The sequence below is a fragment of the Streptomyces sp. NPDC096132 genome (genome assembly GCF_044763345.1).
Lineage (GTDB): Bacteria > Actinomycetota > Actinomycetes > Streptomycetales > Streptomycetaceae > Streptomyces.
In genome coordinates, this window is sequence record NZ_JBIWGA010000014.1 from 135,802 (window position 1) to 189,787 (window position 53,986).

Annotated in this window: 60 protein-coding genes, 3 tRNA genes and 1 pseudogene (1 of these 64 cut by a window edge); 32 read left to right on the top strand and 32 right to left on the bottom strand. The window is 70.0% G+C overall.

Translation table 11 applies throughout. The annotated features are described in order from the left end of the window. From ACIRF9_RS30470 to ACIRF9_RS30495, 6 genes are all read right to left on the bottom strand, one after another. Positions 1-2,713 (bottom strand): hypothetical protein (locus ACIRF9_RS30470; protein WP_403828514.1); only part of this gene is annotated, 2,713 nt, incomplete at its 3' end. 240 nt (positions 2,714-2,953) lie between these two features. Further along, complete coding sequence (locus ACIRF9_RS30475; RefSeq protein ID WP_403828780.1) at positions 2,954-4,879, bottom strand: copper resistance CopC/CopD family protein; 1,926 nt, start codon at positions 4,877-4,879, stop codon at positions 2,954-2,956. A 181-nt stretch (positions 4,880-5,060) separates the two neighbouring features. Further along, positions 5,061-5,816, bottom strand: a complete 756-nt coding sequence (locus tag ACIRF9_RS30480; RefSeq protein WP_403828515.1) for an SDR family NAD(P)-dependent oxidoreductase — start codon at positions 5,814-5,816, stop codon at positions 5,061-5,063. Continuing rightward, positions 5,813-6,280, bottom strand: a complete 468-nt coding sequence (locus tag ACIRF9_RS30485) for a cupin domain-containing protein (RefSeq protein WP_403828782.1) — start codon at positions 6,278-6,280, stop codon at positions 5,813-5,815. Before ACIRF9_RS30485 ends, ACIRF9_RS30480 begins: the two co-directional genes overlap by 4 nt. A 30-nt stretch (positions 6,281-6,310) precedes the next feature. After that, entirely contained in the window at positions 6,311-6,913 is a 603-nt protein-coding gene (locus ACIRF9_RS30490; protein WP_403828517.1) for a GNAT family N-acetyltransferase, read from the bottom strand. Then, positions 6,906-9,578 carry a penicillin acylase family protein gene (locus ACIRF9_RS30495; protein ID WP_403828519.1) on the bottom strand — a complete coding sequence of 891 codons (2,673 nt, stop codon included), beginning with the start codon at positions 9,576-9,578 and terminating at the stop codon, positions 6,906-6,908. The genes ACIRF9_RS30490 and ACIRF9_RS30495 overlap by 8 nt, the downstream gene beginning before the upstream one ends. 78 nt (positions 9,579-9,656) lie before the next feature. On the opposite strand from ACIRF9_RS30495, the gene ACIRF9_RS30500 reads away from it, so the two are divergent. The 7 genes from ACIRF9_RS30500 (at position 9,657) to ACIRF9_RS30530 (ending at position 13,751) form a co-directional block, all read left to right on the top strand. Continuing rightward, entirely contained in the window at positions 9,657-10,376 is a 720-nt protein-coding gene (locus ACIRF9_RS30500) for a siderophore-interacting protein (RefSeq protein WP_403828785.1), read from the top strand. Between the two features lie 24 nt (positions 10,377-10,400). Then, entirely contained in the window at positions 10,401-10,994 is a 594-nt protein-coding gene (locus tag ACIRF9_RS30505) for an HhH-GPD-type base excision DNA repair protein (RefSeq protein WP_403828521.1), read from the top strand. 80 nt (positions 10,995-11,074) lie between these two features. After that, positions 11,075-11,740, top strand: a complete 666-nt coding sequence (locus ACIRF9_RS30510; protein WP_403828523.1) for an HdeD family acid-resistance protein — start codon at positions 11,075-11,077, stop codon at positions 11,738-11,740. A gap of 109 nt (positions 11,741-11,849) precedes the next feature. After that, positions 11,850-12,161: a hypothetical protein gene (locus ACIRF9_RS30515; protein WP_403828525.1), complete on the top strand. Its 312-nt coding sequence runs from the start codon at positions 11,850-11,852 to the stop codon at positions 12,159-12,161. A gap of 45 nt (positions 12,162-12,206) precedes the next feature. Then, on the top strand, positions 12,207-12,329 hold the full coding sequence (locus ACIRF9_RS30520) for a hypothetical protein (protein WP_403828527.1): 123 nt from the start codon (positions 12,207-12,209) through the stop codon (positions 12,327-12,329). A gap of 362 nt (positions 12,330-12,691) precedes the next feature. After that, positions 12,692-12,988, top strand: coding sequence for a type II toxin-antitoxin system VapB family antitoxin (locus ACIRF9_RS30525; RefSeq protein WP_004943146.1), 297 nt, complete (start codon positions 12,692-12,694; stop codon positions 12,986-12,988). 136 nt (positions 12,989-13,124) lie between these two features. Further along, the gene (locus ACIRF9_RS30530) at positions 13,125-13,751 is read left to right on the top strand and encodes a LytR C-terminal domain-containing protein (protein WP_403828787.1); all 627 of its coding nucleotides are present in this window, start codon (positions 13,125-13,127) and stop codon (positions 13,749-13,751) included. A gap of 170 nt (positions 13,752-13,921) precedes the next feature. Here ACIRF9_RS30530 and upp read toward each other — a convergent pair whose 3' ends face one another. Next, a complete protein-coding gene (upp, locus tag ACIRF9_RS30535; protein ID WP_403828529.1) occupies positions 13,922-14,557 on the bottom strand; it encodes a uracil phosphoribosyltransferase in 636 nt (211 codons plus the stop codon). A gap of 157 nt (positions 14,558-14,714) precedes the next feature. Between upp and ACIRF9_RS30540 the strand changes: the two genes are divergently transcribed. The 4 genes from ACIRF9_RS30540 to ACIRF9_RS30555 all read left to right on the top strand — a co-directional run bounded on the left by ACIRF9_RS30540 (position 14,715) and on the right by ACIRF9_RS30555 (position 16,417). After that, positions 14,715-14,921 carry a hypothetical protein gene (locus ACIRF9_RS30540; RefSeq protein WP_403828531.1) on the top strand — a complete coding sequence of 69 codons (207 nt, stop codon included), beginning with the start codon at positions 14,715-14,717 and terminating at the stop codon, positions 14,919-14,921. A gap of 332 nt (positions 14,922-15,253) precedes the next feature. After that, the gene (locus tag ACIRF9_RS30545; protein ID WP_403828789.1) at positions 15,254-15,781 is read left to right on the top strand and encodes a hypothetical protein; all 528 of its coding nucleotides are present in this window, start codon (positions 15,254-15,256) and stop codon (positions 15,779-15,781) included. Between the two features lie 50 nt (positions 15,782-15,831). After that, positions 15,832-16,263 carry a tRNA adenosine(34) deaminase TadA gene (gene tadA / locus ACIRF9_RS30550; RefSeq protein WP_403828533.1) on the top strand — a complete coding sequence of 144 codons (432 nt, stop codon included), beginning with the start codon at positions 15,832-15,834 and terminating at the stop codon, positions 16,261-16,263. A 69-nt stretch (positions 16,264-16,332) separates the two neighbouring features. Next, positions 16,333-16,417 (top strand) — tRNA-Ser (locus tag ACIRF9_RS30555). Here ACIRF9_RS30555 and ACIRF9_RS30560 read toward each other — a convergent pair. Further along, positions 16,412-16,666 (bottom strand): hypothetical protein, encoded by a 255-nt coding sequence (locus ACIRF9_RS30560; RefSeq protein ID WP_403828535.1) that lies wholly within the window; start codon positions 16,664-16,666, stop codon positions 16,412-16,414. The genes ACIRF9_RS30555 and ACIRF9_RS30560 overlap by 6 nt on opposite strands. A gap of 260 nt (positions 16,667-16,926) precedes the next feature. Here ACIRF9_RS30560 and ACIRF9_RS30565 point away from each other — a divergent pair, with 260 nt between their 5' ends. The 5 genes from ACIRF9_RS30565 (at position 16,927) to ACIRF9_RS30585 (ending at position 20,555) form a co-directional block, all read left to right on the top strand. Next, positions 16,927-17,103: a hypothetical protein gene (locus tag ACIRF9_RS30565; RefSeq protein WP_403828537.1), complete on the top strand. Its 177-nt coding sequence runs from the start codon at positions 16,927-16,929 to the stop codon at positions 17,101-17,103. A 34-nt stretch (positions 17,104-17,137) separates the two neighbouring features. Beyond that, on the top strand, positions 17,138-17,431 hold the full coding sequence (locus tag ACIRF9_RS30570; RefSeq protein WP_403828539.1) for a Dabb family protein: 294 nt from the start codon (positions 17,138-17,140) through the stop codon (positions 17,429-17,431). 217 nt (positions 17,432-17,648) lie between these two features. Then, complete coding sequence (locus ACIRF9_RS30575; protein ID WP_403828541.1) at positions 17,649-18,524, top strand: RNA polymerase sigma factor SigF; 876 nt, start codon at positions 17,649-17,651, stop codon at positions 18,522-18,524. Between the two features lie 358 nt (positions 18,525-18,882). Further along, complete coding sequence (locus ACIRF9_RS30580; protein WP_403828543.1) at positions 18,883-19,785, top strand: RNA polymerase sigma factor SigF; 903 nt, start codon at positions 18,883-18,885, stop codon at positions 19,783-19,785. Between the two features lie 53 nt (positions 19,786-19,838). Further along, positions 19,839-20,555, top strand: a complete 717-nt coding sequence (locus ACIRF9_RS30585; protein WP_403828544.1) for a hypothetical protein — start codon at positions 19,839-19,841, stop codon at positions 20,553-20,555. Between the two features lie 54 nt (positions 20,556-20,609). On the opposite strand, the gene ACIRF9_RS30590 is transcribed toward ACIRF9_RS30585, so the two are convergent. Next, on the bottom strand, positions 20,610-20,810 hold the full coding sequence (locus ACIRF9_RS30590; RefSeq protein ID WP_403828546.1) for a hypothetical protein: 201 nt from the start codon (positions 20,808-20,810) through the stop codon (positions 20,610-20,612). 47 nt (positions 20,811-20,857) lie between these two features. Next, a complete protein-coding gene (locus tag ACIRF9_RS30595) occupies positions 20,858-21,496 on the bottom strand; it encodes a DUF7003 family protein (RefSeq protein ID WP_403828548.1) in 639 nt (212 codons plus the stop codon). Between the two features lie 192 nt (positions 21,497-21,688). On the opposite strand from ACIRF9_RS30595, the gene ACIRF9_RS30600 reads away from it, so the two are divergent. From ACIRF9_RS30600 to ACIRF9_RS30615, 4 genes are all read left to right on the top strand, one after another. After that, entirely contained in the window at positions 21,689-22,180 is a 492-nt protein-coding gene (locus tag ACIRF9_RS30600) for a MarR family winged helix-turn-helix transcriptional regulator (protein ID WP_403828550.1), read from the top strand. 13 nt (positions 22,181-22,193) lie between these two features. Then, the gene (locus ACIRF9_RS30605) at positions 22,194-24,743 is read left to right on the top strand and encodes an MFS transporter (protein ID WP_403828552.1); all 2,550 of its coding nucleotides are present in this window, start codon (positions 22,194-22,196) and stop codon (positions 24,741-24,743) included. An 88-nt stretch (positions 24,744-24,831) separates the two neighbouring features. Next, positions 24,832-25,656: a YceI family protein gene (locus ACIRF9_RS30610; RefSeq protein WP_403828554.1), complete on the top strand. Its 825-nt coding sequence runs from the start codon at positions 24,832-24,834 to the stop codon at positions 25,654-25,656. A gap of 48 nt (positions 25,657-25,704) precedes the next feature. Next, entirely contained in the window at positions 25,705-26,175 is a 471-nt protein-coding gene (locus ACIRF9_RS30615) for a PPOX class F420-dependent oxidoreductase (protein WP_403828556.1), read from the top strand. A 41-nt stretch (positions 26,176-26,216) separates the two neighbouring features. Here the strand turns inward: ACIRF9_RS30615 and ACIRF9_RS30620 are convergent, their stop codons facing one another. From ACIRF9_RS30620 to ACIRF9_RS30645, 6 genes are all read right to left on the bottom strand, one after another. Beyond that, entirely contained in the window at positions 26,217-27,020 is an 804-nt protein-coding gene (locus ACIRF9_RS30620; RefSeq protein WP_403828558.1) for a TetR/AcrR family transcriptional regulator, read from the bottom strand. 161 nt (positions 27,021-27,181) lie between these two features. Further along, positions 27,182-28,591 carry an MFS transporter gene (locus ACIRF9_RS30625; RefSeq protein ID WP_403828560.1) on the bottom strand — a complete coding sequence of 470 codons (1,410 nt, stop codon included), beginning with the start codon at positions 28,589-28,591 and terminating at the stop codon, positions 27,182-27,184. 145 nt (positions 28,592-28,736) lie between these two features. Continuing rightward, positions 28,737-30,962, bottom strand: a complete 2,226-nt coding sequence (locus ACIRF9_RS30630; RefSeq protein WP_403828562.1) for a glycosyltransferase family 39 protein — start codon at positions 30,960-30,962, stop codon at positions 28,737-28,739. Then, positions 30,959-32,545, bottom strand: a complete 1,587-nt coding sequence (locus ACIRF9_RS30635) for a glycosyltransferase (protein WP_403828564.1) — start codon at positions 32,543-32,545, stop codon at positions 30,959-30,961. The genes ACIRF9_RS30630 and ACIRF9_RS30635 overlap by 4 nt, the downstream gene beginning before the upstream one ends. A gap of 14 nt (positions 32,546-32,559) precedes the next feature. Then, a complete protein-coding gene (locus tag ACIRF9_RS30640; RefSeq protein WP_403828566.1) occupies positions 32,560-34,194 on the bottom strand; it encodes an ATP-binding protein in 1,635 nt (544 codons plus the stop codon). Further along, positions 34,191-34,931, bottom strand: a complete 741-nt coding sequence (locus ACIRF9_RS30645) for a response regulator transcription factor (RefSeq protein WP_026179246.1) — start codon at positions 34,929-34,931, stop codon at positions 34,191-34,193. The genes ACIRF9_RS30640 and ACIRF9_RS30645 overlap by 4 nt, the downstream gene beginning before the upstream one ends. Positions 34,932-35,182: 251 nt before the next feature. Here ACIRF9_RS30645 and ACIRF9_RS30650 point away from each other — a divergent pair, with 251 nt between their 5' ends. Continuing rightward, positions 35,183-35,524 (top strand): SCO4225 family membrane protein, encoded by a 342-nt coding sequence (locus ACIRF9_RS30650; protein ID WP_403828569.1) that lies wholly within the window; start codon positions 35,183-35,185, stop codon positions 35,522-35,524. Positions 35,525-35,597: 73 nt separating this feature from the next. On the opposite strand, the gene ACIRF9_RS30655 is transcribed toward ACIRF9_RS30650, so the two are convergent. Beyond that, positions 35,598-36,485, bottom strand: coding sequence for a DUF2797 domain-containing protein (locus ACIRF9_RS30655; protein WP_403828571.1), 888 nt, complete (start codon positions 36,483-36,485; stop codon positions 35,598-35,600). Beyond that, positions 36,406-36,831: an HGxxPAAW family protein gene (locus ACIRF9_RS30660; RefSeq protein WP_403828573.1), complete on the bottom strand. Its 426-nt coding sequence runs from the start codon at positions 36,829-36,831 to the stop codon at positions 36,406-36,408. The genes ACIRF9_RS30655 and ACIRF9_RS30660 overlap by 80 nt, the downstream gene beginning before the upstream one ends. 116 nt (positions 36,832-36,947) lie before the next feature. On the opposite strand from ACIRF9_RS30660, the gene ACIRF9_RS30665 reads away from it, so the two are divergent. Next, entirely contained in the window at positions 36,948-37,445 is a 498-nt protein-coding gene (locus tag ACIRF9_RS30665) for a MarR family winged helix-turn-helix transcriptional regulator (protein WP_403828575.1), read from the top strand. A gap of 28 nt (positions 37,446-37,473) precedes the next feature. Here ACIRF9_RS30665 and ACIRF9_RS30670 read toward each other — a convergent pair whose 3' ends face one another. Together ACIRF9_RS30670 and ACIRF9_RS30675 are read right to left on the bottom strand one after the other, a co-directional pair. Further along, entirely contained in the window at positions 37,474-38,022 is a 549-nt protein-coding gene (locus ACIRF9_RS30670; RefSeq protein WP_403828577.1) for a YciI family protein, read from the bottom strand. A gap of 94 nt (positions 38,023-38,116) precedes the next feature. Further along, complete coding sequence (locus ACIRF9_RS30675; protein ID WP_403828579.1) at positions 38,117-38,461, bottom strand: hypothetical protein; 345 nt, start codon at positions 38,459-38,461, stop codon at positions 38,117-38,119. Positions 38,462-38,480: 19 nt separating this feature from the next. Here ACIRF9_RS30675 and ACIRF9_RS30680 point away from each other — a divergent pair, with 19 nt between their 5' ends. Together ACIRF9_RS30680 and ACIRF9_RS30685 are read left to right on the top strand one after the other, a co-directional pair. Continuing rightward, positions 38,481-38,753 carry a hypothetical protein gene (locus ACIRF9_RS30680; protein ID WP_403828581.1) on the top strand — a complete coding sequence of 91 codons (273 nt, stop codon included), beginning with the start codon at positions 38,481-38,483 and terminating at the stop codon, positions 38,751-38,753. Between the two features lie 207 nt (positions 38,754-38,960). After that, on the top strand, positions 38,961-39,557 hold the full coding sequence (locus ACIRF9_RS30685; protein WP_403828583.1) for a hypothetical protein: 597 nt from the start codon (positions 38,961-38,963) through the stop codon (positions 39,555-39,557). 330 nt (positions 39,558-39,887) lie between these two features. Here ACIRF9_RS30685 and ACIRF9_RS30690 read toward each other — a convergent pair whose 3' ends face one another. After that, on the bottom strand, positions 39,888-40,109 hold the full coding sequence (locus tag ACIRF9_RS30690) for a hypothetical protein (RefSeq protein WP_403828585.1): 222 nt from the start codon (positions 40,107-40,109) through the stop codon (positions 39,888-39,890). A gap of 255 nt (positions 40,110-40,364) precedes the next feature. Continuing rightward, positions 40,365-40,766 (bottom strand): hypothetical protein, encoded by a 402-nt coding sequence (locus ACIRF9_RS30695; RefSeq protein ID WP_403828587.1) that lies wholly within the window; start codon positions 40,764-40,766, stop codon positions 40,365-40,367. Positions 40,767-41,006: 240 nt separating this feature from the next. Between ACIRF9_RS30695 and ACIRF9_RS30700 the strand changes: the two genes are divergently transcribed. Next, positions 41,007-41,336, top strand: a complete 330-nt coding sequence (locus ACIRF9_RS30700) for a hypothetical protein (RefSeq protein ID WP_403828589.1) — start codon at positions 41,007-41,009, stop codon at positions 41,334-41,336. 20 nt (positions 41,337-41,356) lie between these two features. Here ACIRF9_RS30700 and ACIRF9_RS30705 read toward each other — a convergent pair whose 3' ends face one another. Further along, entirely contained in the window at positions 41,357-41,524 is a 168-nt protein-coding gene (locus ACIRF9_RS30705; RefSeq protein WP_403828591.1) for a hypothetical protein, read from the bottom strand. Positions 41,525-41,768: 244 nt separating this feature from the next. Here ACIRF9_RS30705 and ACIRF9_RS30710 point away from each other — a divergent pair, with 244 nt between their 5' ends. Both ACIRF9_RS30710 and ACIRF9_RS30715 read left to right on the top strand, forming a co-directional pair. Next, entirely contained in the window at positions 41,769-42,038 is a 270-nt protein-coding gene (locus ACIRF9_RS30710) for a hypothetical protein (protein ID WP_403828593.1), read from the top strand. Positions 42,039-42,352: 314 nt separating this feature from the next. Next, complete coding sequence (locus ACIRF9_RS30715) at positions 42,353-42,859, top strand: hypothetical protein (protein WP_403828595.1); 507 nt, start codon at positions 42,353-42,355, stop codon at positions 42,857-42,859. A gap of 552 nt (positions 42,860-43,411) precedes the next feature. Here the strand turns inward: ACIRF9_RS30715 and ACIRF9_RS30720 are convergent. The 6 genes from ACIRF9_RS30720 to ACIRF9_RS30745 all read right to left on the bottom strand — a co-directional run bounded on the left by ACIRF9_RS30720 (position 43,412) and on the right by ACIRF9_RS30745 (position 48,798). Next, the gene (locus tag ACIRF9_RS30720) at positions 43,412-43,798 is read right to left on the bottom strand and encodes a hypothetical protein (RefSeq protein WP_403828596.1); all 387 of its coding nucleotides are present in this window, start codon (positions 43,796-43,798) and stop codon (positions 43,412-43,414) included. A 279-nt stretch (positions 43,799-44,077) separates the two neighbouring features. Next, positions 44,078-44,668: a hypothetical protein gene (locus ACIRF9_RS30725; protein WP_403828598.1), complete on the bottom strand. Its 591-nt coding sequence runs from the start codon at positions 44,666-44,668 to the stop codon at positions 44,078-44,080. Between the two features lie 367 nt (positions 44,669-45,035). Continuing rightward, positions 45,036-45,835 (bottom strand): IS5 family transposase gene (locus ACIRF9_RS30730; protein ID WP_403828792.1). Its coding sequence is split into 2 segments (ribosomal slippage): positions 45,036-45,497 and positions 45,500-45,835, totalling 798 coding nucleotides; the frame shifts between segments, so codons are not numbered across the junction. A gap of 257 nt (positions 45,836-46,092) precedes the next feature. Further along, positions 46,093-46,353 (bottom strand): hypothetical protein, encoded by a 261-nt coding sequence (locus ACIRF9_RS30735; RefSeq protein ID WP_403828600.1) that lies wholly within the window; start codon positions 46,351-46,353, stop codon positions 46,093-46,095. Positions 46,354-46,605: 252 nt separating this feature from the next. Next, entirely contained in the window at positions 46,606-47,019 is a 414-nt protein-coding gene (locus tag ACIRF9_RS30740) for an Imm10 family immunity protein (protein ID WP_403828602.1), read from the bottom strand. Between the two features lie 456 nt (positions 47,020-47,475). After that, on the bottom strand, positions 47,476-48,798 hold the full coding sequence (locus ACIRF9_RS30745) for a hypothetical protein (RefSeq protein WP_403828604.1): 1,323 nt from the start codon (positions 48,796-48,798) through the stop codon (positions 47,476-47,478). On the opposite strand from ACIRF9_RS30745, the pseudogene ACIRF9_RS30750 reads away from it, so the two are divergent. The 3 genes and pseudogenes from ACIRF9_RS30750 to ACIRF9_RS30760 form a co-directional block, all read left to right on the top strand. Further along, a pseudogene (locus ACIRF9_RS30750) lies at positions 48,772-49,047 on the top strand (replication initiator); the annotation flags it as partial. The gene ACIRF9_RS30745 and the pseudogene ACIRF9_RS30750 overlap by 27 nt on opposite strands. Further along, positions 49,044-49,250: a helix-turn-helix domain-containing protein gene (locus tag ACIRF9_RS30755; RefSeq protein WP_403828606.1), complete on the top strand. Its 207-nt coding sequence runs from the start codon at positions 49,044-49,046 to the stop codon at positions 49,248-49,250. The pseudogene ACIRF9_RS30750 and the gene ACIRF9_RS30755, both read left to right, overlap by 4 nt. Next, positions 49,238-50,473, top strand: a complete 1,236-nt coding sequence (locus tag ACIRF9_RS30760; protein WP_403828608.1) for a tyrosine-type recombinase/integrase — start codon at positions 49,238-49,240, stop codon at positions 50,471-50,473. The genes ACIRF9_RS30755 and ACIRF9_RS30760 overlap by 13 nt, the downstream gene beginning before the upstream one ends. Positions 50,474-50,569: 96 nt before the next feature. On the opposite strand, the gene ACIRF9_RS30765 is transcribed toward ACIRF9_RS30760, so the two are convergent. The 3 genes from ACIRF9_RS30765 to ACIRF9_RS30775 form a co-directional block, all read right to left on the bottom strand. Beyond that, on the bottom strand, positions 50,570-51,262 hold the full coding sequence (locus ACIRF9_RS30765; protein ID WP_403828610.1) for a hypothetical protein: 693 nt from the start codon (positions 51,260-51,262) through the stop codon (positions 50,570-50,572). A 199-nt stretch (positions 51,263-51,461) separates the two neighbouring features. Further along, positions 51,462-51,534: transfer RNA gene (locus ACIRF9_RS30770), tRNA-Arg, on the bottom strand. Between the two features lie 216 nt (positions 51,535-51,750). Next, positions 51,751-51,844: transfer RNA gene (locus ACIRF9_RS30775), tRNA-Ser, on the bottom strand. A gap of 157 nt (positions 51,845-52,001) precedes the next feature. Here ACIRF9_RS30775 and ACIRF9_RS30780 point away from each other — a divergent pair. Next, complete coding sequence (locus ACIRF9_RS30780; protein WP_403828612.1) at positions 52,002-52,526, top strand: SSI family serine proteinase inhibitor; 525 nt, start codon at positions 52,002-52,004, stop codon at positions 52,524-52,526. A gap of 329 nt (positions 52,527-52,855) precedes the next feature. Then, a protein-coding gene (locus ACIRF9_RS30785) for a PAS domain-containing protein (RefSeq protein ID WP_403828614.1) crosses the window boundary here: on the top strand, positions 52,856-53,986 show its start. The gene runs 3,261 nt beyond the window's last position; the window shows 1,131 of its 4,392 coding nt (coding positions 1-1,131); its start codon is at positions 52,856-52,858; its stop codon lies off the right edge, out of view.

Consider the following 53,986-nt stretch of genomic DNA (forward strand, 5'->3'; position numbering starts at 1 on the left):
CGGCGATGCCCAGCCCGGTCCCCGCATCCCCAGCACCGGCGATGCCCAGCCCGGTCCCCGCATCCCCAGCACCGGCGATGCCCAGCCCGGTCCCCGCATCCCCAGCACCGGCGATGCCCAGCCCGGTCCCCGCGTCCGCGCCCTCGCCCCCGGAGCCGACCCCGCCGCCCGAGGAGTGCGGCGTAGGCAGGCGCCAGACCGTGGCCTGGGTGCGGGTGGCCGTTGCCAGGAAGGTGCCGTCGGCGGTGAAGGCCAGGTGGCGGACATCGTTCGGGCCGGTGAGGTGCGCGAGTTGTCTGCCCGACGCGGTGTCCCAGACACGTGTGCCGGTCGGCAGGACGGCGGCGAGCCGAGCGCCGTCCGGGCTGAAGACCGGGGTCGTGGCGGAGCAGTCCGGGGCCCCGGCCGTCCGCCAGGCTCCCCGCAGCTCGCGGTGCCGGGTGGTGTCCCAGAGAGTGAGCGGGCCGTCGGCCCGGCAGACGGCCACCAGGCGGTCGTCCGCGCCGGGTATCAGGCGGGTGTCACCGGCCGTCCGCCGCTCGAACAGGACGCGGCCGTCCGCGAGGGCACGGAGTTGCGCACCGCCCCCGCCGTTCCGCTCGACCTCGCCACTCCCCCCGTTCCTCCCGCCCACGACATAACTGCGCCCCCCGGAGCCGAAGTCGAGGACCGGTCCGGAAGCGTCCGGGACACGGCCGCCGGACCGGCGCCACAGGCGCTGTTCGGTGGTGTCGGCCAGGGCGAGGGTGCGGCCGTCGGGGGAGACCGCAGTGACCGGGAGGTCCGGCAGCCGGCCGGAGCCGGTGCGGTGGTGGGTGGTCACGTCCCAGGTGGTCCACCGCCCGCCGCCCGCGCTGAGCAGGGTGCGGCCGGAGTCGGTGAGGAAGACCGGTGTGCCGTCGCCCGGCACCGGAGCGGTGAAGGTGTCCCGTTCGGGTGCGGCCAGGGCGTCGAGCAGGGCGGCGCGGCTCTCGGGCAGCGGGGCGAGCCGCCAGGCGGCGATGCTGAGCAGGGCGCTGGCGCGGGGGTCGGTCGGGCCCGCGCGGCCGGCGAGGGCCGCGGCCTGGCGGGCGACGGCCCGGGTGTGTTCCAGGTCGGCCGTGTCGCTCTGCTCCCAGGCGGCCTGACCGGCGGTCAGCGCACCCGCCACGACCACGGAGAGGGCGAGGACCAGACCGCGGGTCAGGCGTCGCATCCGGGCCGCGGTCCAGCGTTCCATGGAGTGGTCGACACGGGAGGCGCTGAGGAAGGCCCGTTCCGTGGCGGTGAGGTCGTCGTCGTGGCGGTCGCGGGTGAACAGCGCGTCGGCCACGGCGAGCCGGAGGCCCCGGTACAGGGTGCCGGAGTCGCGGCCGTGCTCCTGCCAGATGCGGGCGGCCTCGGTGAGATGGCGGTGCTGGCGCAGCCGCTCCCGGTTCTCCTCGATCCATTCCTGCAACCGGGGCCAGCCCGTGATGAGGGCCTCGTGGGCGAGTTCGACGTTCTCCTCGTCCAGGGTGACGAGCCGGGCCCGGGCGAGCCGTTCGAGGACCTCGGGCACCTCCGGGTCCGGCCACTCGCGGAGTTCGGCGCGGCGGACCGGGCGGCGGGTGTCGGGGGTGCCGTCGCCGGGGGTGATCAGGGCCAGGAGCAGCAGCCGGGCGGTGCGGGCCTGGGCCGGGGAGAGGCGTCCGTACACCTCCTCGGCCGCCGCGGCGATGGCCCCGTGGACGCCGCCCGTCGCCTCGTACCCGGCCAGAGTGAGCACGCCGCCGCGCCGGCGCCGCCAGGTCTCCCGCAGTGCGTGGGAGAGCATCGGCAGTGCGCCGGGCCGGTCGGCGACCTCCTCGACGATTCGTGCGGTGAGCTCGCGCTCCACTCTGAGTCCGGCCGCGGAGGCGGGTCTGACCACCGCTTCCCGTAGTTCCGCCCGGCACATCGGCCGGACGATCAGGCTGTGGTGGCGCAGCGCCTCGGCGAGTTCGGGGTGTTCGGTGCAGCGGCCGTAGAAGTTGCCGCCCACCGCGACGACCACCCGCAGTCCGGCGGAGGCCTCCCGGGCGGCCAGGAGCAGGTCGACGAACCGCCAGCGGTCGGCCCGGTTCCGGCAGAGGGTGAAGATCTCCTCGAACTGGTCGACCACGAGCCACCGTTCGGGCCCGTCCCGGCGCGGGGCGAGCAGGGCGCCGTGCGTGGCCGAGGGGCGGGCGCCCGGGGTGATCAGCCGCAGCCGCGCGTCGCAGCCCCGCTCCCGCACGATGCTCTCCAGCCGGGGCATCAGCCCGGCCCGCAGCAGGGAGGACTTGCCGCTGCCGGACGCGCCGAGCACCACCGCGAACCGGTGTTCCTTCACCAGGTCGAGCGTGTCGTCCACGAGCCGTTCACGGCCGAAGAAGAGCTCCCGGTCGCCGGGTTCGAACCGCGCCAGCCCCTGGTACGGCGACTCGCCCTCCTGGCCCTCGCAGGCCACGGACTCGTCGGCCGCGGCCCGCCACCGCCCTTCCCAGGCGTCCGGGTCGGCCCCGCAGGCCTGCGCGTAGGCGCGGACCACGGCCGAGGACGGCAGCCGCTCGCCGGAGGCGGCACGGGAGAGCGCGGTCACCGAGAAGCGGGCCCGCTGGGCCATCACCCGGTACGAGGGGGAGCCTGCCTCCCTGCGCAGCGCCCGCAGCTCGGACGCGAAGCGCTGCACGGGCCCGGCGTCCGGATCCACCGGCCGCTCAGGCCGCCCCATGGGACCACCCCGCCATCACCGGAAGGGGTAAGGATTTTCCGCGGGGCTGGGGCGAGGGCAGGCGCACGGGCGGTCGCTTTCACGGGCAGGCGGCGGACTCCCGGAGACCGGCCCCTCTCACGGATACTTGAGAGTGAAAGTATGGTGGAGGGTCACCGGACAGCAAGCGTTCTCCACGCTTCCTCCACAGGCCTCGGGGCTCTTCCGCCCCAACCTCCGGGCTCGCTTCCGCCACAGGCCTCAGCGCTCGATGCGGACTTCCTTCGTCACGCTCACCTGGTCGATGTCCGTCGCCCGGATCGTCGTCTTCATCTCCCAGGTGCCCTCGATGGGCAGAGAGACCTTGTCGGCGGCCCAGTAGCCGCCCCTGTCGACCAGTTCGGCGTTGAGCGGGCCGATGTCCTGGCTGGGGAGGGTGAAGGAGATCCGCAGTTCGGGGACGGTGACGAAGCCGCCGTCGGGGCCGTAGACCACGGCCTGGAGGGTGTTGTCGCCGACCGTGCCGGGGTCGAGGGTGACCTGCACCTTGCCGCGCAGTCCGGGCTTGCCGAGGTCGAACGGGACGATCGTCACGGAGGCGACCGGCAGCCCGCCGGACTGCTGGGTCGTCGCCGCCTCGGCCGCCGCACGGCCCGGCAGGGTGCCTGTCAGGATCGTCGTCAGGACGAGGACGACGACGGAGACGGCGACCTCCAGCAGGACCGACCGCCGCAGCGCGCGGCTGTGCGCGGACTCCGCCGGAGTGAGGCGCGGCTCGCCGGACGACGGCCGGTTCGACCGCGGTGGGGTGCCCTCGCCGACGGCCGTCGAGGTCTCGTCCCGCGCCGGAGTTCCGCCCACGGCCTCCGAGGCCTCGTCCCGCGCCGGAGTTCCACCCACGGTCGCCTTCTCGAGCACCTTCGTCTCCACCGTCGCCTTCTTCTCCGTCACCGTCTCCTCCGTCTCCGCCTTCTCCGTCTCCTCCGTCTCCGCCTTCTCCGTCTGCTCCGTCTGCTCCTTCTTCCTCTGCCGTGTCACGTTCGTCTGTCTGGTCACCGTGGCCCGCGACCACGCCCCCGCCGCCAGCAGCACCGCCACCGCGGCCAGTTTCGCGAGCAGGACCCGCCCGTACGTCGTCCCGGTCAGCGCGGAGACCGAGCCGAGGCCGCGCCAGGACTGGTAGACGCCCGTCACCACCAGGACGGTCACCGCGATCCCGGCCAGCCGGGAGAAGCGGGTGACCACCCGCGAGGGCACGGACGCGCGGGGCAGCAGGGTGAGCAGGGCCACGAGGCCGCCCAGCCACACCGCCATGGCCAGCAGGTGCAGTACCGAGGAGGTCATCGCCAGCGGGACCTGGATGCCGGCCGACGCGTGCTCGGCGGCCGCCCAGGTCAGCGCGAGGCCCACCGCGAGGACCGCGCCCACCACGAGGGCGGCGCGGGACGGCTCGGGGCGCCTCCGCTGCCGTAGCAGGAGGGCCACCGCCGCCGCGAGCAGCAGCAGGCGCGCCACCAGGGCCAGGCCGGGGCGGCCGTCCAGGGTGCGGGTCAGGCCCGAGGGGTCCAGTGCGTCGGCGGGGCCGGTGCCGGCCTCGTAGGGGGCGCGGAGGAAGAACAGGAACACCGTCGAACCGGCCAGCGTCCAGCCGCCGATCAGCAGCGGCCTGCGCAGCGGGCGGGTGTCCGGCGGACGGCACACGGCGACGAAGGCCGACGTGCCGACCAGCAGGGCCGCCGCGATGTACGCGAGGTAGCGGCCGATCTTGTACAGCCCGTCGGTCGCCGGGTCCTCGGTGGCGGTGGACGGCAGGACGGCCATGGTCGGCGAGGCCTTGCCCACGGAGAAGGTGAAGGCGCCCGACACCGGGTGGCTGTCGGCCGACACCACCCGCCAGGCCACCGTGAAGGTGCCCTGGCCGAGCTTCTTCGGCAGCGTGACCCGCACGGTGTCGGAGCGGCCCGCCGCGTGCCCCGACTTGCCCAGCTTCACCCGCTGGTTCTCGGGGTCGAGGAGACGGAAGGAGTCGTCGAGGAGGCCTACGGACTCGGTGAAGGTGAGGGTGATGCTGCGGGGGGACGTTCTGACGACGCTTCCGTCGGTGGGATCGGTGGAGCGGAGGGCCGCGTGCGCCGAGGCCGGCCCGCCGCCGAGGAGGAGCAGGACCAGCACGGTGCCCAGCAGCACCAGCCCTTGAAGTCGCCGTCGTTCACTGCCGTGTCGTCCGCCATCGCGCCCTTCGCTCACGTCACCCGCTCCGCCTTGCTCGAGACTCGCGTGCTCGGCGATACGTACGGATGCACACGCCATCCGGTTCACCGGTTCGGCCGCGCCGGCGCACAGGTTTCACCACGTCGGCCCACAGGTTTCACCACGTCGACCGTGCCGACGCCCCGCCGTCCACCACCAGGTCGTGGCCGGTCACCCAGGACGCCATCCGTGAGGCCAGGAACACGCACGCGTCGCCGACGTCCTCGGGGTGGCCCAGCCGGCCGACGGCGGTCGCCTCCCGCCACCGGCGCATCCCGTCGGGCCAGGCCTCGGCGAGCCTCTCACGGTCGATCAGGCCGGGCGAGACCGTGTTGACGCGGATGCCGTACGGGCCGTACTCCCGCGCGGCCGCACGCGCGTGCATCACGACCGCCGCCTTCGAGGCGCAGTAGTGGGCGTGCCCCTCGGCGGGCATCCGGGCCTCCACCGACGCGATGTGCGTGACCGTCCCGCCGCCCTGCTCCCGCATCACCTCCGCCGCCGCCTGCGTACACGCGAACACGCTGGTCAGGTTGGTGTCCACGACCGCCCTCCAGTCCGCCGCCGTCATGCCGGGCAGGTCCCGCACCGGCTGTACGCCCGCGTTGTTCACCAGCGCGTCGAGCCGTCCCCCGCCCCACTCGGCGGCCTGGGCCACCACCTTGCGGCACTCGTCCTCGACGGTGAGATCGGCTCCGGGCAGCACGACGGCCCGTTCGCCGATCTCCGCGGCGAGCTCCCGCGCCGCCTCCACCGCCGTACGGCAGTGCAGCGCCACCGCCGCGCCCTCCTGCGCGAACCGCAGCGCGATGCCCCGGCCGATCCCGCCGCCCGCGCCCGTGATCAGGGCCACCCGGCCCGCCAGCAACGTCATGGACGGCACAGTCCCGCGATCAGCGCGGCCCGGTCGGGATAACGCGCCGTCAGGGCGGCCGCCTCCCCGTGTTCGTAGTCCCCGTAGGTGAAGCCGGGGGCCATCGTGCAGCCGAAGAAGGTCCACTCGCCCCTGGTCCGCGCGCCCATCCAGGTGTGCGCGGGGACCGTGAGCTGGACCTGCTGCCCGCCGAGGACGTCCGGGCCGAGCACGGCCGTACGGGAGGTGCCGTCGGGGGCGAGGAGCAGCAGTTCCAGCGGGTCGCCGAGATAGAAGTGCCAGACCTCGTCGGTGGGCAGGCGGTGCATGGCCGAGTGGTCGCCGGGGGTGAGCAGCGCGACGATCGCGGAACCGGTGGGGCGGCCGTCGGGCTGTTCGGGTCCCGCCCAGGTACGGCGGAACAGTCCGCCCTCGCGGGGGATCGGCTCCAGTCCGTAGTGCGCGACGAGGTCGTCCGGGGTGATCGGGGCGCTCGGGGCTGTCACCCGGGAAGGCTACGGGAAGGCCACCTCCCGCCGCAGGAACGCCAGCCGGGCCCTCTTCTCCGGCAGGTACACGTCCGGCAGGTCGATCTCCGGCAGCGTGACCAGCGGGCCGGCCTCGAAGCCCTGCCGCAGGAAACGGGCGATCGCCTTCTCGTTGCGGACGTCCGGGTCCACCACGACCCGCCGCCGGTCCAGGCCGAGCAGCACGTACGAGGCGAAGGCGCTCATCAGCGCCGCCGACCAGCCCGGCCGCGCGCCCTGTTCACCGGCGGGCGCGAGGAGCACATGCACGCCGATGTCGCCGGGCCGGACCTCGTAGCACTCGCTGACCCGGTCCTCGGTGGGCTCGTACGTCTGCAGCAGGCCGGCCGGGGTGCCGTCGAGCTCGACCAGGTAGGCGTGATGGGTGTCGAGGCCCGCCATGTGGGCGTAGATCTCGGCGACCTGGTCCCGCGTCAGGCCGTTCATGCCCCAGAACGCCGCCCGTTCCTCGCTCACCCAGCCGTGGACGACGCCCGCGTCGCCCTCGGCGTCGAGGGGGCGGATGCCGACGGTGCCGAAGCCGCCGGCGTGCTCGGTGTGGACGTACGGGGGAACAGGGCGGTCAGACATCGCTCTCCTTCGTCAGCAGGGCCCAGTCGGTGACGACCGGGGCCAGCTCGCCCTTGAGCCACAGGGGCAGCTGGTCGTGGTGGTGGGGGCTGTCGGGGCGGCCGGAGGCGCCGTGCGGGACCACCCACAGGCTGTTCTCGCGGCGGGCCAGGTCCCAGACGTAACGGGCCGCCGGGCCGCGCGCGGCGAGGTCCGTCCAGCCGGGCACGGCCGTGGTGCACAGCACGCAGTCGTGGTCGCCCGAGAGGGCGGGTGCCTCGTACGAGGGGTCGGGCAGGGCCCGCCAGGGGGCCAGGCGGTGGGTGTCGCCCCAGCGGGCGGGCGGCTGTCCGGCGACCTCGTCGACGGCCTCCCGGACGAGCCGCGGCCGGTCGATGCCGTACAGCTCCTCGGCGCGCAGGAGGTGTTCGAGGGCGAAGCCGACCCTCGGGAGGAGGGCCAGCCAGGGGAGGAGGACCTCGGGGTAGGCGGGCGGCGTGGTGAGGGCGGCGAACGCCGGGTGGGCGGCGAGCCGGCGGACGAGGGCGCCGCGCAGCGCCGCGTACTGTGCGGCTTCCTCGCTGTGGGCGTCCATGCGGCGGTCCCAGCTCAGGAGGCGTTCGCGCAGCTCGGCGGCCGGACCGGTGAGGTCGTCGAGGGCGGCCAGGTGGTCGAGGAGGGGCCCGGCGGAGGCGAGGTGGGTGTCCGTGTGGATGGCCGGCATGTCGGACGCGGACCAGGTGTCCTTCTCGCCCAGCAGGGCGCGGATGCGGTCGGCGCGGTGCGGCGGGGCGAACTCGACGCCCAGGGGGGCGGCCGGGCCCCGCTGGTTGGCCATGACCGCGAGGCCGTCCGTGAGGTCGGCGCGCGGCATCTCGTGCCAGCCGGTCCACTCGTGGCCCGGTTCCCAGGCGGGGACCAGCCGGGTGCCGTTGACCTCGGCGCGCACGGGCACCCGGCCCGCGACCCGGTGCAACAGGCCGCCCTCGGTGTCGGCGGCCTGGACGACGTTCACCGGCTCGGCCCAGCCGTCGAAGGCCCGGTCCACATCGGCGACCCGACGGGCCCGCAGCAGCCGCAGGAGCGCACCGAAGCCGAGGTCCTCGGTGACGCGGGGCGGGTAACGGAGGGCGAGGGCCAGGGGGATGGCCGGGGTGCCGGGCTCGTCGGGTCGGCCGGAGCCCGCTGCGCGGGGCGGGGGGCCGAGCGGTGCGTCGGGCTGTACGTCGGCCTGTGCGTCGGTCGGCCCGCCAGGCTGTACGTCGGTCGGCGCGCCAGCCTGCACGCCGGCCCCTGCGTCGGTCGGGCCACCAGCCTGCACGCCGGCCCCTGCGTCGGTCAGCCCACCAGCCTGCACGCCGGTCGGCCCGCCGTGCGGTGCGTCAGGCCGTGCCCTCCCGCGGCCCAGGTCGTCGGTCGGCGCGCCGGTCAGCCCACCAGCCTGTACGCCGGTCGACCCGCCGTGCGGTGCCTCAGGTCGTACCCTCCCGCGGCCCAGGTCATCGGTCGGCGCGCCGGTCAGCCCACCAGCCTGTACGCCGGTCGACCCGCCGTGCGGTGCCTCAGGCCGTGCCCTCCCGCGGCCCAGGTCATCGGAGGGCGAGCCGGGCCGTCTCACCCCACGGTCCAGGTCGTCGGACGCCGCGCCGCCGGCCGGGCCCTCCGCGGCCGCCCCGCTGTCCAGGCCCTCTGCGGCCGCCCCGGTGTCCGGCGCCGCCCCGCTGTCCGGGTGTTCCGGCGCCGCCCCGCTGTCCAGGCCCTCCGGTCCGCCCGCGATCACCGGGCCCCGGTCCGTCTCGATCACCTCGATCTCGACCGGCTCCTCCCCGGCGATCTCGACGGTCTCCGTGTGCCGGGCGGCGCGGCGCCATACGCCGTCCGGGCCGAGGGCCTCGACGCCCGCGCCGGTGCGGCGCAGCCGTTCGCGGTAGAGGTCCTGGTAGTCGGCCATGGCGTTGGTGATGGCCCAGGCGACCGTGCCGGTGTGCCCGAAGTGGGCGATGCCGGGGACGCCGGGCACGGCGAGCCCGACGACGTCGAACTCGTCGCAGGCGAGGCGGATCTGCTGGTAGACGCCGGGATCCTCGATGAAGCGGTGCGGGTCGCCGGCGATGACCGCCTGCCCGGTGACGGTCCGGGAGCCGCTCACCAGCCAGCCGTTGCTGCCGGAGGTGCCGGGGCCGTCGGTGGCGAACAGTCCGACCGCGTCCGCCCCGAGGTGCCGGACGGCCTCCTCGCGCCACAGCTTGGCGGGGAAACCGGCGAACAGGATGTGGACGGACAGCCAGACCGCGAGCGGGGTCCAGGGCTCCCAACGACCGGGCACGATCCCGACCTGCGCGAACTCGGGGGCCGGGTGCGGCGCCCCCGTGGCTCCGAGCCCCTCGTTGACGCCGTCGACGTACGCCCGTACCCATGCGGCCGTCTCCTGGTCCTGCCGCTCCAGCCGGTCGAAGCAGCGGCGGGCCGTGTCGGCGAGGCGGACGCGGCGGGCGAAGACGTCCCAGGCCACGGCCTCCGGGCCGAGGAAGGACGCCGAGGTGCCCTGCGCCCGGTGCCGCTCGACCTCCAGCTGCCAGGCCCGGTCGCGGGCCGTGACCAGGCCCTGGGCGCGGGCGAGTTCTCGTGCGTCGGCCGCGCGCAGATGGGGGACGCCCCACGCGTCTCTGTGGATCTCGGTCGTCACCCTGCGACCTCTCTGTGCTTTAGGTTAGCCTTACCTAATCAATCGGTGCAGGAATCGTACGTGAGGGGTGAAGAGGTCATGGCGCAGGGGCGGGGCTGGGAGGGCGCGGTCCTCAGACTGATGCGGGCGAAGGACTTCACGCTGACCGTCACGGACGCCGAGGACGTCACCCCGCGCTTCCGTCGGCTGCGCCTCACCGACGGCGGGCTGCTCGCCGCGACCGGCGTCCACCCGACCATGTGGGTGCGGCTGTGGTTCGACAACGCGGGCAAGCCGCACCAGCGGGCGTACACCCTGGTCGACCCGGACCCGGCGGCCGGCACCTTCTCGCTGGAGTTCGCCCTGCACGAGGGCGCGGCCAGCGACTGGGCACGGGCGGCACGGCCCGGCGACACCATCGAGGCGACCGTCCAGGGCACCGGCTTCGTGGAGCCCTCCCCCACCCCCTCCCATGTCCTCGCGATCGGCGACCCGGCCTCGCTGCCCGCGATCAACTCCCTGCTGGACGCGCTGGGCACGGCCCCGGCGACCGTCTGGTTCGAGACCTCCGAGGGCGCGGCGGACGGCCTGCCGTTCCGCACGGATCCGGCCCGGCACGAGATACGGCACGTCCCGCGCGCGGAGCTGGTCGAGCGGGTGAAGGCCGAGCTGCCCGCTCTCCTGACGGCCACCGGGCACCCGTACGTCTGGATCGCCTGCGACACCCGGACCACGCGCACGCTCTCCGCCTACGTCCGCAAGGAGCTGGCCGTCCCCAGGGAGCGCACGCACGCGCTGGGGTACTGGCGCGCGAGCTGAGAGCCCACGCGGGATCATCGACCCATGGACGTCACCCTTCACCTCGCCCAGGACCCCGAGGCCGACGAGCTGCTCGGCCGCTCCCCGCTGGCCGCGCTGACCGGAATGCTGCTGGACCAGCAGGTCCCGATGGAGTGGGCGTTCAAGGGCCCCCGCACGATCGCCGACCGCCTCGGCGCCGACGACCTGGACGCGCACGAGATCGCCGTACAGGACCCGGACATCTTCGCCGCGCTGCTCTCCGAGAAGCCGGCCGTGCACCGCTACCCGGGGTCCATGGCCAAGCGCATCCAGCAGCTGTGCCAGTACCTCGTCGAGCACTACGACGGTGATCCCGAGGCCCTCTGGAAGGACGCCGGCACCGGCAAGGAGCTGCTGAAGCGGCTGGAGGAGCTGCCCGGTTTCGGCAAGCAGAAGGCGCAGATCTTCCTGGCCCTGCTCGGCAAGCAGCTCGGTGTCCAGCCGGAGGGCTGGCGGGAGGCGGCCGGAGCCTACGGCGAGCCGAAGTCCTTCCGGTCCGTCGCGGACATCACCGGCCCGGAGTCCCTGTCGAAGGTGCGGGCCCACAAGCAGGAGATGAAGGCGGCGGCGAAGGCGGCGAAGGCCGCCGACAAGTAGTCCGGCGGTCGGGCAGGTCAACTGGCTCGAGTGGCCCGTCCCGGGTGGCGGGCCACCGCGGGCCGGTCTGAGCTGGGACCATGACCGAGCCACCGAGCGGCTCCCCCCGGGGCCCGGAGTACGACGACCGCAAGGTCCACGCCACCCCGCACCCCGCGCGCGCCCACGAGCCCGAGCCGCCCTTCGAGGGCCCCCTGCACGCCCTGTCCCGCGCCGCCTGGCAGGTCGTCCTGGTCACCGGTATCGCCTCCCTGGTCCTGGGCGTCCTGGTCCTGGTCTGGCCGGGCGCCTCGCTCCTCGCCGCCGGTGTGCTGTTCGGTCTCTACCTGGTGATCAGCGGCGTCTTCCAGCTGGCGTCCGCGTTCGGCACGCACCGGACGACCTCGCTGCGCGTCCTCGGCTTCATCAGCGGCGCGCTGTCGCTGGTGCTGGGCCTGTTCTGCTTCCGCGGCCCGATGCAGTCGGTCCTGCTGCTCGCCCTGTGGATCGGCATCGGCTGGCTGATCAGGGGCGTCACCCAGATCCTGGCCGCCGTCCACGACGGCACCGTGCCCGCGCGGGGCTGGCAGATCCTCCTCGGGATCGTCACCTTCGTCGCCGGGATCGTCCTGATCGACTCCCCCTTCGAGTCCGTCGCCGTGCTCACCCTCGTCGGCGGGATCTGGCTGGTGGCGGTCGGTGTGGTCGAGATCGTCACCGCGCTGCGCATCCGTGGCCGAGCCCGGCAGGTCCCGCGCACTCTGTGATCCCTTTCGACCGGGTCCTCGATCCCTTTCGACCGGGTCCTCGGCCGAACGGGCGCATCCGACGCCCGCCGTGCTGAACCCCTGGCGTGTCGCGGGGAGATGACCCTCCATGAGCACCGCAGCACGCCTCCCCCGCAGCCACACCTGGCTGCGGGTCCTCGTGCTGCTCCTCGCCGTGCTCGTGCCGGCCGCGTCCCCCGAGGCGTCCGCGGCGCCCGTCGCCGCCGCCGAGATCACCGAGTACGACATCGTCGACACGGCGCTGCGGCCCGCCCCCTGCGCCCACCGTCCCGCCGCACTCCCGCGCCCCGCGCCCCCGGCGCCCGGCCCACCGGCACAACGGCCGCGCCCCGCGCCGCCCCTGCCGCCGTACGCCCCGCACACCCTGCGCGCCCTGCGCTCCGTGGTCCTGCGCTGCTGAGCGAACCCGCACCGGTTCAGTCAGCACGACGCAAGGAGCACAGCCATGCCCACCGACCCGTACGCGGTCCTGCGCGCCCTGCTGCGCGCGGAGGCCGCCCGCAGCGCACCGAAGCCGCAGGTGAACCAGCCGAAGCCGCAGCCGGCCCCGGAGAAACGGGACCGCTGACCGGCGGACGGAGGCGGGGCCCGGCGGGTGAGGTCCGGTGGGCCACCGTCGGGCTCCGCCTCCGCATAGCTCGTAAGCGGGCTCGTAAGCGGGCCGATCCTCTGTCCACAGCCTGTGCATATCGTTCGCCCGGCGGCGTGACGTCCCTCGTGACGAAGAACACGCCGCCTCCTTTCGAGCGAATCAGGCGGGTGAGCGGGTGACCGGGTCGTGGACGGCGGGGAGTTCCACGGTGAACTCACCGGCACCCCGCGCCGAACGCTCCCTCACTCCCGTTTTGACCATGTTCATCACAGCTTTTCCGGCGCCGCACTCCGCCGCCATGGCTGCGCCCAGAAGGTCTGGGCCGGTAGGCTTTCCGTGTGATCTTCAAGCGCATCGGAAACGGCCGGCCGTACCCCGACCACGGCCGGGAAAGCACCCGGCAGTGGGCGGACGTCGCGCCGCGCCCGGTCCGCCTCGATCAGCTGGTGACCACCAAGCAGCAGCTCGACCTGGAAACCCTGCTCGCCGAGGACTCGACGTTCTACGGCGACCTCTTCGCGCACGTCGTGAAGTGGCAGGGCGACCTCTACCTGGAGGACGGGCTGCACCGCGCGGTGCGAGCGGCACTCCAGCAGCGCCAGGTGCTGCACGCGCGCGTGCTCGAGCTGGACTGAGACGCCCCCGCCGACGGCGGGGTTGGCCCTTTCGGGTTCTTTCCCACGACCCCGGACGATGTCGGATGATCGTTTATTAGTCACGGCCGCCCGGGCGCACTACGCTGCGCCCATGAGCATGCTGACTCCCCCCGGCATGGGCGGCAAGTACCGGATCACGGGGGACAAGTACCCCCGTATGCGCCGACGCCGACGGCGCGGCCGCCTGGTCGTCGTGGTCGTCGCCTGTGGTGCCGTGCTCGGCGTGGCCGGCTGGGGCACCCTGCAGCTCATCGACGTCTTCACCGGCGGCGGAGGGACGGCCTCCGCGGCCGGCTCCAGGGCCTCCTGCGGGGTGAAGTCGGCCAAGGCGAGCCCCTCGGCCTCCGCCTCCCCGGCCGTGCTCCCCAAGCCCGCGCAGATCACGGTGAACGTCCTCAACGCCACCACTCGCAGCGGGCTGGCCAAGACCACCGCCGACGAGCTGGAGAAGCGCGGCTTCAAGATCGGCGAGGTGGGCAACGCGTCGAAGGAGTTCGACAAGAAGGTCACCGGCGCCGGGATACTGGTCGGCCCCGCCGCCTCGCTGAACACCTCGCTGCCGGTACTGTCCACCCAGCTCGCCGGGGCCGAGCGGCGCACCGACGCGGCCCGCAAGGGCGCCGAGGTCGACCTGATCATCGGCAACGGCTTCAAGGCGCTGAGCAGTGAGGCGGACGCGGCGAAGGCGCTGGCCGCGCTTGCCGAGCCGAAGCCGACGGCTACTACCAAGAACGCCTGCTGAACGCTTCGCCGGGAGCCGCCCGTTCGGCGGGGGTCGTACGCGGGCTGCGGGCCGGTGGGGGCTTGTCGCGCCCACGCGGCGGAGCCGCATATCGACACAGTCCCGCGCCCCTGTGGAGCCGGGCCTGCGGCCCGGGCTCCAAGGCGACCCCGCTAGTCCCCCGCCACCCTTTACTCCGCCGCGCCGTACAGGCGGTCGCCCGCGTCGCCCAGGCCCGGGACGATGTAGCCCTGCTCGTTGAGGTGGTCGTCGACGGCTGCCGTCACGACCGTCACCGGGGTGCCCGCGAGCTCGCGCTCCATGAGCTCCACGCCCTCGGGAGCGGCGAGCAGCACCACCGCGGTCACGTCGTCGGCGCCACGCTTGATCAGCTCGCGGATCGCCGCGACCAGCGTGCCGCCCGTGGCCAGCATCGGGTCGAGGACGTACACCTGGCGGCCGGAGAGGTCCTCCGGCATGCGCGTGGCGTACGTGGACGCCTCCAGCGTCTCCTCGTTGCGGATCATGCCCAGGAAGCCCACCTCGGCGGTCGGCAGCAGCCGGACCATGCCGTCCAGCATGCCGAGGCCCGCGCGCAGGATCGGCACGACCAGCGGACGCGGGTGGGAGAGCTTGACGCCCGTGGTCCCGGCGACCGGCGTGACGATGTCGACCTGCTCGGTGCGCACGTCACGCGTGGCCTCGTAGGCGAGAAGGGTGACCAGTTCGTCGGCCAGGCGGCGGAAGGTCGCGGAGTCCGTGCGCTGGTCGCGCAGCGTGGTGAGCTTGTGGGCGACCAGGGGGTGGTCGACGACGTGGAGACGCATGTCCACAACAGTAACCGGGCGCAACCCGCCCGGCGTCCCCGCACTCGGTGAGCCTCTGCCCCCGGGTCGGACCGCTCGCCGAACCGGGTTGGGCCGATCGCTGGCATCAAACCCCCCGACCGGGGGAAAGTGGTGGGGACGGACCCGGGAGGTGAGCATGCCTGACCTGCCAGAGCGCGACGCGCCGGAGCCCACCGAGCCTTCTGGCGCGCCGCGGGAGACCGACACCGAGCGCCGCCGGCGTCGCGACCGCTTCCTGCGCGAGCTGGCCGAAGCCCGTGAACTGCGTGACCGGGTCCAGCCCCGCCGCGCCAAGAGCGCCCGTCTGCGTCATGCGATGCGCATGCGCACGTTCCGCTGGTAGCCGAACGATCCGCTCGTGGACGTACGGCACTTGGGACGTTCGGGGAAGATCGCCACCGTCACGGGTGGTGCCGGGGGTGGGCGTGCGTGGACGCACGGGAAAGCCGCGTACGATCCGCAGTGGCCGCAACGAGTGTGCTGGTGAGTTGCCACGGACGTAGTCACGGACGTGCGATCAAAACCACCGGACACAGGGAGCCGAAGACGTCCCCTGAACGCCTTGTTTCTGCCACGATTCCGAGTGGGTGGGGCTCGGAGCACAGCTCTCTCCGCCCGTAACCTCCGCCGGGGGGACCCCCAACCGGCACGCCTATGACCAGTGGGAGAGTCACGGTGTACTTCGCCGCACTGCTCGCGCGCACCGAAGACGGGTGGGAAGCGAGCGACACAGAGCTCGACGATGTGGAAACCCTGTCGGATCTGGCCGACCTGGCCCGGGAAGCCTCTCCCGACGAGGACACGGTGCTCGTGCTCATCGAGCAGGAGGACTCGTGGTTCGGGGTCGTCCGCATCGATGGCGAGGAAGACCCTCGCATCTACGTCTCCGACGCCGCTGCCGCCGCCCGCAGTTCCTACGGGGAGCTCCTGCTCACCGACGAACTGCTCGGAAGGGATCCGGGTGACGACGACGACCTGGACTCCCTCGACCTCGACGGCACCGAGGACGGTGAGGACGAGGACGACGACGAGGGCAGCGCCTCCGGCTCCGCCGAGGCGGTGCCGCACGGCCCGGTCGGCGACCCCGGCATCCTCGACGACCTCGGCGTCAGCGAGAAGGAGCTGAAGGCGCTGTCCGAGGACGCGCTCAGCGAGATCGCCGACGCCCTGGGCGCCTCGGAGGTCCTGGAGACCGTCCGCTGACCGCACCGCAGGCGCCGCCGGACCCCGTACGCGACCCGTGGCGGGCCGCGATGCGGCTCGCCCTGGACGAGGCCCGGCTGGCCGTCCGGGGCGGGGACGTCCCGGTCGGCGCCGTCGTGCTGGCCGCGGACGGGACGACGGTCCTCGCGGCCGGCCACAACGAACGCGAGGCCGGCGGTGATCCGACGGCCCACGCGGAGGTGCTCGCCATCCGGCGGGCGGCCGCCGAGCTCGGCGAGTGGCGGCTGACCGGCTGCACGCTCGTCGTCACCCTGGAGCCCTGCACGATGTGCGCGGGCGCGATCGTGCAGTCCCGGCTGGACCGGGTCGTCTACGGCGCCCGCGACGACAAGGCGGGCGCGGCCGGCTCCCTCTGGGACGTCGTCCGCGACCGGCGGCTCAACCACCGGCCCGAGGTCGTCGAGGGCGTCCTCGCGGACGAGTGCGCCGGGCTCCTCACCGAGTTCTTCCGCGCGCGGTGACAACCTGCCCGTCGACCTCCTCGAATACCGATTTCAAACCACGCCCCCGCGTGCTGTAAGGTCTCCCTCGGTAGCGTGTCCGAGCGGCCGAAGGAGCTCGCCTCGAAAGCGAGTGTGGCGCAAGTCACCGAGGGTTCAAATCCCTCCGCTACCGCGCTTGAGCGAGGGGCTCGGTCCGCTGGACCGGGCCCTTTGCCGTGTCGCGTATCGACTTCTTGCCGAAGTAGGTCCAGAGCAGAGCGGCGCAGACCGAGCCGTGGAGCAGGAAGAGCAGCCACAGGATCTTCGGTACGAACCGGATGTGGTCCGAGGGGGTGCGGGCGCAGTCGATCAGCGCCCACAGCCAGATGGCGGCCACCAGGGCGATCAGCACGAGGGTCGACAGGTTCGTCAGGTTCTGCATTCGTCTTCTCCCTTGTCCCTTGCTCGGGCCCGCCGACTCGGGCCCTGGCTCTGGCTCGCTCTACGTCTCGGTGCCGGTCCCGGACCGGCCTTCACCCCCTCATCGGACGAGCCCCCTCGATCGGTTCACGGATCGGCTCACGAGTTTCGAGATTCGTTCACGGGCGCGCCGCAGACGCACAAAAGCGGTGTGTAAATCGCACTTACGGTTACACTCGCCGCCGTCAACAGAGGCCTCAGGGCCACGACAGGGGAGGCCAGGTGGCGGTGAACGCCAAGAAGATCGCCGTCTACGTACTCGTGGTCTTCGCGCTCTACGTGATCATCACGGACCCGTCCAGAGCGGCGGACTACGTCCAGATAGGCTTCGAGGGCATATCGGACGCCGCCAAGGCCATCGGCGACTTCTTCACCTGGCTCGCCAACGGGGCCCAGTAGCCACCGGGCCCAGTAGTACGCATCGGGAGTGCCCATGATCCGCCACCTGGTCCTCTTCAAGCTCAACGAGGGCGTCGAGCGCGACGACCCCCGGGTCGTGAAGGGTGAGGCGGCCTTCCGGGCGCTCGGCGGCCAGATCGAGGAGCTGGCCTTCTGGGAGCTGGGCTGGAACATCAGCGAGCGGCCCATCGCCTACGACTTCGCGATCAACTCGGCGGTCGAGGACGCGGACGCCCTGAAGCGGTACATCGAGCACCCCGCGCACCAGGCGGGCGTCGCGCTGTGGCGGGAGTTCGCCACCTGGGTGGTCGCGGACTACGAGTTCTGAGCCGCCGCGGCACCACCCGTACGAACAGGTTCACCGGGAGCCCTCCGCCGGACGGCGGGGGGCTCCCGCGCGTCTACTGCACCAACTTCCCCTTATGCCCCAACTTATCGCTCAACACGTCGTTATGGGGTGCTTGCACACAGTGCACATGTCTTGTGATGCTATGACCGCTTTTGATGGATGAGTTGACCGATGTTGACCTGACGAAGAGGTGGCGTTGACCGTGTCGGCCAGTACTGCGCCGCCTCAGGAAGAGGCCCGGGAAGACGCCCGGGAAGAGGCCCAGGAAGAGGCTCGGGAAGAGAGTCCCGCCCCGGGCCCCGAGCGGCGCCGGGGTGCCGACACCCGGGCGCTCACCCAGGTGCTCTTCGCCGAGCTCAAGGAGCTCCAGCCGGGCTCCCCGGAGCACAACCGGGTCCGCGGGGCGCTGATCGAGGCCAACCTCCCTCTGGTGCGCTACGCGGCCGCCCGTTTCCGCTCCCGCAACGAGCCGATGGAGGACGTCGTCCAGGTCGGCACCATCGGACTGATCAACGCCATCGACCGCTTCGACCCGGACCGGGGCGTGCAGTTCCCCACCTTCGCGATGCCGACGGTCGTCGGCGAGATCAAGCGCTACTTCCGGGACAACGTCCGCACCGTCCACGTGCCGCGCCGGCTGCACGAGCTGTGGGTACAGGTCAACAGCGCGACCGAGGACCTGACGACCTCGTTCGGCCGCACCCCGACCACCGCGGAGATCGCCGAGCGGCTGCGCATCAGCGAGGACGAGGTCCTCTCCTGCATCGAGGCGGGACGGTCGTACCACGCGACCTCCCTGGAGGCCGCCCAGGAGGGCGACGGCCTGCCGGGCCTGCTGGACCGCCTGGGCTACGAGGACCCGGCCCTGGACGGCGTCGAGCACCGCGACCTGGTCCGCCATCTCCTGGTCCAACTCCCGGAGCGCGAACAGAGAATCCTTCTCCTGCGCTATTACAGCAATCTCACGCAGTCTCAGATCAGCGCGGAACTCGGCGTCTCCCAGATGCATGTCTCCCGGCTACTCGCGCGTAGCTTCCAGCGGCTCCGTTCCGCGAACCGAATCGAGGCATAGGACGCGGGAGCACGGCCGCATGCACAGGCGCACAGGTGGGGCGCACGCATAGGGCGCACGGCTCTGGTTACGTAATCCGATAGGGGATCGCAAGCAGGTGCGAGAAGTCACCGGTGAGAGCGAATCACTCACCAGGGTGCTTCCCGGCATAACTGCGCTGAAAAACCGTCACACCCCCTCTTTCCAGGGCCGATTCGTTACTGTCGTGTCGACATGTCTCTACAGCGTGTTGCCGACATGTGACATTCTTCGGGAAGCGCGTTTGCCGGGGCCACGGCGCCGGTATTCAGGTGAAGGCTGACGTTCTCCACGACGGCGAGCGTCCGCCGCGACCGTCCCGCGACCCAAAGGGGGTGGCATGTCCGCAGACCAGGGCAGCTCGAAGGTGCTCACGCTCACGAAGAGCGCGACCGAGCCCGTCGCGCCTGTCGAGCCCGACGTGCTCGACGACGTCACGGCCCTCGAGGCCGCGCCGGCTCCGGCCCTCCCGTCCTCCGGTGCCATCGACACCCGCACCCTGTCCCGCTCCCTGTTCCTGCGACTGGCCGCACTCGACGAGAACAGCCCCGAACGGGTCTACGTCCGGGACACGCTCATCGAGCTCAACCTCCCGCTCGTCCGCTACGCCGCCGCCCGCTTCCGCTCGCGCAACGAGCCGATGGAGGACATCGTCCAGGTCGGCACGATCGGCCTCATCAAGGCCATCGACCGCTTCGACTGCGAGCGGGGCGTGGAGTTCCCGACCTTCGCGATGCCGACGGTCGTGGGCGAGATCAAGCGATTCTTCCGCGACACCTCGTGGTCGGTGCGCGTCCCGCGCCGTCTGCAGGAGCTGCGCCTGGCCCTCACCAAGGCCAGCGACGAGCTCTCCCAGAAGCTGGACCGCTCGCCGACGGTCGCCGAACTGGCCGCGGTCCTGGGCGTCTCGGAAGAGGACGTGGTCGACGGCCTCGCGGTCGGCAACGCTTACACGGCCTCCTCGCTGGACTCCCCGGCCCCGGAGGACGACGGCGGCGAGGGTTCCCTGGCCGACCGCCTCGGCTACGAGGACACGGCCCTGGAGGGCGTGGAGTACCGGGAGTCGCTCAAGCCCCTGCTCGCGAAGCTCCCGCCGCGTGAGCGCCGCATCATCATGCTGCGCTTCTTCGCCAACATGACCCAGTCCCAGATCGGCGAGGAGGTCGGCATCTCCCAGATGCACGTCTCCCGCCTGCTGACCCGCACCCTGGCCCAGCTACGGGAGGGTCTGATCTCGGACTGATCCCCGACAACACGAGGGTTTCTTCCTGACGCACCGTCAGCCAAACTGGCGCGATGCGCGCGACACGGGAAGGAACGCAACGGTCACGCGGCCGTCGGCGCGCCCTGTGGGGCATGTCGGCGGCCGCCGCCGTGGTGGCGGGGGCGGCGGGGATGCTCGGGGCGTACGGGGGCGGCGGGCACGGGCGTGACTACGTCGCGGTCGGCGCCGCGGGGGAGGGGGCGCCGGGGGCGGGACCCACAGGAGGGGTACGGCTGGTGCCGCTGGACGATCCGGCCGGCGTGAACTCTCCCGCGACCGGGGGCACTCCGGGCAGCTCCGGGGAATCGACGGCAGAGCCGCCGTCGGGCCGGTCGCCTACGCGGGCCGCTCCCACGCCGTCACGGGCGCCCGGTTCCCCTCCCGCGCCGGAGTCCTCTCCCCCGACGTCCGCCTCCGCGCCCGCCTCGACCGCCCCGCCCGGTCCGGCCGCCCTCACGACGAGCGAGCCCGTGCGCACACCCACGGACCGGCGCTGGTGCGAGGACGTGACGCTCACCTTCCGCAACTCCGGCGGAGCACCGGTGCGTTCGGGCACGGTCACCTTCGGGACACACGTCATCGACGCCCTCGGCATCGACTGGTCCACCGTCGAGTCGGCCGAGCGACTTCCCGCACCCCTCGCACCGGGCTCCGAGCAGGAGAAGACCTGGACGGTGTGCGTCGACTCCTGGCGCGTACCGCTGGGGATGCGGGTCGAGACACGCGAGGTGTCCGTGCGGTGGGAGTGAAGGGTTCGTGGGAGTGAGGGATCGGCGGGAGTGAAGGGTTACCCGAGTAAGGGGTTAGCCCAGCGCCAGCCAGGCCACCGCCGCCACGATCGCCACCGCGGCGACGATGCCGACGATCAGGCCGATACGGGGGCCGGACGGCGCGGGCGCCTGACGGGAGGAGGCCTGGGGGCCGCCCTCGTCGACGAACGCGCGGAACATCTGGGTGCTGCCGGCGGGGTCGTAGTTGCCCTGGGGGCCCTGGTTGTTAGCCATGGGCCGAGACACTAGCGAAAACGGGGGCGGCCACCCAAGTGGGGGTACTACAAGGTGCCCGCCTCCGGCCAGTTCGACCAGTGGGTGTTCGGCGGGAGGGTCGGGCGGTAGCGGGAGGGGTCGCCCGAGTCCAGTACCTCGGCGAGCATGCGGAACGTCTCGTGGGCGCCGGGGGTCACCTCATACAGCTCCTCCGGCTGGTTCCACTCCTCCAGCCGCAGCAGTGGCGGCAGGTCGGCGGGCACCTCGGCGCGCAGTTCCGTCTCGTCGGCGAGCAGCAGGTCACGGTGGGCGGGGACCAGTTCCCGGAACACGTCCTCCAAGGGGGTGCCGGCCTCGGCGGTCACGGTCAGCGGCCTGCCCCGCACGACCAGCGGGACCCCGCCGACGTAGTCCTCGCTGCCCTCCGGGTCGATCTCCGCCATGTTCTCCACCCGGTCCAGGAAGGCGCCGTATCCGGGCCGGCCTCCGGTGAGGCAGTTGCCGTAGACGTGGAGGACGTCGGCGAGGTTGCCGTCCCTCGGGTTGTAGCCCGCCAGCTCGACGACCATGGCCCAGCGGGTGGCGTCGCCGAAGAGATGGAGGCGGGCGGCGACCGGGTAGACGTAGCCGTTGGCCAGATCGGGGAACGTGCCCTGGTCCGTCGAGAGGTCGAACTGCCCGAGGATCGACGAGGTCGTCATCATGCGCTCACCCTAGAGCGGCCCACTGACAGCCCCAGGGCGCACCGGCAGGCGTGAGGCCACCATCCCCACCTGCACATTTACCCTCGCAATACTTGCCTTTGCCAACTTTTTGCGGCCTCCATCGGCTGATTTATTTGCCTGCAGCAACCAACCTCTCTTATGGTTGCCCTAAGCAACAAAGTGGGAGGTGTGATGGCCGCGCAGACGCAGTACGAGGAACTGGCGCGTCAGCTCAGTGCCGTCGGGGCCGTGAAGCGGGACCTCGGGCGGATCCTGCCGGCCGACTGCTCCTCCGGTTCGGCCGGTGTCCTCGCGCTGCTCGGCCGCCACGGGGACATGCGCATGAGCAACCTCTCCGAGCTGCTCGCCGTCGACATGTCGGTCACCAGCCGACACGCCGCGCACCTCGCCGAGCGGGGCTGGATCGAACGCTCCCCCGACCCGGCGGACAAGCGCTCCCGCATCCTGCGCCTCACCCCGGAGGGCCACACGGTGCTCGCCGACCTGTCCCGGCGCAGCGCCGACCTGCTGGCGGAGCGCCTGAGTGACTGGTCCGACGACGACGTGGCCCAGCTCATCCGGCTGATGACCCGGCTGCGCGCCAGCTTCGGCGACTGCCGGGCCGCTCCGCACCGGCCACCGCCTCCCCCACCTCACCCACAGACCACCCGTACACCCGCGTAAGAGAAGGAAGTCCATGGCAACGACCACACCAGCCGGTGTGCGGGCCCACGCGAAGCACGGCGGCGGGTCCGCCGACGCCGCTCCCATGACCCACCGGCAGATCATGGAGGCGCTCTCCGGGCTGCTGCTCGGCATGTTCGTGGCGATCCTGTCCTCCACGATCGTCTCGAACGCCCTCCCGGAGATCATCGGTGACCTCGGCGGCGGCCAGTCCGCCTACACCTGGGTCGTGACCGCCACCCTGCTGGCGATGACGGCGACCACGCCCCTGTGGGGCAAGCTCGCCGACCTCTACAACAAGAAGGCGCTCGTCCAGATAGCGCTCGTCATCTATGTGCTCGGGTCGGCGGCCGCCGGACTCTCGCAGAACACCGGCATGCTGATCGCCTGCCGTGTCGTCCAGGGCATCGGCGTGGGCGGTCTCTCCGCACTCGCGCAGATCGTGATGGCCGCGATGATCTCGCCGCGTGAGCGCGGCCGTTACTCCGGCTACCTCGGCGCCACCTTCGCCGTCGCCACCGTCGGCGGCCCGCTGCTCGGCGGTGTCATCACGGACACCTCCTGGCTGGGCTGGCGCTGGTGCTTCTACGTCGGCGTCCCCTTCGCCGTCATCGCGCTGATCGTGCTGCAGAAGACCCTGCACCTGCCGGTCGTGAAGCGGGACGTGAAGGTCGACTGGGCCGGCGCGTTCTTCATCTCGGCGGCGGTCTCGCTGCTGCTGGTCTGGGTCACCTTCGCCGGTGACAAGTACGACTGGCTGTCCTGGCAGACGTACACGATGGTCGCGGGCTCGATCGCGCTCGGGCTGGTCTTCGTGCTCGTCGAGTCGAAGGCGAGCGAGCCGATCATCCCGCTGCGGCTGTTCCGCAACCGCACCATCACCCTCTCCTCCATCGCCTCGATGTTCGTGGGCGTGGCGATGTTCTCCGGCACGGTGTTCTTCGCCCAGTACTTCCAGCTGGCCCGCGACGAGTCGCCGACCATGTCCGGTGTGCTGACCATCCCGATGATCGGCGGCCTGTTCGTCTCCTCCACCGTCTCCGGGCAGTTCATCACCCGCACCGGCAAGTGGAAGGCCTGGCTGGTCAGCGGTGGTGTGCTCATCACGGCGGGCCTCGGTCTGCTGGGCACCATCCGCTACGACACGGACTACTGGAAGACCGCGGTCTTCATGGCGCTGCTGGGTCTCGGTGTCGGCATGATGATGCAGAACCTGGTGCTGTCCACGCAGAACCAGGTCGACCCGAGCGACCTCGGCTCGGCCAGCTCGACCGTCACCTTCTTCCGCTCCCTCGGCGGTGCGATGGGCGTCTCGGCGCTGGGCGCCGTCATGGCCAACCGCATCACCGACTACGCCAAGGACGGCATCGCCGGCCTCGGCCCGAAGTACGCCGCCCTCGCCTCCGGTTCGAGCTCCTCGAGCGAGATCCCGGACATGGACAAGCTGCCCGCGCCGCTGCGCACGGTCATGGAGAGCGCGTACGGCCACGGCATCGCGGACGTCTTCCTGATCGCGTCCGGCATGGCACTGCTCGCCTTCCTGATCACCCTGTTCATCAAGGAGGTCCCGCTGAAGACCAGGGGGGCCATGGCCCAGGCGGCCGAAGGCACCGAGGCGGGGGCACAGAGCCCGGCGGAGGCGAAGAGCCCGGCCGTGGCGGAAGCCGCCGCGTCGACCGAGCAGCGTGTGCCCAGCTGGGCGACCACCGCGGCCGCCTCGGAGCCCGGCTCCGACGGCACGCAGCAGTTCGCCGCCGCCCTCGCGGTGGCCACCGAGCAGCCCGTGGGCTCCGGCGGCTCCGGCGGTGTCCCGGTCCGCGGCTTCGTGCGGGGTGCCGAGAGCGCGCCCGTGCCGCAGGCCGCGGTCACCCTGATCTCCCTCTCCGGACGGCAGCTGGGCCGCTCGGTCGCGCAGGCCGACGGTGCCTACGCGCTGGACGCGCCCGGTACGGGGTCGTACGTCCTGATCGCCTCCGCGGACGGGTTCCAGCCGCAGGCGTCCACGATCGTCGTGGGCGGCGAGCCGCTGGCGTACGACATCCTGCTCAGCGGGACCAGCGGGCTCGGCGGGTTCGTGCGGGCCGCCGAGTCGGGTGAGGGCGTCAAGGACGCGATGGTCGTCGTCACCGATGTGCGCGGCGATCTGCTGGCCACCGCGGCCACCGGGGAGCAGGGCGAGTTCGCCTTCGCCGAGCTGGTGCCGGGTGCCGTGACCGTCGCGGTGAACGCCGCCGGGTTCCGGCCGCGCGCGCTGCCCGTCGAGATCGGCGGGACGGGCGTGACCCGGGTGGAGGTCGTGCTCGACGCGGGCGCGCAGCTGCGGGGTGTCGTACGGGCGCCGCACGGGCCGCTGGCCGACGCGCGGGTGACGCTCGTGGACGCGGCGGGGAACGTCGTCGGCACGGCGACGACCGGTGCGGACGGGGCGTACGCCTTCGCGGACCTCGACGGCGGCGAGTACACGGTCATCGCGACCGGCTACCCGCCGGTGGCCACCGCGCTGACGGTCGCCGGAGCCGGCGTCGACGGCCATGACATCGAGCTCGCCCACCCGGGCGAGTAGACCGGCCAGGACCTGTCCTGGTTCATCGCTCCGGCCCGGTGCGGCGGTTCGTCCGCACCGGGCCGGTGCCAGTCGAGGAGTACGTGCAATGGGACTGACCGCGAGGATCCGTACGCGGGACGGATGGGCCGTGTCGCACGCGGTCGTCACGGTGACCGACATGACGGGCACCCAGGTGCTGCGGGCGGAGGCCGACGAGGAGGGCGTCGTACGCGACACGACCGGGCTCGCGCCCGGGGCGTACACGGTCATCGTCACGGCCGTCGGATACGGGCCCGTCGCGTCCACCGCGATCGTCACGGCGAGCGGGAGGGCGGAGGCGGGCACGATCATCCTGTCCCGCCAGGGCGGCGGGACCGAGCTGCCGCCGCCCGGGCCGTGGACCGTCGACCCGGCGCACTCCACCGTCGGCGCGGTCGCCCGGCACCTGGGCATCTCCAGCGTGCGCGGCCGGTTCACCGACTTCTCGGCGGCGATCGAGGTCGCCCCGGACGACGTCACCAAGTCCCGGGTGGAGGCGGTGATCCGGGCGGCGTCCATCGACACGGGCAACGGCATGCGCGACGACCATCTGCGCTCGGCGGACTTCCTGGACGTGGAGACGCACCCGGAGATCACCTACCGCTCGACCGGCCTGACCGTGTCCGGCCCGGACCGCTGGACCGTCCACGGCGACCTGACGATGCGGGGTGTCGTACGGCCCGTCGACCTGGACCTCGCCTACCTCGGCACCGGTGCCGACCCCTGGGGCGGCACCCGCGCCGCCTTCCGCGCGACCACGGAACTCCACCGCGAGGACTTCGCGATGAACTACAACCAGGTCGTCCAGGCGGGCATCGCCGCGATCGGTACGACCCTGAGGGTGGAGCTGGAGATCCAGGCGGTGCGGGGGGAGTCCCTCCCCCAGGCATAGGCCCAGCGGGGTCAGGCGAGGTGGGCCCGCTGCGCCTAGGCTGACGCCATGGCACCGAACATCGCGACCAACACCACCGTCTCGCTCGACGAGCTGCTGGACTTCGTGCGCCCCCGGCACCGCGCGATCCTGCTGACCCGACGGGCCGACGGCAGCCCCCAGGCATCGCCGCTGACCTGCGGTGTCGACGACTCGGGCCGGATCGTCGTCTCGACGTACCCGGAACGCGCCAAGACCCGCAACGCCAAGCGGGACGAGCGGGTCGGCGTCGTCGTGCTGAGCGACGACTGGAACGGGCCGTGGGTCCAGATCGACGGCACGGCCGAGGTCATCGACGCGCCCGACTCGGTCGAGCCGCTGGTGGAGTACTACCGCAACATCGCGGGCGAGCACCCCGACTGGGACGAGTACAGGGCCGCGATGGTCAAGCAGGGCAAGTCGATCATCCGGGTCACGCCGGAACGGTGGGGTCCCGTGGCCACGGGGGGCTTCCCGGCGCGGCTCGCCCCGCAAGACTGAAACGCCGGCCAACACCTCCACGCCGGACGGAGGGTGCGGGTTCAGTGTGGCTTGTCGCGCAGTTCCCCGCGCCCCTGCTCGGTGTCGGCCTTCGCCGCCATGGCTTCGATTCCTGCGATCAGCAGATCCAAGGCGTAGTCGAAGTCCCGTTCCCACATCTCCTCGACGGTGTCGCCGCCCCGGGCCGCCATGATGTCCTGGGACTCCTTGACGACGTCGGCCGCTCCGGGGGCCTCGGTCACCGTGCTGAGCGCGTGCTTGAAGTACTCGTCCGGGGTCAGCCCGACGGACGTGGAGCGGGCCCGGAAGTGGCCCTCGATCGTGCCGAAGCCGTACACGAACTGGAAGACGGACGAGATGGCGGCGGCCAGGCCGTGCGTGGGCAGCCCGGTGCGGCGGACGACCTGCTGGACGGCGCGGGAGAAGGCCAGGTTGTTCGGACCGATGTTGAGGAACGTGCCGGCCAGCGGCGACAGCCAGGGGTGGCGGACCAGCACGGCGCGGTACGTGCGGGCCAGCGTGCGCAGCTGGTCGCGCCAGTCCTCCCCCTCGTCCCCCGTATCGGGCAGCTCCAGGCCCCCGAAGGCCGCGTCCAGGGCGAGTTCGAGCAGGTCGTCCTTGGTGTCGACGTACCAGTACACGGACATCGCCGTCACGTTCAGCTCGGCGGCCAGCCTCCGCATGGAGAACTTCGCCAGCCCCTCCGCGTCCAGCAGCCGCACGGTGACCTCGGTGATCCGCTCCCGACCGAGCCCGGAGGGTTGACCGCCACCACGGCCGCGCCGATGTGTCCTGGCTTCCAGCCAGACGCTGTGGCGAGCGGTGTCCTTGGCAGTTTTCGCCATGGGCCAGGCACCTTCCTCATCTTCCGGTCACTGAGAAAGATGCTAGGCGTCGGCCGACCTCTTCAGGGGCGCGGGCCTGTGCCGATATGCGGCTCCGCCGCGTGGGCGCGACCAGCCACAACGCGCCCGCAGCCGCCAGACCACAGGCACCCCCCTCATCCTCAGGCGACCAAAACCGGCTGCTCCTCCTTCTCCGCCCTGCGCAGCAGGGCCGCCGCCACAAGACCCCCCAGCAGCACAGCCACCGCCCCCACCAACTGCCCCGCCCCGAGCCCGTCCGACAGCGACTTCCCCGCTGCCAGAGAAGAACCGAGCACAGCCCCCAGCACAGCCACCCCCAACCCGTTCCCGAACTCCGCCAACGTCCCGTTGATCCCCGCGCCCACCCCCGCCTTGGCCGGGGGGATCGAGCTCATGATCGCGTGGGCCATCGCCGGGTTGGCGAACGCGCAGCCGACGCCGATGAGCACAAGACCGGCCGCCGTACCGGCGTACCCCTCGCCGCTCGTCGCGATCGACACCAGTCCGCCCGACATCAGCACCATGCTCGTCAGAACCACCGGCGGCGCCCCGAGCTTCGCCGTCACCCTGGCGGCCACTCCGGTGAAGTTGAGCAGGACGACGGTCAGCGCCAGCGGCGCGGTCCGCAGGCCCGCCTCCAGAGGGCCGTATCCGAGGACGAACTGCAGGTGCTGGGTGAGCAGGAACAGCGCGCCGCCCATCCCGAACGTGATCAGGACGGCCCCGCCGACCGCGCCGGTGAACCGGCGGTTGCGGAAGAAGCCCAGGTCGAGCATGGGATACGGGATCCTGCTCTCCCAGCGGGCGAACAGTGCGAGGACGACGGCCGCGACCGCCCCGCTCACCAGCACCCGCGCCGAGGTCCAGCCGTGTGTGGGGCCGGAGATGATCGCGAAGACCAGCGAGGCCATGCCGATGGTGGAGAGGAACGCGCCGAGCAGGTCGGGGCGGTCGCCCTGGGGGTTCTTGGACTCGGGGACCAGGGCGATCACGGCCACCAGGCCGAGCGCCGCGACCGGCAGGTTGATCAGGAAGACGGCGCCCCACCAGAAGTGGTTGAGCATGACGCCGCCGATGAGCGGCCCGGTGGCGAAGCCGAGCGCGTTCACCGCGGCCCAGATGCCGATCGCCCTGGGCTGCTCCTCGGGCGTGAAGATCTGCATCGCCACGGCGAGGGTGGTGGTGAGCAGCAGCGCGCCGCCGACGCCCATGCCGGCGCGGGCGGCGATCAGCTGGGCGGAGGTGGTGGCGAGGCCGGCCACCACCGAGCCGACGCCGAACAGGGCGAGCCCAGCGGCGAGCAGCTTCTTGCGGCCGTAGCGGTCGGCGGCGCTGCCCGCGGTGAGCAGCAGGCCGGACTGGACGAGCGAGTACGCGTTGATCATCCACTGGATGTCGGAGGTCTCCGCGCCCAGCTCCCGGGTGAGGGAGGGGATCGCGACGTTCAGGATCGTGTTGTCGAGCAGCACGGTGAGCTGCGCGAGGCAGATGACGCCGAGGATCAGCCAGCGCTGGGGGTGACCCTGGGGGGACGGAGGCGTTGTCGTCATGTTGTACACCGTAGAATGATTGCTGTACGGCGTACAACGGAGTTATGTCGTACAGCCGAGTCACCGCGTACAACCGAGTTACGGCGGAGGACGCGAAGAAGGGCGGTGGCATCAGGCCACCGCCCTTCTCTCAGCCGGTCCTACGTCAGCTGCTCGCCTTCTGCGTCAGGTCGTAGAAGGTGGACGAACCGACCGTCACCTTCTTGAAGTTGGCCTCGACCCAGGACGTGATCTGCGAGGACGTACCGCTGCTGCTGCCGCCCATGCCGCCGCCGGTGCCGCTGGAGATGAAGTAGTGGATCTTGCCGTCTTCCACGTACTTCTTGAACTGCGCCAGCGTCGGGGACGGGTCGGTGCCGTTGAAGCCGCCGATCGCCATGACCGCGTCGCCCGTGGAGAGCTGGTAGCTCGCCGCGTTCTGGGCGCCGATCGCCGCCGCGACCCAGGTGTACTTGCCGGAGTCGGTCTCCAGCAGCTTCTTGGCCTCGTCGGAGACGGTCGCGCCGTTCAGCAGGCCGCCGACGCCACCGCCGCCGCCCATGCCGCCGCCGTCGCCGGTCTGGCCGCCGAGACCGCCCTGCTGGCTCTGGCCCTGGCTGTTGCTGTTGCCGTTGCCGTTCTGCTGGTTCTGGCCCGGCATGCCGCCACCCATCTGGCCGCCGCCGGGGAAGCCGTTGCCGTTCTGGGTGGTGCCGTTGCCCTGCTGGTTCTGGCCCTGTGTGTTGCCGTTGCCGTTCTGCTGGTTCTGGCCGCCGGGACCACCGCCGTTGCCGCCGCCGAAGCCGCCCCGGCCGCCACCACCGCCCGGACCGCCGCCCATGGACGCGCCCGACGGGCCCGCCGTGACGATGGAGCCGGTGTGGCCCGTCTGCAGGGTGCTGATGGTGTACGCGGTCGGACCGGCGAGGGAGGCCACCAGGCCGACGGAGGCCGCCGCGAGGGCGAGCTGCCGGTTGATCCGGCCCGCGAAGATCAGGCCGAGCGCGGCGGCCAGACCGCCGATCAGGACCAGCCACTTCAGCCAGGGCAGGTAGTCGGAGGTGCGGTTGAGCAGGACGTACGACCAGGAGGCCGCCGCGACGACCGAGGCCGCGAGGCTGATCGAGGCCCACAGCTCGGACCGCTTCTCCCACAGCAGGCCGGCGCCCATGCCGATCACGGCCGCCATGTAGGGGGCCAGGGCCACCGTGTAGTACTGGTGGAAGATGCCCGCCATGTAGCTGAAGACGACCATGGTGATCAGCAGCGAGCCGCCCCAGACGAGGAACAGACCGCGGGTGGCCGAGGTGCGCTTGTACTTGCGGGTGGCCACCAGACCGGCGACCAGGAGGATCAGCGCGGCCGGCAGCAGCCAGGAGATCTGGCCGCCGACCTCGGAGTTGAACATCCGGTCCCAGCCGGTCTCGCCCCACTGCCCGGTGTTGCCACCGCCGCCGCCGACGCTGCCGGTCTCCTCGCCGTTGAGGCGGCCGAGACCGTTGTAGCCGAAGGTCAGCTCCAGGAAGGAGTTGTTCTGCGAGCCGCCGATGTACGGGCGGGAGGAGGCGGGCCACAGCTCGACGATCGCGACCCACCAGCCGCCGGACGCGATCAGCGCGCCGGTGGCCAGGGCCAGCTGGCCGAACCGCTTCTTCACCGACACCGGCGCGCAGACCGCGTAGACGATCGCGAGCGGCGGGAGGATCAGGAAGGCCTGGAGGGTCTTGGCGAGGAACGCGAAGCCGATCGCGACACCGGCCCACACCAGCCACTTCGTCCGGCCGTCCTCGACGGCGCGAGCCGTGAAGTAGCAGGCCACGGCCATCAGCAGGGCCAGCATCGCGTCCGGGTTGTTGAACCGGAACATCAGCGCGGCGACGGGGGTGAGCGCGAGCACGGCGCCCGCGATCAGGCCGGCCGCGGCGCTGAACCGGCGGCGCACGGCGGCGTAGACGACGGCGACCGTGCCGACGCCCATCAGCACCTCGGGGGCGAGGATCGCCCAGGAGTTCAGGCCGAAGATCCGCACCGACAGCTCCATCGGCCACAGGGAGGCCGGGGGCTTGTCGACGGTGATGGCGTTGCCGGCGTCCAGCGAGCCGAAGAAGAAGGCCTTCCAGGACTGGCTGCCCGCCTGGACGGCCGCCGAGTAGAAGGAGTTGGCGTAGCCGGAGGCGCTCAGGTTGTACAGGTAGAGGAGGAGGGTGGCGAGGAGCAGGCCGAGGAAGGCCGGGCGGGCCCAGCGGGGGTCCTCGGGGCGGCCGCGCCAGAGTCTGCGGAGGAAGGGCTGCTTCGGCTCACCCGACTCGGGGGCCGGGACGACCGGTGCCTGCGGGGGCGCCGTGGGCGCCGGGCCCCAGGTGGCCGTCGGTTGGTCGAGATGGGTGGTCATCGGGGGTCCCCCGGGTCGGTGTCGTGGGGGCGCACCGGCTGCAGTCGCATGGTGGCGTCCCTCCAGGTGCCGTCCGCGGCTTCGCCGGCGCGGAACTGGGTGGTCTCGTGGGTGGCGGTGGTGTTCCGGTACGACGACGCGTACGCCGGCGCGGCCGTGTGGACCGCGTGGGCCGTCTGGGCCGGGTGGGCCGTCTGGGCCGGGTGGCCTGGGTGGGCCGTCTGGGCCGGGTGGCCCGGGTGGCCGACGAGCTGCGACCCGAACGGGCCGTACGACGCTCCGGTCGGCGCCGGCTGGGCCGGCAGATGGGAGGCGACGACGGTCGACTCCGAGTCGCCGGCCTCCCGTCGGTCCGAGAACACCCACGCGCGGAAGAGCAGGAAGCGCAGGATCGTCGCCGCGAGGTTGGCGGCGATCAGCACCGCGAGTTCGGTGGAGTGCGCGGGGTCGGTCGTCGCCGCGTTCAGGGCGACGAGCGAGCCGCTGGTCAGCGCGAGGCCGATACCGAAGACGACGAGGCCCTGCGCCTGGTGCTTGACGGCCCCGCCGCGGCCGCGGACCCCGAAGGTAAGACGCCGGTTGGCGGCGGTGTTGGCCACGGCGGACACCAGCAGGGCGAGCGCGTTGGCGAACTGCGAGCCGCTGAACTGGCGGAAGCCGCTGTAGAGGAGCAGGTAGAACAGGGTGGACAGACCACCCACGACGCAGAAGCCGACGAGCTGGCGGGCCAGGCCCTTGGGCACGTCCTGGATCTCGCGGTCGCGGGGGTCGTCACCGAAGGGGCGGGTGAGCCGGTCGAGGGACAGGGAGCCGGTGCCCAGGGCCTTGCCCACGCGCCACACACCCTTGAGGTCCTCGGTCGCCGTCTTCACGATGTGCACCGTGGAGTTCGGGTCGTCGACCCAGTCGACCGGCACCTCGTGGATCCGCAGGCCGGCCCGCTCGGCGAGCACCAGCATCTCCGTGTCGAAGAACCAGCCGGTGTCCTCCACCAGGGGGAGGAGCACCTGCGCGACATCACGCCGGATGGCCTTGAAGCCGCACTGGGCGTCCGAGAAGCGGGCCTGGAGCGAGCCGCGCAGGATCAGGTTGTAGGCGCGGCTGATGAACTCCCGCTTCGGCCCGCGCACCACGCGGGAGCTGCGGGAGAGCCGGGAGCCGATCGCCAGGTCGGAGTGACCCGAGATCAGCGGGGCCACCAGCGGCAGCAGCGCGTTGAGGTCGGTGGACAGGTCCACGTCCATGTACGCGAGGATCGGGGCGTCCGAGGCCGACCAGACGGTCCGCAGCGCACGGCCGCGGCCCTTCTGCTCGAGCCGGAAGTTCCGCACCTCCGGGATGCGTGCCTCCAGCCGCCGCGCCACCTCGGGGGTGGTGTCCGTCGACGCGTTGTCCGCGATCGTGATGCGGAACGTGTACGGGAACGTACGCGTCAGATGGTCGTGCAGTCTCTGGACGCACGGCTGGAGGTCCTTCTCCTCGTTGTAGACGGGGATCACTACGTCCAGGACAGGCGTACCGGCTGTGGCGGCCGGGAGGTGCTCCCGCGCCGGCAGGGTGCCGGGAGAAGAGTCGGTTCGCATGCCAACGACTCTCGTCAAGCGCCCTGTTGCACCCATGTGGTGGCACTGTGCTGTACCTGTGAGTCCAGTTGCCAGTTCGTTTCGGGGGCCGGCTGGGGAACGGCGGGGGCAAGGGCGGGCAAATGCACCGTAAAGACGGTCTGCCCCGGCACGCTGTCCACCGTCACGGCACCGCCGTGCGCGGTCGCCACGGCCTGCACGATCGCCAGGCCGAGCCCCGTCGAGCCGGAGGCACGGGAGCGCGAGGAGTCACCGCGGGCGAACCGCTCGAAGACGTGCGGGAGCAGGTCCGGCGGGATGCCCTGGCCGTTGTCCTGGACGTCCACGCACAGCCACGGTCCGCGTCGCTGCACGCGTGCGGTGACGGTCGTACCGGGCGGGGTGTGCGTACGGGCGTTGGCCAGCAGATTGACGAGCACCTGCTGCAGACGCGCCGAGTCGGCGGACACCAGCGCGGGCTCGTCGGGGAGTTCGAGACGCCAGACGTGGTCGCGCCCGGCGGCGCGGGCGTCGCTGACGGTGTCGATGACCAGCGGTACGAGGTCGGTCTGGTCGAACTGCAGCGGGCGCCCGGCGTCGAGGCGGGCGAGCAGGAGCAGATCCTCGACGAGGAGGGTCATCCGGCCGGCCTCGGACTCGATACGGCCGAGGGCGTGCTTGGTGTCGGGGCCGACCTCTTCGCGTCCGCGGCGGGTCAGCTCGGCGTAACCCCTGATGGAGGCCAGCGGGGTCCTGAGTTCGTGGCTGGCGTCCGCGACGAACTGGCGCACCCGCATCTCGCTCTCCTGGCGGGCGTGCAGGGCGCCGTGGACGTGGTTCAGCATCCGGTTGAGCGCGGCGCCGACCTGGCCGACCTCGGTGTGCGGATCGGTCTCGGACTCGGGCACACGTTCGCTGAGGTTGACCTCGCCGGTGTGCAGGGGGAGCTCGGAGACGCGGGTCGCGGTGGCGGCGACCTTGCGGAGGGGGCGGGTGGCGACGTTGACCATGACGGTGCCGGCGAGACCTGCGGCGATCAGGCCGGCGACGGTGAGGCTGATCTCCACGATGATCAGGGTGTTGATGGTGTTGTCGACGTCGGAGGTGGGGATGCCGACGTAGAAGCTGCCGTTCTTGCCGTTGATGGACTGGACCAGGTAGGTGCCAAGGCCTGGGATCTCGACGGTGTGGGGCCTCTGGTCCTGTGTGACCGAGCCGAGTGCCTTCATCTGGGCCTCGTTGAGGTCCACCGGGTCCATCTGGGCGACGCCGGCGGCGTCGTTCTTCTTGGTGCCGACCTTGCCACTGGTGATCGAGCCGTTCTCGATCTTGGCCGCAAGGGCCTTCTGCGGTCCCGGGCCATTGACGACCTCGTCGAGCTTGGTCCCCTGTTGAGGCGTGTTGCTGCTGGTGCTGCCGTTTCCTGTCTTGACGCCGTCCTTGCCTCCGGGGCCTCCGATGGGCCCGCCCGAGGCGCGCATGGCGGACTCCTTGAGGGAGCCTTCCAACTGCCCGTAAAGGTGATCCCGCAGGACCAGCGTGGTGACAGTCCCGATCACCGCGCAGACCACGGCGATCAGTGTCACGGACACGACGACGAGCCGGGTCCGCAGGGTGCGCGGCTTTCCCGCTCGTCTCTTCTGCGGACGCGGCCGTCGTCGCCCGCTCATGACGCGGCGGGCTTGATCAGGTAACCGGCCCCACGCCGGGTGTGGATCATCGGCTCACGGCCGGCGTCTATCTTGCGACGCAGGTAGGAGATGTAGAGCTCGACGACGTTGGCCTGACCGCCGAAGTCGTACGACCACACGCGGTCCAGGATCTGCGCCTTGCTGAGCACGCGCCGCGGGTTGCGCATCAGGAAGCGCAGCAGCTCGAACTCGGTGGCGGTGAGGTGGATGCCCTCCCCGGCCCGCGAGACCTCGTGGCTGTCCTCGTCGAGGGTGAGGTCACCGACGACGAGCACGGAGTCGGAGCGCCGGTCGGCGGCACCGGAGCGCCGGATGAGTCCGCGCAGCCGCGCCACGACCTCTTCGAGGCTGAACGGCTTGGTGACGTAGTCGTCGCCACCGGCGGTGAGACCGGCGATACGGTCCTCGACGGCGTCCTTGGCGGTGAGGAAGAGGACGGGAACGTCCGGCAGCTCACGCCGCAGCCGCCCCAGGACGGTCAGGCCGTCCATGTCGGGGAGCATCATGTCGAGGACGACGGCGTCGGGACGGAACTCCCGGGCGGTCTGGATGGCGCCGGTGCCGTCTCCCGCACTCCGGATCTGCCATCCCTCGTAGCGCAGGGCCATGGACAGCAGTTCGGTGATCGACAACTCGTCGTCCACCACAAGCACTCGGACGGGGCTCCCGTCCGGCCTCAGCAGTTCGGTGCGCCCCTGGGGCGAGGTCGTGGTCATGGGGAACACCTTGTCGGTGTCCTCTGAGAGCACTCTTTCCAGAACCTGTGATTTCCCTAAGAAACTCACAGGAGCCTCTCAGGCAATGCCTGGCAACCCTTGACGCCGAGTTGATCTCGGACGGAGGACGGCCTCCCGCCGACTTGTCTGAGTACCGTCACAGCGGTGTAGCTGAGTAGCACAGCGCATCCCCAACCCCCCGTGTTCCCGGCATGGTTGTGCCCGGCTCCCCAACAGATCCGGAGAACACCATGAACGCCACCAACCGCTTCCGCGCCGCACTCGCCCTCGCCGTGAACAACTGGGTGTCCCGCGCCTACCTCGCCGCCGTGGCCCTCACGGCCGGATTCGCGCTCTACGAAGACCTCTTCGTCAGCCAGGCCGACGCCTCCATGTCCTATGTCGCGCCCATGCTGCTGACCGCTCCGCTGAACATGCTGTTCACCATGGCGCTCGCCTGGATCCCCACCGATGCGCCCTTCTACCTGGGCATCGTGATCGGCGGGCTCGTGAACGCCGCCGTCATCGGCGCGGCGGTCCGCGCGATCGGCAGACGCCGGATGTCGTCCGTGCGGCCGGCGCCCGGCGCCTGACCTCCGGCGCCTGACCTCCGGCCCGCGTCCTTCTCAGCCCAGCCCTTCTTCCCCAGCAGCTCTCGGAACGGCCTCAGAACAACCCGTCCTGCCGATGGCGCGCGTCTTCGAACTCCCGTACGGGAAGCCGGAACGCGCGCCGCTGTCGTTCCTCCCCGCCGGCCGGAACCAGCTCCCACCCCCTCATCAACCGCGTGTCCAGTACGACCACCCGCTCCCCGCTGGCCAGATGAAGATCGGGCCCGGCCGCCGCGACCAGCTCTCCACTCACCGCACCCCCGGCGACGAGCTCCCTCACCTCCCCCTGAGCGGCGGGCGCCGCGTCGAGCCCGAACGCCCGCAGATGGTCGACGGCTTGGAAGGACGCGCGAGTCAACGACTCGGGCCAGCCCGCCAGTTCCACGGCTCGCGCGTGCACCTCGCGGATCTCACCGATCCGTTCCTCTTCGTCTCTCGGCAGGGCGGCCCGCACCGCCCGCTTCTCGGTGTACGGAATCCGGTCCGGCACCCGTAGAGCCGCCCGCAGCAATTCCTCGGTCCGCCGGGCGGCCATCAGCGGCCCGCTGCCCAGCCAGCTGAAGCAGACCGCCCCCTGTTCCAGCAGCCGCACCGACCCCCGCTCGACGGCCGTGATGCCGACCTTGACGAGTCCGGGTCCGAACCACGCCAGGTACACCCGATACGGCCGGGGGTCGTCGGCGATCCCGTCCGCGGCGACGGAATGCGCCCGGTCCAGCCGCGCACACTCCTCGCAGCGCGCCCCGGCACTTCTCCCCGGCACCGCCGCCCGCACCGGACACGCATGCCCCCGAGCCCCGACACACTGCCGTACACCCCCTTCCGCGACCTCGAAGGCCACCCGCTTACCCCAGGACAGCGGGCTACGACGCCCCCCGTCCCACATCAGCACGGGACCCTCCGCCGACCACCGCAGCCCCGCGCACTTCCACGCCTGTCCCATCACCCACCACGCTAGCCCCGGCCACTGACAACGCCCCCCGCCCGCCCGGCGCGCGGCCCGCGAGCCGGCATCCGACACACCCCGGATGACCGCCCCGGGCCCCGGTGTCCCGCACCCGCATCCCCCACTCCACCCGCGGCCGCACGCCCGGCGGCTTGCCCCACCCCGCCAGGTGCAGCCCCCACGTGACCAGCACACTCACGGCCACGACGGCGCCCCCGCCGACCAGCAGGGCAGGGGAGACGACACACATTCCGACGCCGATCACGGCGGTCCCCACGGTCGCGATCCCGAAGCCGGTCCAGCCGGCGATCGTGTGCCCTTCGTCGTACAGATGTCCCGCCACGCCGTTCCCTCACAATCTAAGAGGTTGATTTCATGAATCTCTTACAAGGTAAGAGAAACCGAAAGCAGATAACAAGGACCCAGCACGAACCCTGTGGAGAGGAACCAGCCACCGCGATGACAGCCAAGCCCCCCAGTCCTCGCCCCGCGGCAACCCCCGCCGAGGCGATCTCGGCCATGGACGACCTCATCGCGGCGAGCATGATCGGCCAGCAGGAGATGGCCCAGCGCCTCGGCCTGAACGTCACCGACCTGACCTGCTTCGCCTACGTCCTCCAGGCCGGCGAGGACCTCCTCACCGCCGGCGAGCTCGCGACCCGCGTCCACGTCACCACGGGCGCGGTCACCGGCATCCTCAACCGCCTGGAACGCGCGGGATACGTCACCCGCCGCACCGACCCCGAGGACCGCCGCAGGGTCCGCGTGGCCGCCGTACCGTCCGCGGTCGCCAAGGCGTACGCCCTCTACGAGCCGTACTACGTCCGCCTCAACACCCTCTTCGCGGACTACTCCCCGGAGGAGATCGCGGTCCTGACGGACTGGTTCACCCGAGCGACCACCCTGGCGAACAGCTACCGCGAGGAACTCCGCGCCCAGGAGGACGACGCGGGATGACGAGCGCCACGAAGGGCGCGGACCCGCCCTACCGCCGCCCGCCGAACTCCCATTCGTGGACCTCGATGCCGGCATAGCGGTCGGCGGTCAGAACGGCACGAGCCGCATCCGGGCCGTCGGCCCGCACCAGGGCCGCCGTGCCCACCCAGAGAGCACCGTCGTCGGACAGCAAGGGTCCGTACGCGATCAGTCCGTCCCGGTCGTCCGGCACCTCGAGGTCGGCGGCGGGTCCCGAACCGAGGCCGAGCACGAGATACCGACGGCCACCGCTGCGACTCCCGGGAAACTCCCACATGGTCCGCCCGAGCAGGTTGCGCCAGCGACGCAGCAGCACGTCCCGGTACACGCCGGCCTGGTAATTGGGCTCGTCGAAGGCGAACGCACGAGCGGCGGCGGAATCCGGCAGATCGACGATGTGCACACTGCCGGTGGGCGCCTCTCCCCCGTCGGCGAAGGTGGGCCCCCGGGCGATCATCTCCGCCGTATACCGGTCCATGTATCCCCAGTGCGCCTCCAGCAACTCGCCCCGCAGCGCCTCGGAGCCGACCCGGTCCCGGTGGTAACAGAAGAACTCCATACGGGCAGTCTTCAGCACACCGGCGCCCGGCTCGGCCGAATATCTTTCGCAGGGGTCGTCGTGGTGAGGGAGCGCCGGGCGGACCGATCACCTCCTACGGGCTGAAGGTGATCACCGAGGTGTAGTTCGATCCGGCGTTGAACTCCACCTTCTGCGTCCCGCTCGGCGAGCCGATGCCGCTCAGCGACAGCGTCCAGGTCCGGGTGGAGCCGCTGACCTTCAGGGTGGGGCTGGTCCCGAGCTCGGTCCAGCTCCAGTCGGTCGACCGGCTCCGGTAGAGGCCGCCGTTCTCGATCATGTAGTCGGCGCCGAGGGCCGAGGGCGAGGGATAGGGGAGTTGATAACCGGTCGAGGTGTCGCCGTCGGTGTTGATGAAGACGTGGTAGTAGCGCTCCGAGGCCTGGAAGGTCGCCTGGAACGTCACGGTTCCGGAGGCCACGCAGGCGGAGTGGTCACTGATGGTGCCGGAGCCGGCGGTGGAGGTGCACGAGGTGCCGCTGCCGCTGCTGCTCGACCCGGAGTCGGCACGGCGGGTACTGCCACCCGAGGTCGCGGACGGCTTGGCCTCCGCCTTGGTGCGCGCATCACCGGCCTCGGCGCCGGCCGACCCCGTGGCCGAGGCCTTCGGCGACGCGCTCTTGCGGTCGGCCGACGGTGATCCCGACGGCGAGGTCGACGGCGAGCCCGATCCGCCCCCGGTCGGCGTGCTGTCGTACACCCCGCCCTCCTGAGTGGAGTCCGGCACGGCACCCGGCGCCGAGGCCGACGGGCGAGTGCTCCTGGCGCCGCCGAGATAGAAGGCACCACCGACCAGAGCGCCCACCCCCACGACGGCACCGATCACCAGCACTGCCCGAGGTAACCGCCGTCGGCCCGAGGACGAAGAGGTGGCCGCGCCCGAGCCGGCAGCCGCACGCCCTCCATCCGAGGACGACGGGGTGGCCGCGCCCGAGCCGCTCGCCGCCTGCCGCCCGGCCGAGGACGACGGCGCGGCCGCAGCCGAGCCGCTCGCCGTCCGCCGCCCGGCCGAGGACGACGGCGCGGCCGCGCCCGAGCCGCTCGCCGTCCGCCGCCCGGCCGAGGACGGCAGGGCGACCGTGGCCGAAGCCGAGCCGGTGGCCGCCCGGTCGGGCGTCGTGACGGTGAGCTCCGCGACGAACGAGACCGCCGCCTCGGACATCGGCGGCGCCGAAGCCTCCGCCTCCGCCTCCGGCCCGGTCTCGGAATCGTCCTCCGACCCGGCCTTCGACTTGGGGACACCGGCCGCCGCCGCGGCGATCGCCGACGGCCCCTTCGACCGGCGTGGCAGCGGAGCCTGCACGGTGGCGTCCTTCCACGAGAGCTACGCCGAACGCGTCCGGCAGCACTGGGCGGCCGATCGTACCGGAGTTCGATACACCCTCGACCTCCACAGGAACCCCCACCCGACGCCGACCGTTTTCGTGATCGCTGCCGCACACCCCGCGCGTAGGAGACTCCTGCAAGGACGGAAGACCGGGGATGGTTCTTGGAGTTATCGCATTTGGCACCTGTGAACCTGTTGCCGCGTTGTTGCAGCAGCCCGCTCTGAACGACCGTCAGACGTCGAGCTCGCGGCACACAGCCGCCGAACCACCGCTAGGCGGCCTTGGACCGCGCCGCACGCGTGCCCGGGGTGGGCTCCTGTACATGCTCGGACCAGAAGATCTCGTCCTCTCCGAAGTCCGGGGCCTGGAAGGGGTTTGTCGTCGGAGGCGGCGATACAGCGGTGGAACGGCGGGGTTGCCCTTCCAGGGCGGAGAACAGCGACGTCGGGTCGATGGGGGTCTGCCTTTCGTTACAGGTCCCTGCTGGGGCCTGGCGTGCCGTGACCGGGCACAGCGGTCCTACAGCTTGGTCATCTTGGCGTACGGGCTCAAGATCCGCATTTGCGCCGAGCCGAAATCCACGAGGGCCGCGATTCCGTCCTCGATGCCGACCACCCGGCCGAGGCCGTACACGTCGTGTGTGACCTGGTCGCCCATGGCGAAGTGCTTGGGAGCCGGTGCGACCGGGGCCTTGAAGGGGCTGGTGGGCAGATGACGCTTCGGTGCCGGAGGCTTTGTCATGGCTCAGTATGAGCCTATGCGCATCCCGCTCGCTGTGGCCGTCGGCACAGATCCGGAAATACCAGAGGCCCCGGATCTCTCCGGGGCCTCTGACCTGTGTGCACTCGGCAGGATTCGAACCTGCAACCTTCTGATCCGTAGCTCTGGAGAGATCGGTCATTGGAGGTCATACAGGCTACGGGGAGTGCTGTGCGGGCCGATGCTGGGCGCTGACGGTTGCTGGGGTTGCTGTACTCCGTTGCTGTACAGCAACGGCTACCAGGCCCGCCAGTCATCGGTGATCTCGGTGCGGCTGATGCCTCGCCTGGCTGCCAGAGCCGGGACGTCGATGCCGTGCTCCATCAAGGTGTGATCGATGTAGAGGCACAGTTCTTCACGCTCCTGGGTCTCGTAGCCGGCACCGTCGTGCTCCTCGTTGATCTCGTTCAGCACCAGAACGACACACTTGATCGCCTCGAAGACCTGCTCGTCGTCCTGGTCCCGGAGCACCTCCACATTCAACTCGAACGCGCGCAGTGCCTCATCCGTGGCCACAAGCAGCGATTCCGGGAAGAGCTCCGTCAGGAAGGCATCGCTCGGGGAGCGGGTTCCCGCCGCGAGCTCTGTTGCCTCTTCGTCCACGCGCGCACGCCAACGTGCTGACGGTCTGATTGCCATGCCCTGGACGGTAAGCCCAGGCTCTGACAGTGCCGCTGCCGCGCACGCTTTCCAACTGTGGTGGTGCCTCGCGGGGCCGCGTACGAGGTCGTTCACCTGCGTTCATGGCCGGTCGGTTGCGGGAGCGGCTACGGGTTACGGTCCCGTCTGAACGGCCGTGAACGGCGCTGAATGAGACGGAAAATGAGACGGAGGGCGGGGTCGGGCTCGCTAGCATCGTCGCTGTTGAAGGGGGGAGCCATGGCACTGGTCCGCAAGGGATCACGACGGATCGTTGTCGACGGCACGGCCTACCGCTGGCGGCTCCGAGGCCGGCCGACGTACTTTCAGGCGCTGGCCTGGTTGCCGTGCACGTTCGCAGTCGAGCATGCGGATACCCCGGGCATGACGCTCGTGGTCACCACGAACCAGCCGCATCCGAGCAACTGGTTCGGACGCGAGGCCGCGCCTATACTGCCGTCCGGCGTTGCCCAGGCCATTCAGCTTGCTCTCCGCGCGGGTTGGACTCCGACGGCTCCGGGCTCCCCGTTCCGCCTCGACCAATCCGCTGGCCTCACGCCCTCGTCCTGAACGCCGTGGCGCTGGCACGGCTACCTCTTGCAGTGCTGGCAGGCTGTGAGCCCTTGCTCCTTGGCCTGGTCCTCGGACATCGGCTCTTGACCCATGTAGGTGTCCTGCTTCCCGTTCAACGACGGGCAGTCGGCGTCGGTGTGGTACTTGGTCCGGTGATCCCCGATGCGTACGTGAACAGTGCTCATGAGGGCTCCTGAATTGCTTGCCTGACGATGTGTAAGCGGGACACGGTAAGAAACACCCCATCTTGCCGGACGGCTACCCCTGGGGGGAAACCCGTATGGGCTGGGGTCTGTGACCTGGGGTTTCGGGGTTGACGGTTGCGGCTCGACTGTCACTGTCGGTCGCTGTTGGTCGACCTCGGGCGCCCTCGCACGGCCCAGGGACGGCCCCACGATGATCACTTGGCAGGCATGACATCCTGGCGCCATGGCAGCAGTGGACGTACAGGACGACCTGCGGCACCTGCTCACCGAGTGGGACCCGATCGGCGTGGCCGATCTTGTACCAGATGAGTACGACTGCCTCGTCGCTCCGATCCTCAGCCGACTGAAGCGCGGAGCTGACCGAGCAGAGCTGAAGGAGTTCCTATGCCACGAGCTGACAGCTCACTTCGGCTTGAGCCACCCCTACGACGTGGATGGAATGTCGGACCGCCTCACCGCTTGGTGGACATCGATACGCCTCCAGGGATCCTGACAAGGGGATTCCCCGTGGTTCCCCGCAGGATCTGGCATGGGTCTGGCACGATCCCTACGGCTTCAGGTCATCACGGAGTCGGCTCTGCGACATGCCCAGGGCGACAAGGCCGATTCCGAACACGATCAACCATGGATGCTCAAACCTGCCGCATGCCACGAGCAACGGCCCGCTCCACCGGGTTGGCTATTGGGACCCTCCCCAGGGCAACGGGCACCTTGATGCGGACCGCCTGAACCGCGTCCTCGGTCCGGAGACTGACCCGGCTTGCGAAACCGGTCACCCCCGACCGAGCTCACTGTTACGTTCGCAGAATGGCTGATCTTGTCGGACTCCTGCAGATCCTCGGAGCTGGCAGCGTGGGTGGGCTCGTCACGCAGTACGTGAGCGCTGGCCCCGAACGTCGCCAAGCTCGTGCAGCTGCCCGCAGCGCTATGAGCGCCTTGGAGGAAGCGGTGTGGTCTGAAGGTAGACAAGAAGAGTGGGCGAAGCTCCGCTCTGCTCAGCATGCCTTTGAAGCAGCCGCTTTGATCGCCGGCGTTCCTCAGGAAGTATCCGACTGGTACGTGAAAACAAGGGCTGCCATCTACAGGGAGAGCCGCCGCAGCTGGGAGCAGTATCCCGATCCTGAATACGGTGGGGGAGTCAACGTCGAGTACCTCCGTGCGCTCAATGAAGCGACAGCCTTGGTCTACGAGGCTCTGTGGCATCCACACCGGTCAAAGTTGCTATGGCGACGGAGACTCAAAGTGGCGCGAGCCAGGGGCCGAGCGGCTGTCGCAGACTCGTCTGTCGCTCTCCGCGCTCTGGAGGATGAGTAAGGTGACCCAGCTTCGGCCACGCGGGAGTCCCGTGAGCGTGAACCGATCTTGAAAACCGTCGTGGCAGCGATGTCACCGTGGGTTCAAATCCCACCGTCTCCGCAGTAGAACGGCCCCTGACCTGGTGTATCGGTCAGGGGCCGCTCTCATGCGCGCTGTCCGTCAGTCACCGTGGTTCCCCCTCAGTTCCCGTTCGATAGGGCACGGCAGGGGCACGGGGATCTTCGGCTGGCCGCCTGAACCTCAGCCGACGAAAGTCAGCCACGACGGCGGGTGTGCCAGCCGACCACGCACGCGTATGCCTCGCTGCCCCCCCACCGGCCTCAGCCACGCTACTGGCTTGTGTCGTCGACCAGAGCAAGTCACGACGGCGGAACCGTTGTGGCGAGGCATTGGGCAATGACTGCTTCGTCCCGAAGCAACTTGGGTGGGGGTGCTGCCTTGGGGTGTTGTGGCTCTAACCTGCCCTGATGGTCCGTAGGCGTTCGCGGTCGTCCGCCGCTGTTCGTGGGCGTTGTTACGCAGTTAGACACTCGCCCTGCGCAGGATCTTTCATTTCTCCCCGGGCGGGATGAGGCGATCGGCGCTCTCGGCGTCGTCCACGTGTCCGTGCCTGTCGACTGTGATTGGGGTGGCTCGTCCCTTGAAGGTGACGAGCCATGCAAGCACCTGCTCGGTCAAGGGCCCGTTGTCTGGCCCCTCGTCCTTCCAGTACGCGCGCCAGCCTGCTCCGGGAATGGCGGCCACCACTTGGTCGGCTCGCTCCAGATGGGAGAAGTCCGGGTAGTCCGTCACCAGACGACGAGTACCGCGTTTGGGATCGACTACGAGGGCAACGCCTGTCTCTGTGTCCCAGGCGTCCACGTCCACGGTCCGACCGATCATCGTCTCCGTGCCGGTGAAGATCGCGAGCCAACCTGTCCCGTTGAAATAGTGCATACAGTCATCGTCCATGACAGCGGCCGGCCTTGGCGGACCAACTCCGGCGCCCTGGTCCGCCCTCAGTTTTGGAAGCTGCGATCATTCGCAGCTCATCCGTGCGCTGACCTCGGCGAACGCTTGATCTGCGGCGCCGTCGGACACGGCTGTTTTTGCCGTGGCTCCCCGCTGTTCCCTGCTGGATCTGGTGCGGTTGTTGTGCGGCTCGAATGCTGATGGGTCTGGTACTGAGGCCGAAGGAGGGACGCTGGCCGGTGACTCCATTACTGCCGCGCCTGTTCAGACTGCATTGTTACCCAGGGCGGAGCGGGCCGCCTCCATGAATTCAGACCGGCTTCGATGGATCTCTTCCATTGCCGATTGCGCGCTCAGGCGATCGACGTCCATAAGGATAGAATTAGAGTTCAGGTTTTGGCGGCCCTGCGGTTCGGTAAGTTGCATCAACAGCTGAGCCACAGTTGAAGTCGCATTCTCCATGCTCTGCCAATATGCGACAGCCTTATTCATGGCGGTCCGCTCCCCTTCGAGTTCAATCATGGTGATGCACTCGCTCACCTTTTCGAGCATAGAATTGACGGATTCCGCCCTTTCTAGCATTGAGTCCACATTTGCAACCTTGCAATGCATGACCTCAGCAATGGTCTTCTTTGCCTTATTTGCCTCGTTAATGAGGTCTACGTACGTTGTGCGACTTATCTCGCGATGACGCGTACGGTGCTGCTCTTGCAGATCCAGGACTTGGCTCGCTCTCTGCCCTGAGAGCTGGGTTCGGGCAACTTTCACTCCCAACAAGCCCGTAGCCAGTGCACCAGCTACAGCGCCTGCCACTGCGCCGCCAGCACCGACGAGCGCGATATACGTCTGCGACATAGGCTAATCATCTCGAACACTCGTACCTCGGTCATGGAATCGGAAGCGGTCGGGAGAGCCGCGATGATGAGCCAAGACCTGTCTTCTTGCCCTGGGTCTTGCCGGGGATCTTGCTGAGCTGGGTCTTTGCTGGTCAGAGGTAGGGGGCTCGTGCGCCTGGCGGTCGTCGTTGGTCGTCATTGGCCACTGTCGAGCGGCCTCGGACGGCCCAGGGACGGCCCAGCTTCCCCTCACTCGACTGACGGCCGGCACCCTCGATGCGCCCGGCCTGAACCTCAGCCGATGACAGTCAGCCACGACGGCGGGTGCGCCGACCGACCACGCACGCGTGTGTCTCGCTGCACCCCCACCGGCCTTAGAAGTCATCTCATTTGGTGAGTCGGCGGTAGCAGATCAAGGTGCAGGTGATGCTGGTGAAGGCCAGGAAGTGCTCGGCTTTGCGTTCGTAGCGGCGGTGCAGTCGGCGGCATCCGGCGAGCCAGGCCATGGTGCGTTCGATGGTCCAACGGTGGCGGCCGAGTCGTTGCGAGGTCTCGATGCCCTTGCGGGCGATGCGGTGCCGGATGCCTCGGCCGGATAGCCATCGCCGCAGGTGGTTGTAGTCGTAGCCCTTGTCGGCGTGGAGTTTGTGGGGCCTGCGTCGCCTGCGTCCGCGGCGGGAGCGGATCGGCGGTATGCCCTTCACCAGTGGGATCAGTGCCTGGCTGTCGTGCATGTTCGCGCCGGAAATGCCGATGGACAGGGGCAGACCGGTCCGCTCCGTGATCAAGTGGATCTTTGACCCGTACTTGCCCCGGTCCACAGGATTCGGGCCTGTCAGCTCCCCCTTTTCAAGGCCCGCATGTTGACCGAGTCGATCGCGCACCGGGACCAGTCCAGCTCGCCGCGGGATCCGAGTTCGTCGAGGACCAGGCGGTGCAGTTTGGCCCACACCCGGGCCTTCGTCCACTCGGTGAATCGTCGGTGAGCCGTCGCGCCAGACGGCCCAAACGATGCGGTCGGCAACTGCTGCCACGTGCAGCCCGAGGTCGCCACGAAGACGATTGCGGCCAGCACTTCGCGGTCGCCGTGCCGACGCCGGCCACCGCCCTGAGGCCGCGAGGGCGCCTCCGGCACCACCCGTTGGAACAGCTCCCACAACTCGTCTGGCACCAGCCGCTCAACGATCCCTGCCACGACAGGCAGCTTACCCAGCCAAATGAGATGACGTCTTAGCCACGCTGCCAATCCCGTCGACCAAATCGAGCCACGACGGCCGGGCCGCGAGACGATGCCTGAGCCATCAGCTTGGGAAGCTAAGGGTATCTAGGGCTGGCTCCGGGCCTGACCTGCGGCGGGGAGATGCAGACGCCTGGTGGACGGTCGACGGGTTCACCGCTGTTCCCCGTGGTTCCCCGCACGATCTGGCACGCGTCTGGCACGAGTCATTCGTCGTCGCACCGCTCCAAGACCAGGCCCACGGAGCCTTCTTCGAGTCCGTTGTGCGCCTCCAGGTGGAGGTGAGCGCCGTCCGGTGTGCCGTCCTGGGCGAGTGTGAGGAGGTGGCCGGCCAGGGTCTTCAGCCCGGCTGCGTTGGCCTCGATGACGATCTCTCCGCCCAGGTTGCGGACCTCGATGCGTGAGCCTTCTTCCCACGTGAAGACTCTGGTGGTTCCGTCGGTCACCTCACGCACGTGTGTGGTCATCGACGGAGCAGCGCTGGGTTCAGGGGTCATACACCAAGCATCGCGTACTCAAGGTCGGCCGCGACGGCGAGAACCGTACGGCGAGACAGGGGTGATGACTTCTTCGTCCCGAAGCAACTTGAGTGGGGGCGCTGCCTTGGGCTGAGGTGCCTTTCACCTGCGCTAATGGTTCGCAGGCGTCCGTGCTTGTTCGCCGATGTTCATCGGCGTTGTCACGCAGTTAGACACTCACCGCTGGTGCGTCCTGCCTCACTACAGCTTGATCAGTCTCGGGCGGGCATCTGGGCGCCCGTACGCCAGGATGCGCGGTAGCACCTCGCGCATGCGCGCCACGTCCGCCGCCGGCGCCCGAAGCAAGACCTCGACGACGGGATCGGCTAGGCCGAGAGCGTCCAATGACGAGGGATCCAATGTCACCCGCAGCAACTCGCCGTCTAGTTCCACCTCACGTACGCAGCCGTAGGCGGTGCCCTGGTCGGGTGTAACCAGACAGTGTGTGTCCATGCCGAGGCGCACTTCCTGCGCGTCGGGCTCGTTGAAGTCGCACATGAACAGCAGGGAGAACGCCTCCTCGTCGTCCGACTCGGCCACCCCCGCCATCACGCAGTCGCCTTGGTCCAGCTCGTCCAGCCCGCAGGCAAGTTGCGCCGTGAATCTGTACGTCATGCGGGTGTTCTAGCACCCGTGAGCGACACTCGCGATCACATCGCGGGCGAGGACTTGGAGCTGTGGCCTCATCCTTATCAGGTCGGTCACAGAGGTCGGCGACGTTGGTCAACCGGCCGTGGTCCTCGGCTGACCGTCCGCTCGGGTTCGACGCTGGCCGCCGGTGTCCGGAGCTGTTGGTGTCAGGCGCTGGTGTCAGCCGCCGGGGGCAGACTTGACAGGTTCGCCACCCACCCTCTCAGGCTCCGGCACGGTCATCTCTCCAGAGCCGTTCCGGGGCCCGTCTGTACCTCAGCCGACGACAGTCAGCCACGACGGCGGGTGCGCCGACCGATCACGCACGCGTATGCCTCGCTGTACCCCCACCGGCCTCAGCCACGCTACTCGTACCGTCGATTAGAGCAAGCCGCGGCGGCAGCGGCGGTTGCAGCGATGCCAGGCCCCGGATGGCACGGATTACAACCCTGGATCCGCTTCTGCCTCTAGATTCACGGCATCATCGACCGAAACCTCTCCGACGCTGGGCGCGCTGGAGTCTCGCTCTTCGGCCATGGTTTCACCGACGAGCTCCAATGCCCGCGCGTGCAAGGTCGTGGAGCGCGCTTCCAAGAATCCAGCGTAGTCGTCCGAGAGAGCAAGTTCGAATGCTTCTTCGGAGACGAACATGGTACCGAGCCGCCCAAGTGTCTCTTCCCGCCCGATGGAATCTACCAAATCTTTCAGGTAGCGCGACGGGGCGGAATTACTGATCTTGATATTGCTCACGGAGGACAACAGAACGATATTCCCCACGGCATTTGCTCGACCCGGCGGAATATCGCTATTTTTCAAGAAGTCACGCGGGAAGAAATGATGATATTCCTTGTCATTGCTCCAGGATAGGGACTTCCCCACGTCAATCCTCTGCCCCGTGAGCAAATCAACAGGGCCAGCATAAGAAAGCATTAGTGCCAGCATCTTCGAAACAGCACTGTTGGCACGAAACTGAGATACCTTCCAAATGTCCTTGCGTGGAAGGGAAGCTGGAACTTCCAGCGGAGTTCCAGGTTCAGCTCCGGCGAAGTCTTGGATGGCTCTCCAGTCGCTGGACATCTGACCTGTGTTCCAGCCACCGAAATAGCCACTAAGCGTTGTCCGCCAAAACCAATACTCCAATTCGACAAACTGATCGTTACTTGGAGCAGGAACCCGCCTGAAGATCTCAGTAAGAACCGCAAACTGATTCGTATAGGGAAGGGCTTGTGGACGAGGGGCTCGGATGTGGGTAGTAAGGAAGTCGACAGACTTTTTGGCCGCTTCAGTTACCTCGCCGATGACGTGCCGAAGCTCCTCAACGTTCTTGTCGCGCAGCTTATCGATATCGTCGACGGCAAAACCATAACCGGCTCCAGCAGCCACAGACCGCAGAACGGTCTTGCGATCGATCGTGTTGTAATTGCGGGTAGCGAGGCTCCCCAGGATCCCATCGATTGCGTCTCGGAGATCAAATGCAGGATCCCATGTCGCCGCCCGCATTAGGTCGACAATCGTGAGGGGTGTCCCCTTGCTGTTCACGCGCTCGAAAATGGGGGCGATGTCGTCAATTGACATGTCGCCAAGGGTTACAGCAGCGATCATGTAGTCCTGAAACCTATTGAACAAGGCATCTGCCGCCGCCCTGGCAGCCTCTCCCTCAATTGCGGAAACGCGGCGGAAGAAATTCGCAGGATCCGACAGGAGGCGTAGCGGGATCTGTGTAAGAGGGGGGTCTTCCAGCTTCGCCTGCGCGCGTGGGCTCACATGCTCGGCTTCCGCGGCCACTTCTCCACCAAGTCCCGCCGCTACTCCACCACCCTCGGCGCCCTCCGCAACGCCCGCGCCGAATGGCAGCGCGCACAAGTCGCAGGCACCACAACCGACACGGGCCCCGAGACGACGTACGTCCTCGCGCACTGGGTGTTCGCAGGCACCGGCCTCTCCGACGCCGAAGCCTGGCTGGCCGCTTCCATCGAACCCGCCCCCGGAACAGAAGGAGAACCGACCAAGTGACCACCGTGACGATCCAGCGCAAGTGGCACACCACGGCCGAAGTCGCCGAGATGCTCGGCTTCGGACTCTCCAAGACGAAGGCGCTGGTGCTGAGCGGTGAGATCCGCTCCGTGAAGATCGGCCGTAACCGCCGTGTCCTCCCCGCCTGGGTCGACGAGTACGTGAACCGCTGCGCGGCCGACGCCGAGGGGTGGGCGGCATGAGCGGTAAGCGTGCCAACGGCGAAGGATCGATCTACGCCTACAAGAACGGCTTCGCGGCGTACGTCTGGGTGACCACCCCGGACGGAGATCGGAAGCGGAAGTACGTCTACGGCAAGACCCGCGAGGAGGTTCACGAGAAGTGGATCAAGCTGCACGGTGAGGCCGCCAAGAGCCCGGTGCAGACCCGTCACCGGACAGTCGCGGCGTTCCTCTCCTACTGGCTGGAGTCGATCGTCAAGCCGAACCTCGCGCCGCTCTCTTACGTCTCGTACGAGGGTTCCGTGCGGCTCTACATCGCCCCGCACCTGGGCTCGAAGCGACTCGACAAGTTGACCGTCCGGGACGTGCGCGAGTGGCTGACCAAGCTGGCCGGCATCTGCCAGTGCTGCGCCCAGGGCAAGGACGCCAAGCGGCCCAAGCCACGGCAGCGCTGCTGTGCCGTCGGTGAGTGCTGTGAGGCGTTCCCGTCCCGGCGGGTCGTCCAGGCGGCCCGTGACGCCCTGCGGGCCGCGCTCACCCACGCCGTGACCGAGGAGGAGATCAGCAAGAACGTGGCCTCCCTGGTCAAGGTCCCCAAGCCTCGCCGTAAGCGGATCAAGCCCTGGTCCGTCGTCGAGGCGGGGCGCTTCCTCGCTGACGCGCTCACTCGCGAAGATCCGCTCTTCGGCGCCTGGGTCCTGGTGCTCTGTCTCGGGCTCCGCCGGGGTGAAGTCCTCGGGCTCACCTGGAAGTCGATCGACTTCGAGACGGGTGAGCTGTACGTGGATCACCAGATCCAGCGAGCAGGCCGTCAGATCCTGCACCGCGAGACCAAGACCGAGGAGTCGGACGACTTCCGTCCCCTCCCCGCGTTCTGCCTCAAGGCGCTCCGCATGCGCCGCGCCCAGCAGACCGGAGACAAGACGGCGGCCGGGGAGCTCTGGCAGGACACCCGCGGCCTGGTCTTCACCACGAAGTACGGCACGCCCATCGAGCCAGGCAACCTCACCCGCATGTTCGCTCTACGCGCCCGCCGCGCCGGCCTCCGCGTCATCCCGCTCCGGAACACCCGCCACACATGTAGCTCGCTGCTCGTCGCCCTCAAGGTCCACCCGAAGGTGGCACAGCGCATCCTCCGCCACTCGCAGATCGCTATGACGATGGAGGTCTACGCGGAAGCGAGCGAGGAAGAGGTGCGGGCGGCGCTCGGCAAGTTGTCCGACGCCATGGGTGGTACAGCCTGACAGCGGCTGGCCGCACGGCGATGCCACTGAGGGCCCCTGAATCACGTCCAGGGGCCCTCAGCCGTGCCAACGAGCGGCGCCGAGCGGTACGCGCCCTCAGAAGGGAGGCGGGTCCGGGTGGGAAGGTGCGCGATTGGCGCCCTTGAGCAGGTTGATGATCCGCTCATGGGTGTCTCCGACTCGATCAACTGCCTGCACTTTGACGAACACGTTCTCCACCTCGCTCATGGCCTCCTCCGTGAACCAGCCCAGGAACATCAACTGCCCCCCTGGAATGGGCCGACCAGGTCCTATGAGGTCAAGGGCAAAGTCTCGCCTGTGCAGGAGCGCTCGGCTCTCCATCGAGTCCACCGCCGCCTGATGGGTCATCCAGTCCGAGGAGTCAGCGGCACCGCCCCGGGCCTTCGCGGCGGCCGTGTAGGTGACCCAGTAGCTCACGTGCGTCGTAACAGCCACGTCCTGGCCACCGTTGAACAAGTGGCACGCCCAAGCCAAACGGCTGTCGGGGGCCATGCCGTCCATGACACGGCCGAAGTAGCCGATAGCGGGTCTGACAGTGCGCGCGTACTGGGCACGAGCCAGAGTTGCCCCGCCTGTGGCGAGGACGGCCGCCGTCGCGCTCTGGATGTCCAGAAGCTTGAGCTTCCACGGCCAGTCACGGGTGAGTCGCTGCGGAAGGTTCTCCCGGACCAGGGTGTAGCAGAGGAGCAACACTGCGAGCCCAACGAGTACCACCAGGAACTTTGAGAAGAGCCCGTTCCGGTGGATCACGCGCTGCGTCGTCTCCATGCCCCGCCCCAGTCGACCCCGTCCAGTTGATCAAACTCTAGGGAGCAATCTTGGATGGAGACAGAGGGCGTGGGCGCTTGGGTACTGCAGCGCGCTGAGTGACGACTGTGAAAGCGCCGACACCCCGTTGCTGTACTTCGCTGCTGTACGCCCCGAAAATGTCAGAAGCCCCGGATCTCTCCGGGGCCTCTGACCTGTGTGCACTCGGCAGGATTCGAACCTGCAACCTTCTGATCCGTAGTCAGATGCTCTATCCGTTAAGCTACGAGTGCTTGTTATTCGGTTTTTCTGTCCTTCGCTCTCGGCCCTTCCGGCCCGCTCGCGGCGACAGGAAGAACATTACATGACTGCCGCCGACATGTGAAATCCGTTTGCCGTACCCCTTGTGAGCTGGGAAAACGCCCTCAGAGGGCCACTCGGGCCGTCGTGGGGAAGCGTCGTGGAACGACGAAGCCCCGGGCCGTGAACGGACCGGGGCTTCGGTGATCTGGCGGAGGCGGAGGGATTTGAACCCTCGATGGGCTTTAAGGCCCAAACCGCATTAGCAGTGCGGCGCCATAGACCGGACTAGGCGACGCCTCCAGCACAACCGCTCGCGTGTGTGCGAGTGGTGCGTGCAGATGATGACACAGTCGAGCGTGCTGTCACCAATCGACGTCCACGGTACTAGGCAGTCGGGTCACAGGGCAAAGGGCTTCCCCGTGCGGAACGTCGCCCGCGGCATCGCGTTAGTCCGGTCATGTCGCAGGTCACCTCACTCAGAGACCGTCGGCGGTCCCGCGCCACCGCCCTCACCACCCTCACCCTCGCGGTCGCCGCGGCCGCCCTCTGTGCCGTGCTTCCCGCTCCCGCCTCCGCCACCGTCCCCGCGGGGACCGTCCTCGCTCCTCCTCCCGTCCGGGAAGAAGACCGGGCCGGCGGAGATCACCTCGTCGTCACCGTCCGGCGGGCGGGAGGGCGGGTCGACGGGGTGTTCGAGGTGTGGTGCCATCCGGGCGGGGGCCGTCACCCGGACGTGTCAGGCGCGTGTCGGGCCGTGGAGCGGAACACCCGGTGGGGACGGGACGCCTTCGCGCCGGTGCCGAGCGGTGGTGTGTGCACCATGCGGTACGGCGGGCCGGCCACCGCCCGTGTCACCGGTCGCTGGGCCGGACGCCCCGTCGACACGACGTACGAACGCAGCGACGGGTGCGAGATCGAGCGGTGGGACCGGATGGTGCCCCTGCTGCCCGACCTTCGGCCCGCGCCCACCACCGGTTCCTGAGACCCTGCCGCCGCCGCATCCAGTGGCCCGCCCCTCCCCACCCCCGCCCCTCCAAGGGCGGTGGGCCGGGTTCCGGTCCCGGCCGGTACCCCCGGGACGGGGACCACTCGCACAGGTGCCGCACGGCGGATTCACCCGTCTCGTAAAACTCCGGCGAAGGTCATGCGTACGGTCACACGTTCTGTGTCACTTCGTCGTGCGAGCTCCCTCTCATCCGGGGGCTGTCACGGGAACCCAGCCCTTAGACTCCCTCGCGTGACACGCTGCGGGCCGGTTGGCAAGATGGCCCGAGCGGTCGGCAAGGTGCGGTAACAGGGAGGAAGCGACTCGTGAGCAGCAGGCCATCCCGAGGCGCTGCTCGCCTCGCAGCCATACTCGACGCGCTCCCCGACGCGTTGGTCCTGGTCAACGCCAATGGGACCGTCGTCAACGCGAACACGATCGCGCTCGAGGCCTTCGAGACTCCGGGTACGGCTCTGGTGGGGCGGGGGCTGCTCGATCTGCTCCCGCAGTTCGACTCCAAGCTGATCCCCGGGTCGATGCGGCGCCCCGATCACATGGATCCGCGGGGGCGGACCAAGCCGACGCGGATGGTCGCGCGGCGGACGGACGGGTCCGAGTTCCCCGTCGAGGTCACCAGCGCCAATCTCGAGAACGGCCAGCAGGCCTACGACAGCTACGGCTACAGCGGCGACGAGCTGCTGATGCTCGTCGTACGGGACCTGACCGGCACCGTCGACACCGAGGCCGAGCTGGCGCGTTCGCAGCGGCAGACCGAGATGATCCTGCGCGCCGCGTCGGAAGGCGTCGTGGGGACCGACACGGACGGGCGGATCGTGCTCGTCAACCCGGCCGCCGCGCAGATCCTCGGCTACCGCGCCAGCGATCTCGGCGGCAAGGAGCTGCACACCCTCATCGTGCACTCGCGCGCCGACGGCTCGCCCTTCCCGTACGACGAGTCGCCGCTCGCCGACACCCTGCGCTCCGGGCGCAAGCACCGGGTGCGGGGACAGGTGCTGTGGTCGAAGGGCGGCGAGAAGGTCTCCGTCGACCTGACCACCGCTCCCGTGCGCGACGGGGACCAGCTCGTCGGCGCCGTCATGACCTTCACCGACCGACGGCCCTACGACGCCCTCGCCACGGAGAAGGAGTCCGTCGAGAAGTCGCACGAGGACGAGCTGGAACGGCTCTCCGAGGAGCACGCCTCCGACCTCACCGCGCTGCGCCAGCAGCACGTCACCGAGCTGGAGGAGCTGCACGAGGAGCACGCCGAGGAGGTCGCCGCCGCCGAGGAGCGCTACGCGGCCCTCGGCGAGCGGGAGAAGGACCGTTACGACGCACTCGCCGGGCGGTACGACCAGCTGCTCACCCTTCTCGGCGCGTCCCTGCGCGGACCGCTGGACGAGCTGCGCCGCGAGCTGGCCGCGCTCGCCGCGGACGACGCCGGACAGCTGTGGCCC

What these genes read in the sequence shown, in the direction of transcription:
- ACIRF9_RS30710 (WP_403828593.1), top strand. Translation starts at nt 41,769, where the DNA reads ATGGCAGCAGTGGACGTACAGGACGACCTGCGGCACCTGCTCACCGAG.
- tadA (WP_403828533.1), top strand. Translation starts at nt 15,832, where the DNA reads ATGCGGCTCGCCCTGGACGAGGCCCGGCTGGCCGTCCGGGGCGGGGAC.
- ACIRF9_RS30740 (WP_403828602.1), bottom strand. Translation starts at nt 47,019, where the DNA reads ATGACGTACAGATTCACGGCGCAACTTGCCTGCGGGCTGGACGAGCTG.
- ACIRF9_RS30665 (WP_403828575.1), top strand. Translation starts at nt 36,948, where the DNA reads ATGACAGCCAAGCCCCCCAGTCCTCGCCCCGCGGCAACCCCCGCCGAG.
- ACIRF9_RS30610 (WP_403828554.1), top strand. Translation starts at nt 24,832, where the DNA reads ATGGGACTGACCGCGAGGATCCGTACGCGGGACGGATGGGCCGTGTCG.
- ACIRF9_RS30540 (WP_403828531.1), top strand. Translation starts at nt 14,715, where the DNA reads ATGCCTGACCTGCCAGAGCGCGACGCGCCGGAGCCCACCGAGCCTTCT.
- ACIRF9_RS30530 (WP_403828787.1), top strand. Translation starts at nt 13,125, where the DNA reads ATGGGCGGCAAGTACCGGATCACGGGGGACAAGTACCCCCGTATGCGC.
- ACIRF9_RS30515 (WP_403828525.1), top strand. Translation starts at nt 11,850, where the DNA reads ATGAGCACCGCAGCACGCCTCCCCCGCAGCCACACCTGGCTGCGGGTC.
- upp (WP_403828529.1), bottom strand. Translation starts at nt 14,557, where the DNA reads ATGCGTCTCCACGTCGTCGACCACCCCCTGGTCGCCCACAAGCTCACC.
- ACIRF9_RS30655 (WP_403828571.1), bottom strand. Translation starts at nt 36,485, where the DNA reads ATGGGACAGGCGTGGAAGTGCGCGGGGCTGCGGTGGTCGGCGGAGGGT.
- ACIRF9_RS30570 (WP_403828539.1), top strand. Translation starts at nt 17,138, where the DNA reads ATGATCCGCCACCTGGTCCTCTTCAAGCTCAACGAGGGCGTCGAGCGC.
- ACIRF9_RS30700 (WP_403828589.1), top strand. Translation starts at nt 41,007, where the DNA reads ATGGCACTGGTCCGCAAGGGATCACGACGGATCGTTGTCGACGGCACG.
- ACIRF9_RS30735 (WP_403828600.1), bottom strand. Translation starts at nt 46,353, where the DNA reads ATGACCACACACGTGCGTGAGGTGACCGACGGAACCACCAGAGTCTTC.
- ACIRF9_RS30715 (WP_403828595.1), top strand. Translation starts at nt 42,353, where the DNA reads ATGGCTGATCTTGTCGGACTCCTGCAGATCCTCGGAGCTGGCAGCGTG.
- ACIRF9_RS30635 (WP_403828564.1), bottom strand. Translation starts at nt 32,545, where the DNA reads ATGCGAACCGACTCTTCTCCCGGCACCCTGCCGGCGCGGGAGCACCTC.
- ACIRF9_RS30560 (WP_403828535.1), bottom strand. Translation starts at nt 16,666, where the DNA reads ATGCAGAACCTGACGAACCTGTCGACCCTCGTGCTGATCGCCCTGGTG.
- ACIRF9_RS30600 (WP_403828550.1), top strand. Translation starts at nt 21,689, where the DNA reads ATGGCCGCGCAGACGCAGTACGAGGAACTGGCGCGTCAGCTCAGTGCC.
- ACIRF9_RS30510 (WP_403828523.1), top strand. Translation starts at nt 11,075, where the DNA reads ATGACCGAGCCACCGAGCGGCTCCCCCCGGGGCCCGGAGTACGACGAC.
- ACIRF9_RS30620 (WP_403828558.1), bottom strand. Translation starts at nt 27,020, where the DNA reads ATGGCGAAAACTGCCAAGGACACCGCTCGCCACAGCGTCTGGCTGGAA.
- ACIRF9_RS30725 (WP_403828598.1), bottom strand. Translation starts at nt 44,668, where the DNA reads ATGTCGCAGACGTATATCGCGCTCGTCGGTGCTGGCGGCGCAGTGGCA.
- ACIRF9_RS30605 (WP_403828552.1), top strand. Translation starts at nt 22,194, where the DNA reads ATGGCAACGACCACACCAGCCGGTGTGCGGGCCCACGCGAAGCACGGC.
- ACIRF9_RS30680 (WP_403828581.1), top strand. Translation starts at nt 38,481, where the DNA reads ATGGTGCCGGAGCCGGCGGTGGAGGTGCACGAGGTGCCGCTGCCGCTG.
- ACIRF9_RS30520 (WP_403828527.1), top strand. Translation starts at nt 12,207, where the DNA reads ATGCCCACCGACCCGTACGCGGTCCTGCGCGCCCTGCTGCGCGCGGAG.
- ACIRF9_RS30705 (WP_403828591.1), bottom strand. Translation starts at nt 41,524, where the DNA reads ATGAGCACTGTTCACGTACGCATCGGGGATCACCGGACCAAGTACCAC.
- ACIRF9_RS30720 (WP_403828596.1), bottom strand. Translation starts at nt 43,798, where the DNA reads ATGCACTATTTCAACGGGACAGGTTGGCTCGCGATCTTCACCGGCACG.
- ACIRF9_RS30585 (WP_403828544.1), top strand. Translation starts at nt 19,839, where the DNA reads ATGCGCGCGACACGGGAAGGAACGCAACGGTCACGCGGCCGTCGGCGC.
- ACIRF9_RS30690 (WP_403828585.1), bottom strand. Translation starts at nt 40,109, where the DNA reads ATGACAAAGCCTCCGGCACCGAAGCGTCATCTGCCCACCAGCCCCTTC.
- ACIRF9_RS30490 (WP_403828517.1), bottom strand. Translation starts at nt 6,913, where the DNA reads ATGTCTGACCGCCCTGTTCCCCCGTACGTCCACACCGAGCACGCCGGC.
- ACIRF9_RS30695 (WP_403828587.1), bottom strand. Translation starts at nt 40,766, where the DNA reads ATGGCAATCAGACCGTCAGCACGTTGGCGTGCGCGCGTGGACGAAGAG.
- ACIRF9_RS30480 (WP_403828515.1), bottom strand. Translation starts at nt 5,816, where the DNA reads ATGACGTTGCTGGCGGGCCGGGTGGCCCTGATCACGGGCGCGGGCGGC.
- ACIRF9_RS30505 (WP_403828521.1), top strand. Translation starts at nt 10,401, where the DNA reads ATGGACGTCACCCTTCACCTCGCCCAGGACCCCGAGGCCGACGAGCTG.
- ACIRF9_RS30645 (WP_026179246.1), bottom strand. Translation starts at nt 34,931, where the DNA reads ATGACCACGACCTCGCCCCAGGGGCGCACCGAACTGCTGAGGCCGGAC.
- ACIRF9_RS30615 (WP_403828556.1), top strand. Translation starts at nt 25,705, where the DNA reads ATGGCACCGAACATCGCGACCAACACCACCGTCTCGCTCGACGAGCTG.
- ACIRF9_RS30590 (WP_403828546.1), bottom strand. Translation starts at nt 20,810, where the DNA reads ATGGCTAACAACCAGGGCCCCCAGGGCAACTACGACCCCGCCGGCAGC.
- ACIRF9_RS30650 (WP_403828569.1), top strand. Translation starts at nt 35,183, where the DNA reads ATGAACGCCACCAACCGCTTCCGCGCCGCACTCGCCCTCGCCGTGAAC.
- ACIRF9_RS30780 (WP_403828612.1), top strand. Translation starts at nt 52,002, where the DNA reads ATGTCGCAGGTCACCTCACTCAGAGACCGTCGGCGGTCCCGCGCCACC.
- ACIRF9_RS30630 (WP_403828562.1), bottom strand. Translation starts at nt 30,962, where the DNA reads ATGACCACCCATCTCGACCAACCGACGGCCACCTGGGGCCCGGCGCCC.
- ACIRF9_RS30640 (WP_403828566.1), bottom strand. Translation starts at nt 34,194, where the DNA reads ATGAGCGGGCGACGACGGCCGCGTCCGCAGAAGAGACGAGCGGGAAAG.
- ACIRF9_RS30765 (WP_403828610.1), bottom strand. Translation starts at nt 51,262, where the DNA reads ATGGAGACGACGCAGCGCGTGATCCACCGGAACGGGCTCTTCTCAAAG.
- ACIRF9_RS30580 (WP_403828543.1), top strand. Translation starts at nt 18,883, where the DNA reads ATGTCCGCAGACCAGGGCAGCTCGAAGGTGCTCACGCTCACGAAGAGC.
- ACIRF9_RS30595 (WP_403828548.1), bottom strand. Translation starts at nt 21,496, where the DNA reads ATGATGACGACCTCGTCGATCCTCGGGCAGTTCGACCTCTCGACGGAC.
- ACIRF9_RS30500 (WP_403828785.1), top strand. Translation starts at nt 9,657, where the DNA reads ATGGCGCAGGGGCGGGGCTGGGAGGGCGCGGTCCTCAGACTGATGCGG.
- ACIRF9_RS30670 (WP_403828577.1), bottom strand. Translation starts at nt 38,022, where the DNA reads ATGGAGTTCTTCTGTTACCACCGGGACCGGGTCGGCTCCGAGGCGCTG.
- ACIRF9_RS30625 (WP_403828560.1), bottom strand. Translation starts at nt 28,591, where the DNA reads ATGACGACAACGCCTCCGTCCCCCCAGGGTCACCCCCAGCGCTGGCTG.